The sequence below is a fragment of the Streptomyces flaveus genome (genome assembly GCF_014647675.1).
In the GTDB taxonomy this organism is placed as follows: Bacteria; Actinomycetota; Actinomycetes; order Streptomycetales; family Streptomycetaceae; genus Streptomyces; species Streptomyces flaveus.
Window position 1 is genome coordinate 11,345 of the sequence record NZ_BMPQ01000002.1, and the last position, 57,671, is coordinate 69,015.

Annotated in this window: 41 protein-coding genes and 1 pseudogene (1 of these 42 cut by a window edge); 16 read left to right on the top strand and 26 right to left on the bottom strand. The window is 69.9% G+C overall.

Annotation, left to right across the window (positions count from 1 at the left end; all coding sequences use genetic code 11):
* The 3 genes from IEZ21_RS03360 to IEZ21_RS03370 all read right to left on the bottom strand — a co-directional run.
* Positions 1-738, bottom strand: a 738-nt coding sequence (locus IEZ21_RS03360; RefSeq protein WP_189320404.1) for a serine/threonine-protein kinase, incomplete at its 3' end; no start/stop codon positions are given.
* A gap of 5 nt (positions 739-743) precedes the next feature.
* Complete coding sequence (locus IEZ21_RS03365; RefSeq protein ID WP_189320405.1) at positions 744-2,798, bottom strand: outer membrane protein assembly factor BamB family protein; 2,055 nt, start codon at positions 2,796-2,798, stop codon at positions 744-746.
* A 79-nt stretch (positions 2,799-2,877) separates the two neighbouring features.
* A complete protein-coding gene (locus tag IEZ21_RS03370) occupies positions 2,878-5,049 on the bottom strand; it encodes an outer membrane protein assembly factor BamB family protein (protein WP_246567251.1) in 2,172 nt (723 codons plus the stop codon).
* Positions 5,050-5,302: 253 nt separating this feature from the next.
* Between IEZ21_RS03370 and IEZ21_RS03375 the strand changes: the two genes are divergently transcribed.
* Complete coding sequence (locus tag IEZ21_RS03375; protein ID WP_033321158.1) at positions 5,303-6,316, top strand: LacI family DNA-binding transcriptional regulator; 1,014 nt, start codon at positions 5,303-5,305, stop codon at positions 6,314-6,316.
* Between the two features lie 87 nt (positions 6,317-6,403).
* Positions 6,404-8,455 carry a glycoside hydrolase family 31 protein gene (locus IEZ21_RS03380; protein ID WP_189320406.1) on the top strand — a complete coding sequence of 684 codons (2,052 nt, stop codon included), beginning with the start codon at positions 6,404-6,406 and terminating at the stop codon, positions 8,453-8,455.
* Between the two features lie 71 nt (positions 8,456-8,526).
* On the opposite strand, the gene IEZ21_RS03385 is transcribed toward IEZ21_RS03380, so the two are convergent.
* The 6 genes from IEZ21_RS03385 to IEZ21_RS03410 all read right to left on the bottom strand — a co-directional run bounded on the left by IEZ21_RS03385 (position 8,527) and on the right by IEZ21_RS03410 (position 17,560).
* Positions 8,527-9,240, bottom strand: coding sequence for a glycoside hydrolase family 12 protein (locus IEZ21_RS03385; RefSeq protein WP_189320407.1), 714 nt, complete (start codon positions 9,238-9,240; stop codon positions 8,527-8,529).
* A gap of 128 nt (positions 9,241-9,368) precedes the next feature.
* On the bottom strand, positions 9,369-11,360 hold the full coding sequence (locus tag IEZ21_RS03390; protein WP_189320408.1) for a beta-galactosidase: 1,992 nt from the start codon (positions 11,358-11,360) through the stop codon (positions 9,369-9,371).
* Positions 11,360-13,597: a sialidase family protein gene (locus IEZ21_RS03395; protein WP_189320409.1), complete on the bottom strand. Its 2,238-nt coding sequence runs from the start codon at positions 13,595-13,597 to the stop codon at positions 11,360-11,362. The genes IEZ21_RS03390 and IEZ21_RS03395 overlap by 1 nt, the downstream gene beginning before the upstream one ends.
* A gap of 274 nt (positions 13,598-13,871) precedes the next feature.
* Positions 13,872-14,807: a carbohydrate ABC transporter permease gene (locus IEZ21_RS03400; RefSeq protein WP_189320410.1), complete on the bottom strand. Its 936-nt coding sequence runs from the start codon at positions 14,805-14,807 to the stop codon at positions 13,872-13,874.
* Positions 14,804-15,838: an ABC transporter permease gene (locus tag IEZ21_RS03405; protein WP_189320411.1), complete on the bottom strand. Its 1,035-nt coding sequence runs from the start codon at positions 15,836-15,838 to the stop codon at positions 14,804-14,806. Before IEZ21_RS03405 ends, IEZ21_RS03400 begins: the two co-directional genes overlap by 4 nt.
* A 27-nt stretch (positions 15,839-15,865) precedes the next feature.
* A complete protein-coding gene (locus tag IEZ21_RS03410) occupies positions 15,866-17,560 on the bottom strand; it encodes an extracellular solute-binding protein (protein WP_189320412.1) in 1,695 nt (564 codons plus the stop codon).
* A 375-nt stretch (positions 17,561-17,935) separates the two neighbouring features.
* Here IEZ21_RS03410 and IEZ21_RS03415 point away from each other — a divergent pair, with 375 nt between their 5' ends.
* Positions 17,936-20,800 carry a glycoside hydrolase family 3 protein gene (locus tag IEZ21_RS03415; RefSeq protein WP_189320413.1) on the top strand — a complete coding sequence of 955 codons (2,865 nt, stop codon included), beginning with the start codon at positions 17,936-17,938 and terminating at the stop codon, positions 20,798-20,800.
* Between the two features lie 111 nt (positions 20,801-20,911).
* On the opposite strand, the gene IEZ21_RS03420 is transcribed toward IEZ21_RS03415, so the two are convergent.
* A complete protein-coding gene (locus IEZ21_RS03420) occupies positions 20,912-22,375 on the bottom strand; it encodes an aldehyde dehydrogenase family protein (protein WP_189320414.1) in 1,464 nt (487 codons plus the stop codon).
* Positions 22,376-23,052: 677 nt separating this feature from the next.
* Between IEZ21_RS03420 and IEZ21_RS03425 the strand changes: the two genes are divergently transcribed.
* On the top strand, positions 23,053-23,898 hold the full coding sequence (locus tag IEZ21_RS03425; protein WP_308429608.1) for an RNA-guided endonuclease InsQ/TnpB family protein: 846 nt from the start codon (positions 23,053-23,055) through the stop codon (positions 23,896-23,898).
* Between the two features lie 96 nt (positions 23,899-23,994).
* Here the strand turns inward: IEZ21_RS03425 and gabT are convergent, their stop codons facing one another.
* On the bottom strand, positions 23,995-25,329 hold the full coding sequence (gabT, locus tag IEZ21_RS03430; RefSeq protein WP_189320415.1) for a 4-aminobutyrate--2-oxoglutarate transaminase: 1,335 nt from the start codon (positions 25,327-25,329) through the stop codon (positions 23,995-23,997).
* 272 nt (positions 25,330-25,601) lie between these two features.
* Here gabT and IEZ21_RS03435 point away from each other — a divergent pair, with 272 nt between their 5' ends.
* The 3 genes from IEZ21_RS03435 to IEZ21_RS03445 all read left to right on the top strand — a co-directional run bounded on the left by IEZ21_RS03435 (position 25,602) and on the right by IEZ21_RS03445 (position 30,606).
* Positions 25,602-27,713: an ATP-binding protein gene (locus IEZ21_RS03435; RefSeq protein WP_189320416.1), complete on the top strand. Its 2,112-nt coding sequence runs from the start codon at positions 25,602-25,604 to the stop codon at positions 27,711-27,713.
* A gap of 178 nt (positions 27,714-27,891) precedes the next feature.
* Complete coding sequence (locus IEZ21_RS03440; RefSeq protein WP_189320417.1) at positions 27,892-29,574, top strand: PucR family transcriptional regulator; 1,683 nt, start codon at positions 27,892-27,894, stop codon at positions 29,572-29,574.
* 351 nt (positions 29,575-29,925) lie between these two features.
* A complete protein-coding gene (locus IEZ21_RS03445) occupies positions 29,926-30,606 on the top strand; it encodes a phosphatase PAP2 family protein (protein WP_308429610.1) in 681 nt (226 codons plus the stop codon).
* A gap of 5 nt (positions 30,607-30,611) precedes the next feature.
* On the opposite strand, the gene IEZ21_RS03450 is transcribed toward IEZ21_RS03445, so the two are convergent.
* The 6 genes from IEZ21_RS03450 to IEZ21_RS03475 all read right to left on the bottom strand — a co-directional run bounded on the left by IEZ21_RS03450 (position 30,612) and on the right by IEZ21_RS03475 (position 37,475).
* The gene (locus IEZ21_RS03450; protein WP_189320419.1) at positions 30,612-32,039 is read right to left on the bottom strand and encodes an NAD(P)/FAD-dependent oxidoreductase; all 1,428 of its coding nucleotides are present in this window, start codon (positions 32,037-32,039) and stop codon (positions 30,612-30,614) included.
* Positions 32,040-32,096: 57 nt separating this feature from the next.
* Complete coding sequence (locus IEZ21_RS03455) at positions 32,097-32,897, bottom strand: ABC transporter permease (protein WP_189320420.1); 801 nt, start codon at positions 32,895-32,897, stop codon at positions 32,097-32,099.
* On the bottom strand, positions 32,898-33,824 hold the full coding sequence (locus tag IEZ21_RS03460) for an ABC transporter permease (RefSeq protein ID WP_189320421.1): 927 nt from the start codon (positions 33,822-33,824) through the stop codon (positions 32,898-32,900).
* The gene (locus IEZ21_RS03465) at positions 33,821-34,975 is read right to left on the bottom strand and encodes an ABC transporter ATP-binding protein (protein WP_189320902.1); all 1,155 of its coding nucleotides are present in this window, start codon (positions 34,973-34,975) and stop codon (positions 33,821-33,823) included. The genes IEZ21_RS03460 and IEZ21_RS03465 overlap by 4 nt, the downstream gene beginning before the upstream one ends.
* Positions 34,976-34,980: 5 nt before the next feature.
* Positions 34,981-36,204 (bottom strand): ABC transporter substrate-binding protein, encoded by a 1,224-nt coding sequence (locus IEZ21_RS03470; RefSeq protein ID WP_189320422.1) that lies wholly within the window; start codon positions 36,202-36,204, stop codon positions 34,981-34,983.
* A 596-nt stretch (positions 36,205-36,800) separates the two neighbouring features.
* Positions 36,801-37,475 (bottom strand): DUF4190 domain-containing protein, encoded by a 675-nt coding sequence (locus IEZ21_RS03475; protein WP_246567252.1) that lies wholly within the window; start codon positions 37,473-37,475, stop codon positions 36,801-36,803.
* Positions 37,476-37,782: 307 nt separating this feature from the next.
* Between IEZ21_RS03475 and IEZ21_RS03480 the strand changes: the two are divergent.
* Positions 37,783-38,963: pseudogene (locus IEZ21_RS03480) on the top strand (adenosine deaminase).
* A gap of 17 nt (positions 38,964-38,980) precedes the next feature.
* On the top strand, positions 38,981-39,664 hold the full coding sequence (locus tag IEZ21_RS03485; RefSeq protein ID WP_189320425.1) for a glycerophosphodiester phosphodiesterase: 684 nt from the start codon (positions 38,981-38,983) through the stop codon (positions 39,662-39,664).
* 110 nt (positions 39,665-39,774) lie between these two features.
* On the opposite strand, the gene IEZ21_RS03490 is transcribed toward IEZ21_RS03485, so the two are convergent.
* Complete coding sequence (locus IEZ21_RS03490; protein WP_189320426.1) at positions 39,775-41,454, bottom strand: sigma-70 family RNA polymerase sigma factor; 1,680 nt, start codon at positions 41,452-41,454, stop codon at positions 39,775-39,777.
* A gap of 293 nt (positions 41,455-41,747) precedes the next feature.
* On the opposite strand from IEZ21_RS03490, the gene IEZ21_RS03495 reads away from it, so the two are divergent.
* Positions 41,748-42,905: a serine hydrolase domain-containing protein gene (locus IEZ21_RS03495; protein WP_189320427.1), complete on the top strand. Its 1,158-nt coding sequence runs from the start codon at positions 41,748-41,750 to the stop codon at positions 42,903-42,905.
* Between the two features lie 60 nt (positions 42,906-42,965).
* Here IEZ21_RS03495 and IEZ21_RS03500 read toward each other — a convergent pair whose 3' ends face one another.
* The gene (locus IEZ21_RS03500; RefSeq protein WP_033321137.1) at positions 42,966-44,402 is read right to left on the bottom strand and encodes a gamma-aminobutyraldehyde dehydrogenase; all 1,437 of its coding nucleotides are present in this window, start codon (positions 44,400-44,402) and stop codon (positions 42,966-42,968) included.
* Between the two features lie 169 nt (positions 44,403-44,571).
* Between IEZ21_RS03500 and IEZ21_RS03505 the strand changes: the two genes are divergently transcribed.
* The 6 genes from IEZ21_RS03505 (at position 44,572) to IEZ21_RS03530 (ending at position 50,381) form a co-directional block, all read left to right on the top strand.
* Entirely contained in the window at positions 44,572-45,108 is a 537-nt protein-coding gene (locus IEZ21_RS03505; protein WP_189320428.1) for an Lrp/AsnC family transcriptional regulator, read from the top strand.
* Positions 45,093-46,472 (top strand): aspartate aminotransferase family protein, encoded by a 1,380-nt coding sequence (locus tag IEZ21_RS03510; RefSeq protein WP_189320429.1) that lies wholly within the window; start codon positions 45,093-45,095, stop codon positions 46,470-46,472. Before IEZ21_RS03505 ends, IEZ21_RS03510 begins: the two co-directional genes overlap by 16 nt.
* 244 nt (positions 46,473-46,716) lie before the next feature.
* Positions 46,717-47,460, top strand: coding sequence for an ABC transporter ATP-binding protein (locus IEZ21_RS03515; RefSeq protein WP_033321134.1), 744 nt, complete (start codon positions 46,717-46,719; stop codon positions 47,458-47,460).
* Complete coding sequence (locus IEZ21_RS03520; RefSeq protein ID WP_189320430.1) at positions 47,442-48,689, top strand: hypothetical protein; 1,248 nt, start codon at positions 47,442-47,444, stop codon at positions 48,687-48,689. The genes IEZ21_RS03515 and IEZ21_RS03520 overlap by 19 nt, the downstream gene beginning before the upstream one ends.
* Before the next feature lie 101 nt (positions 48,690-48,790).
* Positions 48,791-49,198, top strand: a complete 408-nt coding sequence (locus IEZ21_RS03525; protein ID WP_189320431.1) for a VOC family protein — start codon at positions 48,791-48,793, stop codon at positions 49,196-49,198.
* Between the two features lie 49 nt (positions 49,199-49,247).
* Positions 49,248-50,381: an LOG family protein gene (locus tag IEZ21_RS03530; RefSeq protein WP_189320432.1), complete on the top strand. Its 1,134-nt coding sequence runs from the start codon at positions 49,248-49,250 to the stop codon at positions 50,379-50,381.
* Between the two features lie 28 nt (positions 50,382-50,409).
* Here IEZ21_RS03530 and IEZ21_RS03535 read toward each other — a convergent pair whose 3' ends face one another.
* The 7 genes from IEZ21_RS03535 to pyrH all read right to left on the bottom strand — a co-directional run.
* Entirely contained in the window at positions 50,410-51,444 is a 1,035-nt protein-coding gene (locus IEZ21_RS03535; protein WP_189320433.1) for an ABC transporter ATP-binding protein, read from the bottom strand.
* 2 nt (positions 51,445-51,446) lie between these two features.
* Positions 51,447-53,129 (bottom strand): ABC transporter permease, encoded by a 1,683-nt coding sequence (locus tag IEZ21_RS03540; protein WP_189320434.1) that lies wholly within the window; start codon positions 53,127-53,129, stop codon positions 51,447-51,449.
* Positions 53,105-54,190, bottom strand: coding sequence for a thiamine ABC transporter substrate-binding protein (locus IEZ21_RS03545; RefSeq protein WP_189320435.1), 1,086 nt, complete (start codon positions 54,188-54,190; stop codon positions 53,105-53,107). Before IEZ21_RS03545 ends, IEZ21_RS03540 begins: the two co-directional genes overlap by 25 nt.
* Positions 54,191-54,484: 294 nt before the next feature.
* A complete protein-coding gene (gene rlmN / locus IEZ21_RS03550; protein ID WP_189320436.1) occupies positions 54,485-55,591 on the bottom strand; it encodes a dual-specificity RNA methyltransferase RlmN in 1,107 nt (368 codons plus the stop codon).
* Between the two features lie 111 nt (positions 55,592-55,702).
* The gene (locus IEZ21_RS03555; protein ID WP_189320437.1) at positions 55,703-56,833 is read right to left on the bottom strand and encodes a phosphatidate cytidylyltransferase; all 1,131 of its coding nucleotides are present in this window, start codon (positions 56,831-56,833) and stop codon (positions 55,703-55,705) included.
* A complete protein-coding gene (frr, locus tag IEZ21_RS03560; RefSeq protein WP_033321128.1) occupies positions 56,833-57,390 on the bottom strand; it encodes a ribosome recycling factor in 558 nt (185 codons plus the stop codon). The genes IEZ21_RS03555 and frr overlap by 1 nt, the downstream gene beginning before the upstream one ends.
* A 155-nt stretch (positions 57,391-57,545) precedes the next feature.
* On the bottom strand, positions 57,546-57,671 hold the final stretch of the coding sequence (gene pyrH, locus IEZ21_RS03565) for a UMP kinase (RefSeq protein WP_033321127.1). Its footprint extends 645 nt past the window's final position; 126 of the gene's 771 nt are visible here — the last part of the coding sequence; its start codon lies beyond the right edge, outside the window; the stop codon is at positions 57,546-57,548.

Genomic DNA, 57,671 nt, shown 5'->3' on the forward strand with positions numbered 1-57,671 from the left:
GAGCAGCGGGCGCAGGGACGGCGGGACGGCGGTGAGGTCCGGCTCCTGGTGGGCGATCCGGTAGAGGACCTCGCCCGGTTCGCCCTCGCCGAACGGCGGGCGCCCGCAGGCCGCGAAGCACAGGACCGCGCCGAGCGCGAACACGTCGCCGGGCGGGCCGGGGTCCGCGCCGCCGCTCTGCTCGGGAGCCATGTAGGCGGGTGTGCCGAGCAACGCGCCCGTGGCGGTGAGGTGTTCGGACCCGGCGGCGTGCGCGAGGCCGACGTCGATGACGTACGGGCCGTCGGCGGCGAGCAGGATGTTGGACGGCTTGAGGTCCCGGTGGACGTAGCCCTCGCCGTGCAGGGTGCGCAGCGCGTCGGCGAGCTGCCGGGCCAGCGCTCGTACGGACTCCTCGGGCCAGGGCCCGTGTTCGGTCACCGCCTCGGCGAGCGAGGGCCCGACGACGTACTCGGCGGCGAACCACTGCCGCTCCCCCTGCGCGCCCGCGGAGATCAGGCCGGGGAAGTGCGGGTGCGTGCCGAGCCGGGAGGCGGCCTCGATCTCCCGTGAGAACCGTGTGTGCGACGGGACCTGGGCCGCCAGGTCGGCGCGCAGCAGCTTCAGGGCGACGGTGCGTCCCGTCGGCGTCCGGGCGAGATAGACGGTGCCCATGGCGCCGGAGCCGACGCGGGCGAGCAGGCGGTGGCCGCCGACCTCGACCGGGTCGTCGGCGCTCAGGCCCAGCAGGGGCTGCATACGGCTCACCTCACCGGGAGTGCGTACACCGAGGACTGGTTGACGACCAGGACACGATCGCCGGGCATGCGATGGACTCCGTAGAGATCCTCGGGGGACTGCCCCGCCTGGAAGGACCAGAGAGCCGTGCCGTTGCGCGGATCGAGGGCCACCACACCCGCCGCCCGTCCGGCGACCAGCAGGGTGCGGCGGGAGTCGCTGAGGGTCAGTCCCGGGGCGAGCGGGACGTGTTCACCGGGCGGATCGGGGAGGAGTCGCACGCGCCACAGTTCGCGGCCCCGGGCCGGGTCGACGGCATACACGGTGCGGTTCTGATCGCTGGTGAAGGCGACCTTGCCCAGTCCCGCGATCTCCGCCGTCGAGGGGCTGTTGATCAGTGACTCCTCGGTGCGCGAGGCGTCGTCGTTGAGGTTGAGCCGCCACAGCGGTTCGTCCTCGTCGAGGCGGGCGGCGGTGAGGTGGCCGTCACCCATGGCGTAGACGAGTCGTGTGACCGGGTCCACGGTCATCTGGTGGCCCTTGGGTATCCAGTGGTGGGCCAGGCCCGTGCCCGCCCTGCCCCGGTCGAGGTCGATGGGGATCACGTGGGCTGTGCCGTCACGGGCGGCGGCCGCGAAGACGCGGCCCTCCCGCACGTCGAAGCCCAGGCCGTCGCTCTTGGAGACCGGGATGTGCAGCCGCCAGCGCTCGGTCCGCTTCCGGTAGTCGAAGGCGATGAGGTGCTCGCCCGGATCGGCTCCTTCGGGTGCCGCGGTGAGCGCCGCCTGGTAGAGCACGAAGCCCCGGCGCCTGTCGAAGGCGAGCATCTTCCGGAAGGAGAGTTCCGGGGCGATGCCCATGTCCTCGGACCACAGACGCGTGCCGTCCTCGGTGCTCACCGCGACGAAATCGGTGCCGCGCGCGACGACGAAGGTGCCGGGCGCTCCGGGGATGAGCGAGTGGTTCGGCGCGTTGGTGAGGTGGCCGTCCTCCTGGTCGGCGCGCCACAGCACACGGCCGTCGGACAGGCGCAGCGCGGTCAGTTCCTCCGACTCGGCCAGCAGAGCGGCCTCACCTTCGCGGACGGCCCAGACCGTCGAGTTCTCGTAGCTCAGATGGCTGTGCCGGGAGTCGTAGCGCCACAGGGCCGATGGTGCGATGCCCTCCGGGACACGGGCGCGGTTCGCGGCGGACCGCGCGCCGGTGCCGGAGCCGCGGTCCGGCAGCGTGAACGCGGCGACACCGCCCGCGCCCGCGAGCAGCCCGGCCCCGGCGGCGACCACCACGGCCCGGCGGCCCGGCGGCCGCCTCTCCGTCCGGCCGGTCCCTGCCTGCCCGATGTCGGTGGCCCCCTCCATGGCCAGGGCACGGTCGGCCTGGCGGGCCAGGGCGGTGACCAGGCGGGCGGGCAAGGGGAACGGGGCCGCGGGGTCCGGGAGACGGGGATCGTGCGCCGTGTCCGGTGGCGGTGTGCCCGCGGGTGACACCTGGGCCAGTACGGCGTCCAGGGCCGCCAGATCCTCCCGCGGACCCCCCTGCCGTGGCCGGGGGCGTACGAGACGGGGTCCGTCGGCGCAGATCAGCACCCCGTCCGCGGTGACGGCGCCGTGAAGGGCACCCAAGGCGTGCAGCCGGCCGAGTGCAGCGGTGAGCACGGCACGGACCGCGCGGAGCGTCTCGTCCGGCAGGCCGCCGTACATGAGGGCGCCGGCCTCGGCGAGGGTGAGGGAGGGCACGTACGGGAAGGCGAGCCAGGCCGGTTCCGGCGGGACCACGGGCGTGGGCTCCCGGTCCCGTTTCCCGGCGCGGGACAGCAGGAGGGTCCGCCGGGTCGCCGTTCCCGAGGCGAGTCCGGTGCCACCGTGCAGCAGCGCGGGCAGGCCCGGACCCGCGGCCTCGCGCAGCGCCTCGGCCACGCCCTGGAGGTCCGCCGGCGCGTTCGACATGAGCAGGACGATCTCGGCGAGCCCGTCGTCCGGCCCGCGGGCCAGCAGCCTCCGCTCCCCGCCGGCTGCCGTGAGCCGGGCCAGTGGCCGGTACCGGTCCAGCACCGGCGGGTCATCAGCGCTCAGCCTGTCCATACGAACCCCCGTTCGCCCCCGGTCGGCCAGACTAAGCCCGGAACGTCCGATTCATAAGTCCCTCTCGTGAGAGGGCAGTTCAGAAGACGGGGAGCGCGCGCAGTGTCGTGCGACGGGCGGCGAACACCCGCCCGGCCGCGCCCGCGAGGCGCCAACCGGCCTGGTTCGCATCGTCGTTGAAGATCCACAGCAGTCGTCCGGTACGGATGTCCGCCGTGTAGACACCAAAGTCCTGCAGCCGCTCGCCGGGGTCCAGGCCGGTGCGCTGCCCGAGTGCGCCGTACAGCGCGTTCCCGAGGACGACGCCGGGGCGCACGGGTTCGGCACCGAAGTCGAGCGGGACGGACCAGCGCGGGTCGCCGCTTCCGGCGTCCAGGCAGGTGAGCTCGTCCTTCCGGACCGTGTACAGCCGGGCCGCGTAGACGCGACCGTCCGCGACTGTGGGCGCGCCCCAGAAGGAGTCCTCGGCCGGGACCGACCAGCGCTCGTCGCCGCTGCGCGCGTCGAGCACGGCGAGCGTGTCGCCGCCGACGCAGAAGCCGTCGCGCACCGGCGCGGGCGTGAGGCCGGCCGGCGGCAGCACGAGCCGTGGGCGCCCGATGTCCCGCTCCCAGCGGACGGCGCCGTCGGCCGTGTCGAGGACGAGTGTCCCGCCGTCCCGGGCGGTGACCATGAGCCGGCCTCCCGACACCGCGCCGGACACGACGCCCGTGGAGCCGAGGGCGCGGCGCGCCGTCCACCGCTCGGCGCCGTCCGTCCGCGCGAGGGCTTTCACGCGGCGGTCGCTGTCAAGCACGTAGACGTGCGCGGCGTCGAGGGCGAGCGCCTGCCGCGCGTCGGCGCGCACGCTCCACAGCCGGTCGCCGCGACGCGCGTCGAGGGCGGTGAGCCGACCGTCCCGGGTGACCACCAGGACGGTACGGCCCGACACCAGGAGCGGCCCGTCACGGTCCGGCGCGGCGCCGCCCGCCCAGGTCCAGGCCCGCGCACCGGTGTGCTGCGTGAACGCGCCGACCCCGTCGCCCGCTCCCGCGACGACGACACGGCCCACGGTGACCGGACCCGGTCCGGACTCGCTCAACTTCCCTGCCGTCCACAGCGGTTGGGGAACCGTACCGGCCGTGGGGCGGGCCAGCGGCTCGGCGACGGGAACGCCGTCCGCGGTGACCGGTGACGCCCCGTCGCCCCGGTCCCGCGACAGCCACCAGCCGACGACACCGCCCCCGCTCGCGACGACCGCTCCCGCCCCCGCTGCGAACACGGCGCGGCGCGAGGGACCGCCCCCCGCGCCCAACAACTCGGCGGCTTCGCCCGCGCGCCGGGCGATCTCGTCGGCGAGAGGACCTTGCTGCCAAGGGGGTCGCGAGGCGAGCACTACGGGGCGCCCGGCGCGCGGAACGGGAGCGGAAGCTCGCCCGGCCCTCTCCCCCGCCAGAGCGCCCGCCATCTCCTCCGGCACCGGCCGCCTCGCCGGGTCCTTCTCCAGACAGGCCCGCACCACCGGTACCAGCGTCTCCGGTACGCCTTCCAGGGACGGCTCCTCGTGTACGACCCGGAAGCTCACGGCCGCGGGATGCCCCGCCCCGAACGGGCCGCGCCCCGTGCACGCGAAGGCCAGCACGGCACCGAGGGCGAAGACGTCGGCGGGCGGGCCCGCCCGGCGGCCGGTGACCTGTTCCGGGGGCGCGTAGCCGGGCGTCGCCGGGGCCAGGCCCGGCTCGGTGAGCGTGAGACCGTACTCGGGACGGGCGATGCCGAAGTCGATGACGCGGGGACCGGCCCGGGTGAGCACGATGTTGGAGGGCTTGAGGTCGCGGTGGACCAGGCCCGCGGCATGGATCTCCGCGACCGTGCGGACCAGTTCGGCGCCCAGCGCCCTGGTCCCGCCCTCGTCGAGCACCCCGCAGGCCGCGACCGCCTGGTGCAGCGTGGGCCCCGCCAGATACGCGGCGGCGATCCACGGGACAGGACTGTCGAGGTCGTACCCGAGCACACGGGCCACTCCCCGCCCACGCACCGTCGCGGCCGCGTCGGCCTCGCGCCGGAAGCGGCGCACCATGTCCTCGTCCGCGGCCAGTTCGGGCCGCAGCACCTTCACAGCGGCGGCCCGCCCCCGTACGTCACGCCCCAGATGTACGGCACCCATGCCGCCCTCACCCAGCAGTCCGACGACGCGGTAGGGCCCGATCCACCGTTCGGCCACCCCACCGCCCCCCACTCCATGGCCCCCACGGCCGGTCATGCTAGGCATGAAGCAACACCCGGAAAAGGGCCCGTAGGTCCTTTAGGGGCACGGGGAACTGCGCGAGCAACCCAAGACCACCCGCACTCGCCCACGAAACCCCATCCCCACCCCCGGTGGGCGCCCCGCCAAACCGACAGAGTCGAAGCGCTTCGACAACCTATGGACACCCACCCCCCATCAAGCTACTGTCGAGCCACCCTCACTCGCCCTTACCCGTACCACGCGCTGTCGAAGCGCTTCACACACCTTGGAGAGCTGGATGGTCACCCTCGCCGAGGTCGCCCAGCACGCCGGAGTCTCGGCCAGCACGGTGAGCTATGTGCTCAGCGGCAAGCGGTCCATCTCCATGGGCACCCGGCAGCGGGTCGAGCAAAGCATCCAGGAGCTCGGCTACCACCCCAACGCGGGGGCCCGGGCACTGGCGAGCAACCGCTCCAACATCATCGCGCTGATGGTCCCGCTCCGTACGGACATGTACGTACCCGTGATGATGGAGATCGCCATCGCGGTGGCGACCTCCGCCCGCACGCACGGATACGACGTGCTGCTGCTCACCGGCGAGGAAGGGCCCGACGCCGTGCGCCGGGTCACCGGCAGCGGGCTCGCCGACGCGATGATCCTGATGGACGTCGAACTCGACGACGAGCGGCTGCCGTTGCTGCGCGGCACGGACCAGCCGTCCGTACTCATCGGACTGCCCGCCGACACCAGCGGGCTGACCTGCGTCGACCTGGACTTCGGCGCTACGGGCGCGCTGTGCGTCGAGCATCTGGCCATGCTCGGGCACCGCGACATCGCTGTCATAGGCGAGGCACCCGCGGTCTACGAGCGGCACACGGGCTTCGCCGAACGCACCCTCGACGGACTGCGCTCCCGCAGCCGCGAGCTCGGGCTTCGGCTGCTGCACCGGCCCTGCGAGGGCGGGTACGACGCGATGGCCGTGACCCTGGCCCGGGTCTTCGACGAACGCCCGGACACCACGGGCTTCGTCGTGCAGAACGAGTCCGCGGTGGAGCCGCTGCTCGGGCTCCTGCGCCAGCAGGGCCGGGCCGTGCCCGAGGACGTGTCGGTGGTCGCGGTCTGCCCGGACCAGGTCGCCACCCAGGCTTCGGTGCGGCTCACCTCCGTCGCCATACCCGCGCAGGAGATGGGACGCAACGCCGTGGAACTGCTGGTCGCCAAGCTCGACGGCGGCGGCACCGACGAAGTCCTCCTGATCGCACCCGAGTTGACGACACGGGCCAGCACGGGGCCCGCGCCCGCCACCTCGTAGCCGACGCCCCCCAGCCCTCTGCTCCTGTCCCTCCGGCCTTCGCAAGGCACCCCCCTCCCCGCCGTCACTCCTTCAGGGAGCACCTCCGTGAACCAGCCTGCCGAGACCAAGCCCCAGCAAGGGGCGGTCAGCCTCGCTCAGTCCTCCCCCACCATGGGCACGTTCCGCGAGCGCGACGGCGCCCTGGAGTGGAGCGGCCGCCAGGAGACCGTACGTATCGAGCCGTGGGGCCCGGACGCGGTACGGGTCCGGGCGCGGCTCGGCGGCCCGGTCGTCGAGGGCCTGCCGGGCGCGCTGCTCGACGAGGCGCCGGCCACCGAGGCGAGCGTCAAGATCGAGGACGGGCGCGGTCTGCTGACCGTCGGCGCACTCACGGTCGAGGTCACAGCCGAGGGCCTCCTTCGCTTCACCCGTACCGACGACGGCTCGGAACTCCTCACCGAGGAGCGCGCCCACTTCTGGTGGCCTGGCCCGCGCCTCTACACCCCCGTCGGCAACGGCTACCACCGCCTGGAGCAGCGCTTTTCCGCGTACGAGGGCGAGAAGCTGTTCGGCCTCGGCCAGCACCAGCACGGCATGCTCGACCAGAAGGGCGCCGTCCTCGATCTCGTGCAGCGCAACGCCGAGGTCAGCATCCCGGTGCTCACCTCCAGCCGCGGCTACACCCTGCTGTGGAACAGCCCGGCGATCGGCCGCGTGGAGCTGGCGGGCAACGGCACGCGCTGGGTGGCGGACTCGGCCCGGCAGATCGACTACTGGATCACAGCGGGCCACCCGGCGGACGCCCAGCGCCGCTACAGCGCGGTGACCGGCCGTACGCCGATGCTGCCCGAGTGGGCCGCGGGTTTCTGGCAGTGCAAGCTGCGCTACCGCACACAGGACGAACTCCTCGGTGTGGCAAGGGAGTACAAGCGCCGCGGGCTCCCCCTGGACGTCATCGTCTGCGACTTCTTCCACTGGACGCATCTGGGCGAGTGGAAGTTCGATCCCGCCGAGTGGCCGGATCCGGCGGCAATGGTGCGGGAGTTGGACGAGCTCGGCGTCAAGCTGGTCGTGTCGGTGTGGCCGTCGGTGTCCCCGCTCTCCGAGAACCACGACCTCATGGAGCAGCGCGGCTACTTCATCGGCACGCAGTACGGACCGATGGCGCACGCCGACTGGCCCGACAAGGAGGTCGCGTCGACAGTCCAGGTCGCCTTCTACGACGCGACGAATCCCGAAGCGCGCGAGTTCATGTGGTCGAAGGTCCGCGACAACTACCTCACGCCGTACGGCATTCAGTCCTTCTGGCTGGACGCCTGCGAGCCGGAGATCAAGCCGGGTTTCCAGGAGAACCTGCGCTACTGGGCGGGCCCCGGCCTGGAGGTCGGGAATCTCTACCCGCGCGAGAACGCCCGTGCCTTCTACGAGGGCATGGTGGCCGCCGGCGAGAGCGAGGTCGTCACCCTCAACCGCTCGGCGTGGGCGGGCAGTCAGCGGTACGGCGCCGCCCTGTGGTCCGGCGACATCGGCACCGACTTCGCGACCCTGCGCCGCCAGATCGCGGCGGGCCTCAACACCGCGCTGTCCGGCATCCCTTGGTGGAACACCGACATCGGCGGCTTCCACGGCGGCGATCCGAACGACCCGGCGTACCAGGAGGTCATGGTCCGCTGGTTCCAGTTCGGCGCGCTGTCCCCGCTGATGCGTCTGCACGGCTTCCGCGACCCGGGTATGCCGCTCGGCCCGGCCATGACCGGCGGTCCGAACGAGGTCTGGTCGTACGGCGAGAAAGCCGCCGCGATCATGGAGAAGTACCTGCGGCTGCGCGAGCGCCTGAAGCCGTACGTCCTGGATGTCATGCGCGCCGCGCACGAGGAGGGGCTGCCGGTGATGCGCCCGCTGTTCCTCGAGTTCCCGGAGGACCAGGCGGCCTGGTCGGTGGACGACGCGTACCTCTTCGGCCCGGACCTGCTGGTCGCGCCGGTGCTGACGGCGGGCGCGACGGCCCGTACCGCCTATCTTCCGGCGGGCGCGCGCTGGACGGACGCGTGGACCGGCGAGACGTACGAGGGTGGCGCGGCCGTGACCGTCGACGCCCCGCTGGACCGCATCCCGCTGTTCCTGCGGGACGGGGCGCGGCTGCCCGTAGCGGAGTAGCCGCGTACACAGGAGTGCGGCCGGACCTGGGGAGGACCGGCCGCACTTTTGTGTCTGGGCTTATACCCGGATCAACTGCTGCTGACGGTCAGGTTGTTGGTGCGGAAGTCCAGACCGCCGGACGACGAGGTGATCTCGAAGCCGAACTGGACGTCGCCGATGGTCTCGTTGCCCATCCAGCCCTTGGTGTCCTTGATCCACTTGAGGATCGGGAGCATGTTGACGTTGCCGGAGTTCGAGTCCGAGGTGCGCAGGAACGAGAAGACCTCGTTGGCTCCGTTGCTGCCCTTGTAGACGTTCCAGCTGTGGCCGCCGAGGGTGACGCTGCCCTGCGAGGTGCCGATCGGGCCGACGGCGCCGTTGTAGTTCATCCAGAGCATGATCTCGTAGTCGTAGTCGGTGTCCCAGATGTCGTACGAGGAGTTGTACGCGCCCGAGGACGGGACCGTGACGTTGTAGCTGCTGCTGAGCGAACCGAGCGAGGTGATCGACTTGTTGATCACCTTCTTGGAGTTGGGGTAGGACTTGATGCCGCCGGTGTTGGGGTGGTTGGCGTTGACGCCCCAGTTGGTGCCGGAGTTGGCCCAGATGCACTGCGCGCCGGCGCCGGAGCCCCAGATGTTGTTGTAGAGCGTGTAACCGTTGAGGCTGGTGTTGCCCCACTGGTCGCAGGAGTTCCAGACGGCGGCCGAGGCCGGTGCGGAGGCGAGGCCGATGGTGGCGCCGAGTGCCAGTGCGGGGGCGATGAGGGCCTTGACGACCCTCCTGCGTGTGCGTGTTGCCATGGCTGTCCCTTTCCATGGGTGGGGGGAAATGCTGTGGAACTACCGCGGCTCCAGGAGGAGGACGCGGTCTTCTCCGGCGCGCGGGAAGAACGGTCGCGCGCTCGGGAGGAAGTCCTGGGATCGGGTGTTCACGGCGCGAGCACCGCCACTCCGTAGCGCGCCAACTCCACGGAGCCGGTGACCTGTTCGCCGGTGAGGACGTCCCGGTGAGTGTCCGGCACCTCCACCGTGACCGTCTCGCGCCCGTGGTTGAACACGAAAAGCAGCTCGCCCCGGCGGACGGCCTCGACCTGTGCGGGGAGGCCGTCGAGGGGCGGCCGGACCCCCGTGCCGGCCGCCACATCCGCCAACAGGTCGCGCAGCGCGGGCGGTTCGGGCAGCGTCGAGAGGTACCAGGCGCGCCCCTTGCGCAGCAGCGCGGGCAAGCCGTCCAGCTCACCGCCCTTGTACGGGACGATCAGCTCGGCATCGCGCGCCGCTTCGAGTTCCTCGGACCACAACGTCCCGCGGAAGCCGTCGCATTCGGCGGTCTCCCCCGCGTCGAGGGGCCACCACTCGTGCAGCGTGCGGATGCCGAAGAGCTCCCGCAGCCGCGCGTCCATGCCGCCGGGCCGCACCCGGTCGTCCTCGTCCGCGACTCCGGTCAGGAATCCGCAGACGAGGGTGCCCCCGGCTCGTACGTACGACAGGAGATTGTCGATCGCGGCGTCCGTGAGCAGGTACAACTGCGGGACGACGACCAGCTTGTACGCGGACAGGTCGTGCTCGGGGTGCGCGAAGTCGGTGGTGAGGTGGGCCTCCCACAGGGCGCGGTGCCAGGCGCGTACAACCTGCGGATAGTCGACCTCGGAGGACAGGCGGCCGTCCTGCGCGCCGGCCCACCAGGCGTTCCACTCGTGCAGGATCGCGACGTCGGCCTCTATGTGACTACCCGTCACTTCGGGGCCGAGCGCGGCGAGTTCGGCTCCTAGCCGCTTGACCTCCTGATACGTACGACCTTCCTCCCCCGCGTGGCTGACCATCCCCGAGTGGAACTTCTCGGCACCCTGTCGGGACTGCCGCCACTGGAAGTAGCAGACGGCGTCGGCGCCGCGGGCGACGGACTGGAGAGACCAGAGGCGGTTGAGGCCGCGTGGCTTGGGGTGGTTGACGCCCCGCCAGTTGACCGGGCCGGCCGCCTGCTCCATGAGCATCCATGGTCCGCCGCGGGCCTGGGAGCGCGTCATGTCCTGGATGAGGGCGCCGTTCTGGGCGCCGAAGGGGTCGCGCGGGTCCGGGTACATGTCGACGGAGACGAGGTCCTCCTCCCCGGCCCATTTCCAGGCGTCCTGGCCCACCCACATCGGCATGAAGTTGGTGGTCACCGGGATGTGCGGGGTGTGCCGGCGGACGATGTCGCGCTCGGCGACGTAGCACTCCAGGAGCATGTCGGAGGTGTAGCGCTTGAAGTCCAGTACCTGCGTGGGGTTCTTCAGGTAGTGGGCGTGGCGGGGTGGCAGGACCTCGTCCCAGTCGCCGTAGCCCTGGCTCCAGAAGGCCGTTCCCCAGGCCGTGTTGAGTGCTTCGAGCGTGTCGTACTTGTCCTGGAGCCAGCGGCGGAAGGTGGTGGCGGCCTCGTCGCCCCAGTCGTAGGTGCAGTACTCGTTGTTGATGTGCCACATCGTGAGGGCGGGGTGGCTGCCGTAGCGGGCGGCCAGGTCCTCGGTGATGGCGGCGGCGTAGCGGCGGTAGGTGGCACTGGAGTGCGAGAAGTGCTGGCGGCCGCCCCACCATTCGGTGCGGCCGTCCTCGTCGCGGGGCAGCGTGTCGGGGTGCAGGCGGCCCATCCAGGGTGGAGGTGAGGAGGTGGGGGTGGCGAGGACGACGCCGATGCCGTTGTCGTACATGAGGTCCATCAGCCGGTCGAGCCAGCCGAACTCCCTTGCTCCGGGCTTGGGTTCGAGTTTCGCCCAGGAGAAGACGCCGAGGGTGACGGAGTTGACGCCGGCCGCCTTCATGAGGCGTACGTCCTCGTGCCAGGTCTCCTCGGGCCACTGCTCGGGGTTGTAGTCGCCGCCGAAGAGGATGCGGCCACGGGTGGCGTCGGCGAGGCTCGGCCTCTGGTGCGGGTGCGGGGGCATCAGGCCGGGTCCCCGTACTGGATGCCGCGTCCGTTGGTGGCGATGTAGACGCGGCCGTGGACGCGCGGGTCGCCGGTGATCGTCTCGCCGATCCAGCCCCACTGGTGGGCGTCGTCGTTGATACGGACCCAGGTCCTGGCCCCGTCGTCGGAGCGGAGGACGCCGGTGACGGACCCCGCCTCGATCGCGCCGACCTGGTAGATCGCGGGGTAGTCGGCGCGGCGGGCTGCCTTGCCGAAGCCGAGGCAGTGGGAGGAACGGCAACTGGCGATCTTCGAGAAGGCGGCGCCGCCGTCGGTGGACCGGAAGAGGCCGTTCTCCTTCGCGGAAATCCACAGGTCACCGGAGCGGCCCGGGGCCGCCACCACCTTGAACTGGCTGTCTCCGGAGGGCAGTCCAGTCGCACGGGCCGTGAAGGAACGGCCACTGTCAGTGCTGGCGTATAGCGTTCCTGTGTCGGTGTCGTATGCGTAGAAGAGCGTCGGGTCGGCCGGGTCGGCGACCAGCGTGGCGCCCTTCGGGAAGGAGGAGACCTCGGACCAGGTCGCGCCGTTGTCGGTGGAGCGGTGGGCTGCGTACTTCGTGCCGTCCCAGTGCACGAAGGACCACAACAGCGTACTGCCGTCGGCGCTGGTGGCGATCGGCCCCGGTGCGCTCTTGGCGATGTCCGGCTGGGCCTTGAAGGGCGCCCAGGTCCGGCCGCCGTCGTTCGAGTACGCGCCGTTGCCGTTGTCGCCCCAGCCCGCCCGGACGACGTACGACGGCTTGGCCGCGGCCTGCGCGAGTCCCGTCGCCGACCCGAACACGGGGTTCGCCGCCATGCCGCGCGACGGAGACGCCGTGAGCCGCTCGTGGTACATCACGCCGATGTCCCCGAGCCCGCTCAGCAGATGCGCCTCCCCGACCGGGGGCGAGATCAGCTGGCGCACGGACGTCTCCTCCAGGCCGCGGATCTGCGGCGCCCAGCGCTTGAGGTCGCGGGTGCCGTAGAGGGTCGCGCCGGTCCCGTACACGATGTGCTTCGAGTCGTACGGGTCCAGGGCGAGCGCCTGGATCCACCAGCCGAACTTCGGCTTGTCAGCACCCCAGTTGAGGAAGGGAGTCTCCGATACGTCGAGCACGGCAGTGTCCTTGAGGGACGTCCAGGTACGGCCGCCGTCGGTGGAGCGGAACAGTGTGTCGATGGCCGCCCAGCGGTTGTTGGTGGACACGACGACGGTGCCCGGGCGGCGGGCGTCGACGGCGACCCCGCCGTAGGCGAAGTTGTCCGCCGAGCCGTCTTCGGTGGTGCCGCCGGGCTGCACGGGGGTCACCTCGGTCCACTTGCCGGTGGCGGTGCGCAGCTTGTGCACGCTGCCGGCGGACTGGCCGTTGGGGCCGGGTGCGTCGGCGTACGTCACGTACAGCTCGCGGGTGTGCCTGTCGTACGCGGCCCGGATCGGGACCTTGGCTGAGGCGCCGGAGGGCTGTCCGGGCACGGCTTCCCACGTCGTGCCGTCGGCGGTGCGGTACAGGTTCGCCGTGCCGGAGGTGCCGTCGCCGTCGCCCCAGCCGGCGTAGACGGAACGCCCGGCCGCGACGAGGAAGGTGACGCCCTGTCCGGAGGCGTTCGCCTTCGCCGGGAAGTCGGTCACCGCTGCCCAAGTGGCGCCCCGGTCGGTCGACTTGAGCAGACCGTCGTGCCGGGTGCCCAGCCACAGGGTGTCGCTGTCGCGCGGGTCGACGAGGAGACGTTCACCGGTGCCGCGACCGTCCTCGTTGGCGCCGAGCTTCACGGTCAGGTCGGTGCGGGACCAGGTGGCGCCGCGGTCGTCGGAGCGCAGGACGGCGCCGTTGCCGGCCCAGGGCTGGGCGTATGTGCCGAGCGACAGGTACACCCGGTTGGGGTGCGCCGGGTCGACGGCGATCGCCTCGACACCGAGGAGGTTCCAGTCGTCCCAGCCGAGGTGATCGGTGAGCGGCGTCCAGCGGCCTGCCCGGTCGTCCCAGCGGTAGGCGCCACCGATGTCGGTACGGGCGTAGGCGAGGCCGCGTACGGAGGGGTGGAACAGCACGCCGGTGACGAAGCCGGTGCCGCCGATGACGGCGTTGCGCCAGCGGTAGGAGGGCGCATCCGGTTCGGCGTCGGCCGCCGATGGGGCCGGGGCTGCCTGTGCCAGCGGGCCGGCAGCGGAGAGAGCGGCGGCAGCGGCGGTCCCGGCGAGGACGACGCGTCTGCTCAGGCGGGGCGTGCGCATGACATACCTCGTTCTTGGGGGTGTGAAGGGCGTGGGGCGCCCTGTTCAAAGTCGGGGTTCGGGGCGCCCCTTCAGGGGCGCGGGCTGTGACATTTGCGGCTCCGCCGCGATGGGGGTCCCCGCTCATGGGGCCCCCGCTCGAGCGAAGCCGAGAGTGAGGGGAGCGACCAGCCACAACGGACCCGCAGGTGATGCAACGGACTCGCCGGTCCCCGGCTCGCCCCGCGGACCGGCGCGGCGGGTTCAGGAGCCGAGGAAAGCGGGCTGACCGGAGTCAGCCTTTGACCGCGCCGGTGAGCATGCCCTTCTTGAAGTGCTTCTGGACGAAGGGCGACAAGACGGCGACAGGCAGCAGCGCCATCACCATGACCGCCATCTGAATGGCCAGCCCCGAAAGCTGCCCGGTCTTGATGGCCTGCCCCAGACCGACCGGCGCTTCCTGCCTCTGCACGAGCTGGATCATGACGTTCTGCAGCGGCATCATGTCCTGCTGATTCAGATACAGCGACGCGTTGAACCAGGCGCTCCAGTACCCGACGGCGTAGAACAGCGTGATCACCGCGAGAACCGCCCGGGACAACGGCATGACGATCTGCCAGAGGATCCGGAAGTCCCCAGCGCCGTCGATGCGGGCGCTGTCGATGAGCTCCTGCGAGATCTCCATGAAGAAGCCGCGCAGCACCAGGATGTTGAAGACGCTGATCGCACTCGGCAGGATCAGCGCGAGATAGCTGTCCGTCAGGCCGAGGGACTGCACCAGCAGGTAGGTGGGGATGAGGCCGGCGCTGAAGAACATGGTCGCCAGCAGCGTCATCAGGATCCAGCGATGGCCGAGGGATCCGCTGCGGGACAGGCCGTAGGCGCACAGGACGGACACCGTCATCGAGAACAGCGTGCCGACCAGGGTGACGAGGATGCTGATGATCGTGGCGCGGGTGACCTGGCCGCCGCTGAGCAGTTCCTGGTAGGCGATGAAGGTAATGCCCTTGGGCACCATCACCAGGCCGCCCGCCTCGTCGATGGTCTTCCGCGAGGAGAGGCTGGTGACGACGACGATCCACAGCGGGAAGAGGACCGCCAGGCAGGCGAGCGACAGGGCGATGCTCTTGCCCGCCAGGCCCGCCTTCGAGGGCTCTTCCTCCCACGCCGGGCGGGGCGGGGCTTGCCACCAGCGGGGCTTGCTGACCGGCTTGTCGATGACGGCGGTCACTTCTTGTACACCCCCTTCTCGCCCATGAGATGGGCCACTTTGTTCGCGGCGAGGACCAGGCCGATGCTGATCACGCCCTTGACGAGGCCGGCGGCGGCCGCGTAGCCGAAGTCCTGGTTGCGCACGCCGTTCCACCACACGAAGGTGTCGAGGACCTCCCCCGCGCCCGGTCCGACGCCGTCGCGTTGCAGCAGGATCTGTTCGAACCCGACGGTCAGGGCGTCGCCGACGCGCAGCACGAGGAGGAGGGCGATCACCGGGCGCAGGGCGGGAAGGGTGACGTGCCACATGCGGCGCCAGCGTCCGGCTCCGTCCATCGCGGCGGCCTCGTAGTGGTCCTGAGAAACCGAGGCCAGCGCGGCGAGGAAGACGATGATCCCCCACCCGGCGTCCTTCCACACGCTCTGCGCGGTGATCAGGAAGGCGAAGGTGTCCGGGTTGGTCATGATGTTGAGACCGTCGTACCCGTTCTGCCTGAGCAGTTGGGAGAGCATCCCCGCGCCGCCGAACATCTGCTGGAAGACGGCGATGACCAGCACCCAGGAGAAGAAGTGCGGCAGGTAGAGAACCGCCTGCGCGACGGCCCGCACCCGGGGCCGGACCACGCTGTTGATGAGCAGCGCGAGCAGGATCGGGATCGGGAAGAACAGCACGAGCTGGACGAAGAACAGCACCAGCGTGTTCTCGACGGCGTTCCAGAAGGCCGAGTCCTCGAAGATCCGCTGGAAGTTCTCCAGGCCCACGAAGGGGCTGTTCAGCATGGACACGATGCCGTTGTCGCTGATGTAGGGGTCGTAGTCCTGGAAGGCGACGACGTTGCCGAGGATCGGCAGGTAGTTGAAGATCAGGACCAGCAGGATGGCCGGCAGCGTCATGAGGATCAGGACGCGGTCGCGTCTGAACCTGAGCCGGAGGCTCAGCTTGCCCGAGCCCTGTTCCTTCCGGACACCGGTGGCGTCGCCGGACGCCACCGGTTCCTTCACCGGTGTGCTGGCCTCGGCACTGCTCCGAGGCACCGTGCTGTGGGACACGGCTGTTCTCCTTGCCTCAGAGCCTGGTCAGCTCGCCGCCGTGCCGTTCTCGTCGAGAAGCTTCTTGTACCAGTCGCGCAGCTTGTCGCCACCCTTGCTCTTCCAGTCGGAGACGGCCTGCTGCATGTCGCTGATCTTCTTGTGGCCGCGGATGATGTCGTTCTCGAGCTGCTCGAAGTCGTTGGCGAGGTTGGTGTAGCGGGAGGGCTCGGTGATCTGAAGGCCCCAGAAGGACGACTTCTTGGTGAAGGCCCCCATCCGCTGCTCCCACTCGACCATGGCCTTGGTGTAGTCCGGCAAGTCGGGGTGGGCGATGGTCGGGGCGGGGCTCGCCACCATGACATAGGCGTTGAGGACCTCGTTGTTGCCCTTGTCGTTCTTGACGGGCACGCCGTCCTTGATCGTGTAGTGGGTGCCCTCGACGCCGTAGTTGGTCATCATCCACTCCTTGGTGCCGTACGGCGCCGCGGTGACGTTGGCGACCGCCAGGACGTCGCGGATGACGGACTCGGAGGCCTTCTTGTTGACGAAGGCGAAGATGCCGGCCGGGTTGGCGGCGTACAGCGTCGGGTCACCGCCGTCGTGGTTCCAGATGTCCATGCCCCAGATCTTGAAGTCGGGGTTCTGGGTGGCCTGGGAGGCCTGCTGGCCGTACCAGTGGACGATGTTGTTGTCCCAGATCAGGAACTCGCCGGCGGCGAACTTGGGGGCGGGGTCGACGGTCTGGCTCTTGCCCAGCTTGAAGTCGGGGTGGACGACTCCGGCAGCGAACAGCTTGCGCGTCCACTCGATGGCTTCCAGGTACTCCGGGGTCTCGAGGCGGTTGATCAGCTTTCCGTCTTCCATGTCCCACCAGAGCGGCTTCTCCCCTCCCCCTCGCACGCCGAAGCTGTTCATCGCGGTCCACTTCATGTCACCGCAGGCCCACACCTTGGCGCGGGCGTTGGTGATGTCCTTGCACAGGGCCATGAACTCGTCGGCGGACCGCGGGACCTCGTAGCCCTCCTTGTCGAAGATGTCCTGGCGGTAGAGCGGCACGATGTTCGCGGCGGTCGGGGCGGGCATCGGCAGGCCCATCAGCTTGCCGCCGAAGATGGAGCGCTGCCAGGCGCCGGAGGGGATCGCCGCGAGGTTCGGGTACTCCTTGACCTTGTCCCCGGACAGGTACGGGCCGAGGTCGGCGAACTTGCCGCTGATGGCGCTGGGTATTTTGCCCATCATGTTCCAGCCGGGGATGACGACCACGTCCGGGATCTTGCTGGAGGCGAGGATCGCGCCGAGCTTCTGGTCGTAGGTGTTGCCGTCCTGGTTCTGCCACTGGACGTCGACGCCGATCAGGTCGTTCATCGCCGTGTAGTAGGGGTTGTTCCCCTTGGGTGGGGAGCCCCAGAACGGCGACATGATGGTGACCTTGCCGCCCTTGCCGAGCTTCTTCGCGACCGAGGTCTTGAGATCGGCGCCGTCGAGCTTGGCGGTGAAGCCCTGCGACGAGCCGTTCTTGGACGGGATGTCCGGCGTCACCACGTTGCTGGCCACGAAGGCCGGCAGGATCTTCTTCGCGTCCTTGCCCGACGTGGTGCCTTCACGCGAGCCGCTGTCCGAACCGCCACAGGCGGAGAGCAGCGGCATTCCACCTGCCACCGCTGCGGTGGCGACCGCCGTGGAGGCGAGGAAGCTTCTCCGACTGGGTCCGGAGGAGGCGGAGGCGGAGTTCGGCGTCATTGCGTCAACCCTTCATGGCGCACACCAGGACACCCGGCGGTGTGGCCGTCGGCTGCGGTGTCTCGAGTGAAAGCTGGCTGAGCTGAAGCGGACCTCGGAGGATGTGCACACCAGGTGGACACCGGATGGGCCCCTTCGATCAGTCGAAGCGCTTCGATGTTGCTGCGAGGTTAAGTGAACACCCAAGGGTGCACAAGAGCCGTTCCGAACATTCCTCCGAGGCGCAAAGGACTGAACCTGTCTGATCTGGGCCTTGAAACGCCGGAGAGGATGCGGAGATGTTGCCTCGGGATGTCTTGACACCCACCCTCCGGTCGAATGAGCATCGAAGCGCTTCGAAAGCTCTTCATCGCTCCTCCACAAAGGGATGCCCGCGTGACCGCACAAACGCCGCCTTTCCGCGACTCGCAGCTGCCGTTCGCGAAGCGCGTCGACGATCTCCTGTCGCGGCTCACCGTGGCCGAACGCATCGCGCTGCTGCACCAGTTCGCGCCCGCCGTGGAGCGGCTCGGCGTCGCCGCGTTCCGCACCGGCCAGGAGGCGCTGCACGGCGTGGCCTGGATGGGTCCGGCGACCGTGTTCCCGCAGGCAGTTGGCCTTGGCGCGACCTGGAACACAGATCTCGTACGCCGCGTCGGCGAAGCCGTCTCCACCGAAACCCGCGCGATGCGCGCCCGCGACGACCGCGTCGGCCTCAACGTCTGGGCGCCCACGGTCAACCTCCTGCGCCACCCCCTCTGGGGCCGCAACGAGGAGGGCTACTCCGAGGACCCGAAACTGACCTCGGCGATCGCGACGGCGTACACCCGCGGCCTGCGCGGCGACCATCCCGCGTACTGGCGCACGGCCCCCGTCCTCAAGCACTGGCTCGCGCACAACAACGAGACGAAGCGGGACATCACCTCGTCGTCCGTCCGGCCCCGCGTCCTGCACGAGTACGACCTGCGCGCCTTCCGCGAGACGGTCGAGGCAGGCACGGTGGCCGGCGTGATGCCCGCGTACAACCTGGTCAACGGCCGCCCCAACCACGTGTCGCCGTACCTGCGCGAGCACCTGCGCACCTGGACGGACCAGGAACTCCTGGTCTGCTCGGACGCGGGCGCGCCCTCCAACCTGGTCGACTCCGAGCACTACTTCGACACCCACGAGGAAGCGACGGCCGCCGCCCTGCGCGCCGGTGTGGACAGCTTCACCGACCACGGCACGGACAGCTCGAAGATCGTCGAACGTCTCCAGGGCGCCCTGGACCAGGGCCTGTTGACCGAGGCGGACATCGACGCGGCGGTCCGCCGCCAGCTCTCGGTGCGCTTCCGGCTCGGCGAGTTCGACCCGCACCTGGACCCGCACGCGGACACGAAGCACTTCGACACCCCGGCCCACCGCGCACTCGCCCAGGAGGCCGCGGAACAGGCGGTCGTCCTCCTCAAGAACGACGACCTGCTGCCCCTCGCCGAAGGCACCCGCATCGCCGTCGTCGGCCTCCTCGCCGACGAGTGCAAGCTCGACTGGTACAGCGGCACACTCATCCACCGCTCCACACCCCTGGAGGGCCTGTACGAGCGCTTCGGCGCCGAACACGTCGACTTCGCGGAGGGCGTGGACCGCGTACGCCTCAAGACGTCGGCCGGTACGTATCTGAGCGTGCCCCTCGCCGACGACGTGACCGACGAAGCCCGCGGCGCCGAGGGCGCACTGGACCCGGCCCTCCTCGCGGGCCGCACCGACCTGCCCCCGCTGACCACCGACGTCACGGGTACGGACCTCGCGCTGATCGACTGGGGCGAGGGCATCCTCACCCTCCGCGCACCCGACGGCCGCTACCTCTCCGTCGCCGACGACGGCTACGTACGAGCGTCCGCGGAGCAGCCCGGCGGCTGGGTGGTCCAGGAGACATTCCGCCTGGAACCCCGTGATTCCCACGCGAACGGGCACCTCCTGAAGCACGTAGGGACGGGTCGGTACGTCTCTGTCGCCGCCGACGGCGTAAAGGTTGCCGCCGACGACGCCCAGGACGCGGAGATCTTCGAGCTGATCGTCACGGAGCGTGGCGAGGACGCGGTGACCCGGGCCGCCGCCACCGCGGACGTGGTGGTCGTGGTCGCGGGCAACGACCCGCACATCAACGGCCGCGAGACGGAGGACCGTACGACGCTCCGCCTCCCCGAGCACCAGGAGCGCCTGTTGCGGGCCGCCCGTGCCGCGAACCCGAACACGACCCTGGCCCTCGTCTCCGCCTACCCGTACGCGGTGGATCCCGAGGACATCGGGGCCCTGCTGTGGACGGCCCACGGCGGCCAGGCGGCCGGCACCGCCCTGGCCCGCGTCCTGGCAGGCGACGTCTCCCCGGCCGGCCGTCTCCCGCAGACCTGGTACGCCTCCGACGCGGACCTCCCCGACCTCCTCGACTACGACGTGATCGGCAGCCGCCAGACGTACCTCTACTTCGAGGGCACCCCGCTCTTCCCGTTCGGCCACGGCCTGTCGTATGCGTCCTTCACCTACGACGGCCTTCAAGTCGATCAGGGCAACGGCGAGTTGAAGGTCTCCGTCACGGTCACCAACACGAGCGGAGTGGCCGCCGACGAGGTCGTCCAGCTCTACACGCGCGCGGTGCACCCCTCGGTCCCACGCCCGCGCCGGGAACTGGCGGCACACCGCCGAGTCCACCTGGCCCCCGGCGCCTCCGCCGAACTCTCCTTCGAACTCCCGCTGCACACCTTCGAGTTCTGGGATGTGGCACACGGCAGGTGGCGGCTGGAGCCGGGAGCGTACGAGGTGCTCGTGGGCGCATCCAGCGAGGACATCCGCCTGCGCTGCACGATCGACCTCGACGGCACTCCCGCGCCTCCCCGTCCGGTCCTCGAACTCGGTCTGAACGCCGCCGACTTCGACGAGCAGCGGGACGCCGAGATCGTCGACCGTACGAAGGAGTCGGGCGACGCGGTGACGCCGGCGGGCGCGGGTGAGGACGTGGGTGATGGTGAGGCCGAACTGGTCTTCCTGGCCTGCGACTTCGCCGACGGTACGACCATGGCCTCCATCGAGGCGGCGGGCGAGGGCTCGGCCGAACTCGCACTCGCGGATGGCACGGTGCTCGCGCGGCTCGACATCCCGGCGACGACAGGCCCGTACGACTACACCACCGTGGCCGGCCCAGCGGCACACGTCACCGGGGTCCACGACCTGCACATCAAGCTGCGCGGCCGGGTTCGGCTCGCGCGCGTCGGCTTCTCCGGTTGAGGGTCCGGACCAAGCTGACGCACAGAAGGGGCCCGGCACCGGAAGGCATCGGCGCCGGGCCCCTTCATCCCGGGATACGACCCGAGCCTACATGAAAACGATTGTCACAAGCTAGAGGTTGAGCCCGGTCAGCACCATGACCCGCTCGTACGTGTAGTCGTCCATCGCGAACTTCACGCCCTCGCGCCCGACTCCGGACTGCTTCACTCCGCCGTACGGCATCTGGTCGGCGCGATACGAGGGGACGTCGCCGATGACCACGCCGCCGACCTCCAGCGCCCGGTGCGCGCGGAAGGCGGTCTGCAGGTCGTGGGTGAACACCCCTGCCTGGAGGCCGTACTTGGAGTCGTTGACGGCGGCGAAGGCGGCGGCCTCCCCCTCAACCCTGTGCAGGGTGAGGACGGGTCCGAAGATCTCCTCGCAGGACAGCGTGGCGTCGCCCGGCACCTCGGCGAGAACGGTCGGCGCGTACGAGGCGCCGTCGCGCTTGCCGCCGGTCAGCAACCGGGCCCCTGCCTCGACCGCCTCGTCGACCCACCCCTCCACGCGCTTGGCCGCGTCCTCACTCACCAACGGGCCGACGTCGGTCGCGTCATCGGAGGGATCGCCGGTCACCTGGGCCTCGACGGCGGCGACGACACGGGGCACCAGCCGCTCGTACACGGAGGCGTCGGCGATCACCCGCTGGACGGAGATGCAGGACTGGCCACCCTGGTAGTTGGAGAAGGTGGCGATACGGCTTGCCGCCCAGTCCAGGTCCTCGTCACTGGCGTAGTCGGCCAGGACGACGGCCGCGCCGTTTCCGCCCAGTTCCAGGGTGCAGTGCTTGCGGGGCACCGAGTCCATGATCGAGAAGCCGACCTTCTCGGATCCGGTGAACGAGATGACGGGCAGACGCTCGTCCTGTACGAGGGCGGGCATGCGGTCGTTGGCGACGGGGAGGATGCTCCACGCTCCGCGCGGCAACTGGCTCTTCGCTTCGGTCTCGGCTTCGGCGAGCAGTTCGCCGATCATCAGGCCTGAGAGCGGGGTCGCAGGTGCGGGCTTCAGGATGATCGGGACGCCGGCTGCGATGGCCGGGGCGATCTTGTGGGCGCACAGGTTGAGCGGGAAGTTGAAGGGTGCGATGCCCAGGACGGCGCCCTTGGGGAAACGGCGCGTGATCGCGAGCCGTCCTTGTCCGCCGAGGTCGGTGTCGAGTCGCTGGGCCTCTCCGCCGTTGAAGCGCCGGGCTTCCTCGGCCGCGAACCGGAACACGGACACGGCCCGGCCGACTTCGCCGCGGGCCCACTTGAGCGGCTTTCCGTTCTCGGCGGAGATGAGGCGGGCGATCTCCTCGGTTCGCTCGACGAGTCGGCGGGAGACGTGGTCGAGGGCGGCGGCGCGTATGTGGGCCGGGGTGGCGGCGAACTCGTCGCGCACGGCGTGCGCGGCGGCGACGGCCTCGTCGACCTGTGCGTCACTCGGCACACTCACCGTCCCGACGACGCGTCCGTCCCACGGGGACGTGACCTCGAACGTGGTGTCACCTGTCGCCTGGCGGCCGGCGAGCCAGAAGGCGTGCGTGGCGGTCATAGGGGGTCCGGCCCTTCGGTCGACGTGGTGTTGCACGTGTTGTACGTGCCCACGGTAGGCCTGGCGGCCGGAGTGGCGGCTTGTCCGGCCTGTACCACTCGCCATGCCTGATGCTCCACTTTGGCGAGTGCGGGTTGATTGTGGTTGCTCGCGTCGTTCCCCGCGCCCCTTGGGTCCGTGGGCGGGTCGGGAATTCGCTCGTGCGTGCCAGTTGATCGCACGGATGGGTGACTGTGTGCGAAGTCCGCCTGGGCGTGCGAGGTGCTGCCTAGGTTTGGGGTCGTGAAGCTGGTGGTGCAGGTAAAGCTGTTGCCGTCGCCGGAGCAGGCGGCGGCGCTGGAGGCGACCCTGCGCGCCTGCAACCGGGCCGCCGACCACGTCTCCCGGACCGCCTTCGCAACAGGCATCAAGGACCGCAACGGCCTGCAGAAACTGGTCTACGCGGACATCAAGGCCACCTTCGGGCTGTCGGCACAGCCCGCGGTGCGGGTGGTGAAGAAGGTCGTGGACGCCTACGGCGCGCTCGCGGCGAGCCTGACAGCCGGGCGGCTGGGCGGCTGGGCGGTCCGGGGTCGAAGCGGTACCGCAAGGCGGTCGGTTCACCGGTCGCCTTCCGGCCCGAGGCGGCACAGCCGTTCGACGACCGGTGCCTGTCCTGGCAGACGGACGCGCGCACGGTGTCCATCTGGACGGTGGACGGGCGGATGCGCGGCATCCGCTTCACCGGCTCGCCCGACCAACTCAAGGTGCTGGCGGAGTACCGCAAGGGCGAGTCCGACCTGGTCCAGCGGGGCGGGAAGTGGTTCCTGATCGCGACCTGCGACCTTCCCGATCCCGAGGTGTATGAGCCGAGTGACTGGATCGGGGTGGACCGCGGCATCGTCAACCTCGCCACCACCAGCGACGGCACCAACTACCAGGGCCGCCGCCTCTCGCGATATCGCCGCTGGCAGGCCCGCAAACGGGCCGAGCTACAGGCCAAGGGCACCCGTTCGGCCAGGCGCCGCCTGGCGGGCCGTGCATGTAAGGAGCAGCGTCATGCCACCCAGGTGAATCACCGGATCAGCAAGGAGATCGTGTCCGTCGCGCAACGCACCGGTCGCGGGATCGCCGTCGAGGAACTCGGCGGGATCCGCGAGCGGGTACGGCTTCGCCGCGACCAGCGGGGCACCTTGTCTTCCTGGCCCTTCCACCAACTCGGACAGCACCTCGCCTACAAGGCCCGACGGGCCGGGGTGCCGTTCCTGGAGGTGGATGCGGCCTACACGTCGCAGCGCTGCCCGCGCTGCGGGCACACCGAGCGGGCCAACCGGCCCGACCGGGACCATTTCCGTTGTCGTCGGTGCGGCCTCGCTGGGCCCGCCGACCACGTCGCCGGGGTCAACGTGCGCAACCGCGCACGCTCGGCGTGGGTGTTCGTCACCACACTCGTCCCGCACCAGCCTGAACAGGCCGGATTGCAGGGAGATGCGACCCGTGACCGTCCCGTCGTAGGGGGCAGTCGGGAGCGCGACAAGGTGTGAACGACCGAGTACACAAACTCGGCCGTTCGCGACCAAGAAGGTGACATGTCTCGCTCGTCGCCGCCCCGCAGCGGAACCGGATGAGAGAACTCCTGCTCAGATGCGGGTGAACGCCTGCTCCAGGATGTCGAGGCCCTCGCTGAGCAGCTCCTCGCCGATGACCATGGGCGGCAGGAAGCGCAGCACGTTGCCGTAGGTGCCACAGGTCAGGACCAGCAGACCCTCCTGGTGGCAGGCCTTGGCCAGCGCGGCGGCGGCCTCCGGGTTCGGCTCCTTGGTGGAGGGGTCCTTGACGAGCTCAATGGCCAGCATGGCGCCGCGTCCGCGGACGTCGCCGATGATCTCGTACTTCTCCTGCATGGCGCCGAGACGTGCCTTCATGACCGTCTCGATGTGCCGCGCCCTGGCGGCCAGGTCGAGCTCCTTCATCGTCTCGATCGAGCCGAGGGCGCCAGCGCAGGCGACGGGGTTGCCGCCGTAGGTGCCGCCCAGGCCGCCCGCGTGCGCGGCGTCCATGATCTCGGCGCGGCCCGTGACGGCGGCCAGTGGCAGACCGCCCGCGATGCCCTTCGCCGTGGTGATCAGGTCCGGGACGATGCCCTCGTCCTCACACGCGAACCACTGACCGGTGCGGCAGAAACCTGACTGGATCTCGTCCGCGACGAAGACGATGCCGTTGTCCCGGGCGAACTCGCTGAGCGCCGGAAGGAAGCCCTTCGCCGGCTCGATGAAGCCGCCCTCGCCGAGGAGCGGCTCGATGACGATGGCGGCCACGTTCTGAGCGCCCACCTGCTTGCTGATCTGGTCGATGGCCTGCGCGGCGGCCTCGGGGCCGCAGTTCTCGGGGCCGGTCGGCCAGCGGTAGCCGTACGCCACCGGTACGCGGTAGATCTCCGGCGCGAAGGGACCGAAGCCATGCTTGTACGGCATGTTCTTCGAGGTCAGCGCCATCGTCAGGTTCGTACGGCCGTGATAGCCGTGATCGAAGACGACGACGGCCTGGCGCTTGGTGTGGGCGCGGGCGATCTTGACGGCGTTCTCGACGGCCTCGGCGCCCGAGTTGAACAGGGCCGACTTCTTGGCGTGGTCACCGGGGGTCAGCTCGGCCAGCGCCTCGGCGACGGCCACGTAGCCCTCGTACGGCGTGACCATGAAACAGGTGTGGGTGAAGTCGGCGAGCTGCGCGGACGCTCGCCGTACGACGGCCTCGGCGGAGGCGCCGACGCCGGTCACGGCGATTCCGGAGCCGAAGTCGATCAGCCGGTTCCCGTCGACGTCCTCGATGATCCCGCCGTCCGCGCGCGCGGCGAACACGGGCAGCACGGACCCCACGCCGGCCGCGACCGCGGCGACGCGGCGGGCCTGCAGCTCCTGCGACTTCGGGCCGGGGATGGCGGTGACGAGGCGGCGCTCCTGCGGAAGTGCGCTCATGAGGGGGCTCCCTGGGGTCTTGCGACGGGGTCCAGCGGGGTCTGTGCGGAGGGGTCTTTTCGGACAGCTCGCTCTTCGCAGGCTAGGGGTGGGGGTGAGGAGTGGGCATGCTCCATGTGGGCGTTGTCGGCCCGCCGGGTTGTCCGCGGTGGACATGGCGGCGGCCGAGGGGTCGACCCCGGCCCGGCCCGGTAAGCGGTGAACTCCCCCTGCGGGGGCATTAGATTGGCTCGCTGATGGTGGATCGAACGGCTGGTCAGGGGACAAGGGCGATGGACAGCGACGGCACGCAGGACGCACGGGGCACACACGCCGATCGTGTGCCGCGCCCGGCGGGGCCGCCTCAGGTACCGCCACGGCCCGCGCAGGCGCCGGGCGCGCCGCCGATGCCGGAGGGTTCCGCCTTCCTGGCCTGGCTGCGGGCTCCCCGGCCCGAGGCGGCGCCGGGGGTGTGGCGGTTCGGGCACCGGCCGCGGCCGGACGAGGAGCCGGAGGCCGTCTCGAATCGGCAGTTGCTCAGCGGTGCGCTGATCGCCTTCCTCGTGGGATGGCTGATCTGGTCGCTGCTGTGGAACGGCTACCTGGGCGGCTGGTGGCTGGTGCCTCTCTACGCGATGATTCCCGATTCCTGGGCGGAGCCGGGCTCCTACACCCGCGTGGTCCTCAGCTACACCTGGTACACCGTCGTGGCCCTGATGATCATGATCAGCGTCGGGCGTCTCGGCCGATGGGGCGAGGTGTGGCGCCGGTTCGTGACCTCGCGCCTGCGACGGGAGCGGGAGCGGCCCGTCGCCCCGCCGCCCCAGCGGGACCCCGCCGAGTGGCCCGGGCTCCGCGACGTCGGAGCCACCGACGCCGCCGAACGGCTCGCCGCCGAGGCCCGCTCCGGGCTGATGCGCGACGTCGACCATGCGCGCATCACCCGCGCCTGGCAGGGCGTACGCAGCGGCCGGCACAGTCTCTCCACTTTCACCGGCGCCGTGCTCAAGGACGGTGCCGCCGCCTGTCTGCACCCTTCCGGCGAGCGTGATCTTCCGGGGCGCCTCGCCCAGCACGACCTCGTCACCGGGCAGGTCCGGCTCGGCACGACCGCCGACGACAAGCGCAATCCGTACGCCTACCGCGGCACCGGACTCGGCCTCGGCCCCGAACTCCTCGGCACCTCCCTGCTCGCCGTCGGCCCCGCCGGATCCGGCAAGACCAGCAGCGTCGTCTGGCCGCTCGCCGAATCGCTGTGCCTGCACGCGCTCGCCGGGCGGGCCGCCGTCGTCGTGGTCGGGGCCGCGGGCGCGGGGCTCGGGCCCGCGGACGCGTACGACGTCGTCGTACGGGTCGGAAATCCCGAGTCCGTCTACGACCTCGACCTGTACGGCGGAACCCACGACCCCGACGAGGCGGCGGCCGTCCTCGCCGAGGCACTGGTCGGCGACCTCACCGACCCGCACCCCGGCGGAGACAGCCGCCGCTCCACCACCGTGCTCGCCCAACTGCTCGGGCCGTATCGCGCGGTCCACGGGCGCTTCCCCTCCGTACCCGAACTGCGGCAGCTCCTCGACGGTGCGCCCGGCCCGCTCGGCGCGCTGCGCAAGGCGCTCACGGAGGCCGGACAGGAGTCGCTGCTGCGCGAACTCGACGCCCGGGAGCGGCAGTCGGGGCATCCGGGCGATATCGGCTCGGTGCTGGCCGATCGGGTGGCGCTGCTGGACCGGCCCGCCTTCGCCAGGTTCTTCGATACGTCCGGTCAGTCCAGGCCCTTCTCCCTGCGCGCCCTGGACCACCCGGTGCGGGTACGCATCGACCTGCCCGAACGCGGGCACGCCGACGCCTCGCGGATCCTGGCCAGGCTGGTGCTCGCGCAGTTCACGGCGAGTGTGGCGGTGCGCGAGGACCGGTCGTTGTTCGCGTGTCTGGTGCTGGACGACGCGACGGGCGTCGTCACCCCCGAGGCCGTACGAGGAGTCCAGCGGCTGCGGTCCGCCAACGCCGGGGTGGTCATGACCCTGCGTACGCTCGACGATGTGCCGCGGCCGCTCAGGTCGCCGCTGCTCGGGGCGATCGGCTGCCGGGTGGCGCTGTCCGGGCTCACGCCCTGGGACGGGCAGGACTTCGCCGAGGTGTGGGGCAAGGAGTGGACCGAGGCGACGGATGTCACCGACCGGCAGATCATCGCCGAGACCCCGCTCGGCAAGACCGCCCACGCCGTGCGACGGGTGATCACGGGACGTGCGCCCACCGCCCGGGCCGTCACCGTCCGCCAGGTCGAACGTGAGCGGTGGTCCGCGTCCGAGCTGGCGCATGCCGTTCCGCCGGGGCATGCGGTGCTGTCGCTCACGAGTGTGCGTGGGGAGCATGCGCCGCCGTTGCTGGTGGATCTTCGCGGCTGACACCGCTCGGGCCGGACAGGTGGCAGGACATCTGGACATAACGTGATGCGGTCACCGTACAGTGAGGCAGAATCGACACAGGTCGTTCATACGTGACGGCCAAAAGATCACACCCTCCGCTCCTCACTGCACTTCCGCCGCTCCGGTGAAGGCCTCGCCAGGAAGACCCGAAGGTCCCATGCCCCGCACGCTCGCCTCGCTCGTCCAGCACTCTGCGCTCAAACTCACCGTGCGCGCGGGAGAGGAACACCTCGACCGGCCCGTCCGCTGGGCCCACGCCAGCGAACTCGCCGACCCCGTGCCGTACATGGAGGGCGGGGAGCTGCTCCTGATCACCGCGCTCCAGCTGGACGCGGAGGACCCCGAGGCCATGCGGCGCTATGTGAAGCGGCTCGCGGGGGCGGGGGTCGCGGGGCTCGGGTTCGCGGTCGGGCTGCACTACGAGGAGATTCCGAAGGCGCTGGTCGACGCCGCGGAGCGGGAGGGCCTGCCGCTTCTCGAAGTCCCTCGGCGCACCCCCTTCCTCGCCATCAGCAAGGCCGTCTCCGCCGCGATCGCCGCCGACCAGTACCGCGCCGTGACCGCCGGCTTCGCCGCCCAACGCGAGCTGACCAAGCGGGCCTTGAGCGAGGGACCCGAGGGCCTGCTGGCAGCGCTCGCCTCGCAGATCGACGGGTGGGCCGCCCTGTACGACGCGACCGGTGCCGTCGTCGCGACGGCGCCCGAGTGGGCGGGGCGGCGGGCGGCCCTGCTCACCGCCGACGTGGAACGGCTGTGGGAGCGGAGCGTGCCCGCGAGTTCCGTCGTCCGGGGGTCCTCCGAGGAGGGCGAGGACGAGGACCGCGTCGAACTGCACTCGCTGGGGACGGGGCGGCGGCCTCTGGGGGCGCTGGCCGTGGGCACCGCCGCGGCGCCGGGTACGGCCGAGCGGTACGCCGTGCATTCCGCGATCGCTCTGCTGACGCTCACGACCGAGCGGTCGCGGTCGCTGTATGCCGCGGAGCAGCGGATCGGGGCGGCTGTGCTGCGCATGCTGCTGGCGGGGCAGCCGGACCATGCTCGGGCTGCCGCGGGGGATCTGTACGGGGAGCTGCTCGATGCTCCGTATCGCGTGATCCTCGCGGAGTCGGGGGCGGTGCCGGGTACGCGGGGCCGGGGCGTGAGCGGGGGTCTGCTCTCAACCTCGGCTTCGGCAGCGGCTCCGGCTTCGGGGGCTGACGCTACGGCCGATGCCGGAGCTGATCCGGTGGGTGGGTTCGCGGAGGTCGTCGAGGCCGCGGCGGCCCGGTCGGGGGAGGCCGTGCTGGTCGTGCCCGACGGGGAGCGGCTGGTGGTGCTGGCCGCGGACGGGGGAGCGGTGGTCGCGTCCTGCGCCCAGTATGCGGAGGCACTCCAGGCCGATCGGGGTGCGGCCGAGCAGGGCGTGGACGAGGACGAGCTGGTGGTCGGACTGTCGGCTCCTGCCGGCCCCATTGCCGCCGCGGCTGCGTACAAGCAGGCCGAACAGGCCCTGTCCGTCGCCCGGCGGCGGGGGCGGGTGCTGGTCGAGCACGAGGAGCTGGCCGCGGGGTCCGTGGTGCCGTTGCTCGCGGACGACGCCGTGCGGGCGTTCGCGGACGGCTTGTTGCGGGCGTTGTACGAGCATGACGCGACGGGGCGGGGGGATCTGGTGGCTTCCCTTCGGGCCTGGTTGTCGCGGCATGGGCAGTGGGATGCGGCTGCGGCGGATCTCGGGGTGCATCGGCATACGTTGCGGTATCGGATGCGGCGGGTCGAGGAGATCCTGGGGCGGTCGCTGGACGATCCGGATACGAGGATGGAGCTGTGGCTGGCCCTGAAGGTGTCGGCCTCCGGCGGGTAGGCGGCGCGGTTCGCGGGTGTGCCCGACCACCGGACGCGATGGCGCTCCACGTCATCGGTTCGAGGTGGATTCCTCCCCGGTGTGAACACCGGGGCATCCTCGCACGAATCATGTGAAGAACGTGTGCGGGGTGCATGGCGGGAGGCGAATCGGTCTGTCGGACGCCAATCCCCTGTCGTAGGTTCTATCCAGATGAGAGATACACCCCGCCCACAGGGGACTGTGGGCGATTCAGGGTCGAGGCCTCCCCAGCTTCGCCCTGGTCGTGCCCTCGCGCACACTACTGGAGCTTCCGGCTCCGGAGGGTCTCCTCACCGATCGGACAGTCGCTCGCCCCAAACCCCCCGGGGCGTGCGACGACCCGGTCCTTGCGGCCGCCTCGGAACTACCCCCCCTGTTCCGGGGCGGCCGACCTTTTCCCTGACGGCTCTGGCCACTCTGGCCCTGCTCTTCGCGTTCCTCACCTGGCAGGCCGTCGTCGACAGCCCGCTGCGCCGCGCCGACGAGCGCCTGGGCCGGGCGATCGCGGACGGTCCACTGCCGGACCGCGTCGCCGAACTCCTCGCCGATCTCGGCAACGTCACGGTCGCCGTCCCGGTCCTGGTCGTCGTTCTCGCGTACGTCGCCTGGCGCGCGCGTCGCGCCGGTACGTCCCGCTGGTGGCTGCCGACGCTCGCGGCCCTGGTCACCATGGCCGCCGTACCGGTGCTGGTCATCCCGCTGAAGGAGGCCGTGGGGCGCACGGGTCCACCCGGCATGGCGGGCGACGGCTACTACCCCTCGGGCCACACGGCGACGGCCGCCGTCGCCTACGGAGCGGCCGTCCTGCTTCTGCTGCCCTGGCTGCGCGGCTCGTACATCCGTCGTGAACTCACCATCGGCTACCTGGTGTTGGTCGCCTTCGTCGGCTTCGGTCTGGTCCGGCGCGGCTATCACTGGCCGCTGGACGTGGTGGCGAGTCTGGTGCTGAGCGCGATGCTGCTGATCGCGCTCACGGTGTTCCTGAACTCCCGTCGTCGCCAGGCAGGATGAGTACGTCAGCTGTCGAAGCCGAGGCCCAGCCTGTCCATCGTCCTCAGCCACAGATTGCGTCGGCCACCGTGCGCGTCCGCCCGCGCCAGTGACCACTTGGTGAGCGCGATGCCCGTCCAGGCGAAGGGCTCCGGAGGGAAGGGCAGCGGCTTCTTGCGGACCATTTCCAGGGATGTACGTTCCGTACGCTCCCCCGCCAGCAGGTCGAGCATCACGTTCGCGCCGAAGCGGGTCGCTCCCACGCCGAGTCCCGTATAGCCCGCCGCGTACGAGACCCGCCCCTGATGTGCCGTACCGAAGAAGGCCGAGAAACGGGAGCAGGTGTCGATCGCGCCGCCCCACGCGTGCGTGAAGCGGACGCCCTCCAGTTGCGGGAAGCAGGTGAAGAAGTGCCCGGCGAGCTTGGCATAGGTCTCCGGGCGGTCGTTGTACTCGGCGCGGACCCGGCCGCCGTACGGATAGACCGCGTCGTAGCCGCCCCACAGGACACGGTTGTCGGCCGACAGCCGGAAGTAGTGGAACTGGTTGGCGCTGTCGCCGAGGCCTTGGCGGTTCTTCCAGCCGAGGGAGGCGAGCTGGGCGTCGGTGAGCGGCTCGGTCATCAGCGCGTAGTCGTAGACCGGGACGGTGTACGGGCGGACGCGTCGGACCAGGTTGGGGAAGATGTTCGTGCCGAGGGCGACGTGGCGGGCGCGGACGCTGCCGTACGGAGTGCGTACGGCCATACCGGCGCCGTGCGTCTTCAGGGCGAGCGCGGGCGTGTGCTCGTACACGCGGACGCCCAGCTCGACGCAGGCGCGTTTGAGGCCCCACGCGAGTTTGGCGGGGTTCAGGAGCGCGACGCCGTGGCGGTCGTGGAGGCCGGCGAGGAATGTCGGTGAGTCGACTTGTTGCCGTACGGCGTCGGCGTCCAGGTACTCGATGCCGTCCGCGAGTCCGTGGCGCTGCAACTCCTCGTACCAGTCGCGGAGTTCGGTGGCCTGGTACGGCTCGGTGGCGACGTCGATCTCGCCGCTGCGCTCGAAGTCGCAGTCGATGGAGTAGCGGGCGACGGTGGACTCGATCGCGTCCAGGTTGCGCGCGCCCAGCTTCTGGAGTGTGTGGATCTCGTCCGGCCAGCGGCTGAGGCCGTTGGCCAGGCCGTGGGTGAGCGAGGCGGCGCAGAAGCCGCCGTTGCGGCCGGAGGCGGCCCAGCCCGCCTCGCGGCCTTCGACGAGCACCACATCGCGGTGCGGTTCGCGTTCCTTGGCGAGCAGCGCGGTCCACAGTCCGGTGTAGCCGCCGCCGACGACGAGCAGGTCGCAGGTCTCGGCGGTGGTGAGGGCGGGCTCGGGACGCGGCTTTCCGGGGTCGTCCAGCCAGTAGGAAACCGGCTGGGCTTCGGAGAGGGATTTCGTCCAGTGGTTCAAACGGGTCATGGCGCTTGGGGCCATGATGTCAACTCCCCACAGAATTTCGGCAGTTCTACCCGGTTGTTCCGGTTGTCCCGGTTATGCTCTCTGCCGCTTTCGGCGACCGCTGATGACCATTCCGGACAGCACGATCAGTACGGCGACGATGAACATGGCCGTACCGATGACATTGATCTGGACGGGTGTGCCGCGTTGCGCCGAGCCCCAGACGAACATGGGGAAGGTGACGGTCGCGCCCGCGTTGAAATTGGTGATGATGAAATCGTCGAAGGAGAGCGCGAAGGCGAGCAGCGCGCCGGCGGCGATTCCGGGGGCCGCGATGGGCAGGGTGACGCGGACGAATGTCTGGATCGGTCCGGCGTACAGATCCCGGGCGGCTTCCTCCAGCTTCGGATCCATCGACATGACGCGCGCCTTGACGGCTGTCACGACGAAGCTGAGGCAGAACATGATGTGGGCGATCAAGATCGTCCAGAAACCCAACTGAGCGCCCATGTTGAGGAAAAGAGTCAGCAGGGAGGCGGCCATGACGACCTCGGGCATCGCCATGGGAAGGAAGATCAGCGAGTTCACGGCGCCCCGCGCGCGGAAGCGGTAGCGGACCAGCGCGAAGGCGATCAGCGTGCCGAGAACCGTCGCGCCGAGTGTCGCCCAGGCCGCGATCTGCAGACTCAGTGACAGCGAACCGCACAGATCGGCAACCCCGCACGGATCGGTCCAGGCGTCCGTGGAGAACTGCTGCCATTCGTAATTGAAGCGCCCCTTCGGGTTGTTGAAGGAGAAGACCGTGACGACGACGTTCGGAAGAAGCAGATATCCGAGCGTCAACAGCCCGGCGAGGACGACCAGATGGCGCTTGAGCCAGCGTACGAGGGTCATTTAGACCAGATCCTCCGTCCCGGACTTGCGAATGTAGAGCGTGACGATGATGAGGATCGCGGCCATGAGGATGAAGGAAAGAGCCGCGGCCGTCGGGTAGTCGAGAACCCGCAGGAACTGCCCCTGGATCACGTTTCCGACCATGCGGGTGTCCGTGGAGCCGAGCAGATCGGCGTTGACGTAGTCACCGCTGGCGGGGATGAACGTGAGGAGCGTGCCGGAGACGACGCCCGGCATGGACAGCGGGAAGGTCACCTTGCGGAAGGTCGTGAACGGCTTGGCGTACAGGTCGTGCGCCGCCTCGTGGAGGCGTCCGTCGATGCGCTCGAGGGAGGTGTAGAGCGGCAGGATCATGAACGGCAGGAAGTTGTACGTGAGTCCGCAGACCACCGCGAGCGGCGTGGCCAGCACGCGGTCGCCGGCCGTGATGCCGAGCCAGCTCGTGACATCGAGCAGGTGCAGCGAGTTGAGGGCGCCGACGACCGGGCCGCCGTCCGCGAGGATCGTCTTCCAGGCGAGCGTACGGATCAGGAAGCTGGTGAAGAACGGCGCGATGACCAGGATCAGGATCAGATTGCGCCAGCGGCCGGCGCGGAACGCGATCAGATAGGCGAGCGGGTAGCCGAGCAGCAGACACAGGGCGGTGGCGGTGCCTGCGTAGAGGACCGAGCGCAGGAACTGCGGCCAGTACTCGGAGACCGCGTCCCAGTAGGTCGCGAAGTGCCAGGTGACCTCGTAGCCCTCCTCCAGGGAACCCGTCTGCACGGACGTGGAGGCCTGGTAGACCATCGGCAGCGCGAAGAAGAGCAGCAGCCAGAGGATGCCGGGCAGGAGCAGCCAGTACGGGGTGAGGCGGCCTCTTCTGCGCGGGGGCTTCTTCTGCGGGGTGGGTGCGAGAGGCGGTGGCGCCTCGGTGACGGTCGTCATGCCGAGGCCTCTTCTCCGACTGTCTCGACACCTGCATCGATGTCCTGGGTCGCGTCGAGGCCGAAGGTGTGGGCCGGGTTCCAGTGCAGGACGACATCGGCGCCGGGGATGAGGCGGGCGTCGCGGTCGATGTTCTGGGCGTAGACCTCGAACTCGGGGCAGACGGGGCTGTCGATGACGTATTGCGTGGAGACGCCGATGAAACTGCTGTCGGCGATCTTCCCGGTGATGCGGTTGCGGCCCTCGGGTATCCCGCCCGCGTCGTCGGCGTGCGTGAGGGAGATCTTCTCGGGTCGGATTCCGACCAGGACCTTGCCGCCGGTCGTGGTGGGCGCCGAACAGCGCGCGGCCGGCAGGGAGAGCTTGCCGCCGCCCGCCTTGAGCACGATCTCGTCGCCGCTCTTGGTGTCGACCTCGGCCTCGATGAGGTTGGAGGTGCCGAGGAAGTTGGCGACGAAGGTGGTGTTCGGGTTCTCGTAGAGGTCGGCGGGTGAGCCGAGCTGCTCGACCCGGCCCGCGTTCATCACGGCGACCGTGTCGGCCATCGTCATGGCCTCCTCCTGGTCGTGCGTGACGTGGATGAACGTGATGCCCACCTCGGTCTGGATGCGCTTGAGTTCGAGCTGCATCTGACGGCGCAGCTTGAGGTCGAGGGCGCCGAGGGGTTCGTCGAGGAGCAGCACCTTGGGGTGGTTGATCAGCGCGCGGGCGACGGCGACGCGCTGCTGCTGGCCGCCGGAGAGCTGGTGCGGCTTCTTGCGGGCCTGCTCACCGAGTTGTACGAGCTCCAGCATCTCCTCGACCTGCTTCTTCACCGACTTAATGCCGCGCCGGCGCAGACCGAAGGCGACGTTCTCGAAGATGTCGAGGTGCGGGAAGAGGGCGTACGACTGGAAGACCGTGTTCACCGGCCGCTTGTAGGGGGGCAGGTTCGTCACGTCCTGGTCTCCCAGGGACACGCTTCCCGAAGTGGGCTCCTCCAGGCCCGCGATCATCCGCAGGGTGGTGGTCTTTCCGCAACCCGATGCCCCCAGGAGCGCGAAAAACGATCCCTGGGGGACGGTCAGGTCGAGCGGGTGCACGGCGGTGAAGGAGCCGTACGTCTTACTGATCCCGGAGAGGCGGACATCGCCGCTGGTGTCTTTCGTCATCATGGTCACGCCCCTGTGAGCTTTGCGAACTTCTCTTCGTACGCTGTCTCTTCCTTCGTGCTCAGAGAGCGGAAGGAGCGCGACTTGGCGGCCATGGCCGCGTCGGGGATGATCAGCGGGTTGTTCGCCGCGTCCTCGTCGATCTTCGCGAGTTCGGCTTTCACACCGTCCACAGGGCACACGTAGTTGATGTACGCGGCGAGCTGTGCGGCCGGGCCGGGCTCGTAGTAGTAGTCGATGAGCCGTTCGGCGTTGGTCTTGTGGCGGGCCTTGTTGGGGACCAGCAGGTTGTCGGTCGACGTCATGTAGCCGCTGTCGGGGATGACGAAGTCGACGTCGGGGCTGTCCGCCTTGAGCTGGACGACATCGCCGGCCCAGGCGATACAGGCCGCGAGGTCTCCTTTGGTGAGGTCGGCCGTGTAGTCGTTGCCGGTGAAGCGGCGTATCTGGCCCTGGTCGACGGCCTTCTGGAGGCGGGCGATCGCCGCGTCGTAGTCGTCGTCGGTGAATTTCGCCGGGTCCTTGCCCAGGTCCAGCAGCGTCATGCCGATGGTGTCGCGCATCTCGGAGAGGAAACCGACGCGTCCCTTGAGCTTGGGGTTGTCGAGCATGTCGGAGACGGACTTCACCTCGACGCCGTCGAGTGCCTTCTTGTTGTACGCGATGACCGTGGAGATGCCGGTCCAGGGATACGAGTACGCGCGTCCCGGGTCCCAGTCGGGGTTGCGGAACTGCTGGGAGAGGTTGGCGTACGCGTGCGGCAGGTTGGACGGGTCCAGTTTCTGGACCCACCCGAAACGGATCAGCCGGGCGGCCAGCCAGTCGGTGACACAGATGAGGTCGCGGCCGGTGTCCTGGCCTGCCGCCAGCTGTGGCTTGATCTTGCCGAAGAACTCGACGTTGTCGTTGATGTCCTCGGTGTACTTGACCTTGATGCCGGTGCGTTTCGTGAACGCGTCGAGCGTGGGGTGGCGCTTCTCGCTGTCGTCGACGTCCATGTACTCGGTCCAGTTGGAGAAGCTGATCCGCTTCTCCTTGGCCGAGTGGTCGTCGGAGTCGACACCTGCGGTGTTCTTGGCCGCCGGGATGCCGCAGGCGCTCAGTGTCGCGGCGCCGCCGAGGGTGAGGGCGCCGCCGGTGGTGGCGCGCAGCAGTGAACGGCGGGTGACGGAGGGTCCGCCGTTCCTGATGCTGCGCTGCACGTGCTTGTTCTGGCCCGCATTGTGCATGTCGCTCTCCTCCGCCGCCGTTCCCCTCCGGGGGAGGGGGGTGGCGTGGCTCCAGCTCGATTTGAAGGCTGATCCTGGCAGAGGGGGGCCTATGCAACAAGGGATTCCGTTGTTGCCTTTTGGTTAAGCGACGGAATCTGTTGATCGTTGTCGGGTGCGGGTGTGTGGGTGGCTGGTCGCGCAGTTCCCCGCGCCCCTGGGTGGGTGGGGGGTGCGGGGCCGCGGTCCGGTGCGTCAGCCCGTCGCAGGGCGGGCATACGGCCCTGGACTGGTACACGGTCCTGGTTCTCCGAGACCGAAGCTAAGCGACGGGCATACGACGCACCGGCCCACGCCCCCTCCCGCCGGCGGGAGGCTGCGGGTCATTGGGGGTACGGGCTTCCCCGGGGCGCCCGGGTAGGCGCAGGCTTTTGCTTTTCAGGGGCGCGGGGAACTGCGCGACCAGCCACGACGCACCCGCAGCCGCGACACGACTGTCACCCACCACCCCCTGGCGGGGGCCTGGGGGCGCAGCCCCCAGTTTCGGGAAGGGGCGGGACTGGGGAAGAAAACCCCTCCCACCCCAACCCCCGCCTACCCGCACCCCGGCGGAGCCGCTAGCGTTCGGCGACGAGCGATGTGTTGAAGCCGTCGTCACCCGGGTTCGAGTAGCCCGTTTCGCTGTCGTCGAGCAGGCCGGGGGCGATGATGACCAGCACGAACATGGCCATGCCCAACACAATGCCCACGGCTCCGCAGATGATCCCCGCCAGGGCCTGGCCGGCGTTGGTCGCCTCGCCCCGCCGGGCTTTTCCGCGGCCGATCGCGCCGAAGATCACGGCGAGGACGCCCAGGATGATGGCCACCGGCCAGAGGCAGAAGCCGACCGCCGAGATGATCCCGAGCACCATCCCCGTCGTGCCCATGCCGTTGCTCGGCGCCATGGGCATCCCGGGCCAGCCGTAACCGGGACCGGCGCCAGGGGCGGCCGGATAGTAGGGCTGACCCTGGTAGCCGTAGCCATAGCCGTAGGACGCCTGGCCCGGCCCTTCCGGGGAGATGGGGGGCGGGGGAACGGGTTCGCCGGGGCCGCCGCCCGGGGCCGCGAAGGGGTTGCCGGATGGATTCGACGGACTCGACGGATTCGGGGGCGTACCGCCAGGGCCCGCGAACGGGTTGCCGGGGCCGGAAGCGGCCGGCGGTGCCACGGGATTGGCCCAGGGCTGGGCGCCGCCCGGCGAAGGCGGCGTGCCCGCGCCGGGTATCGAGGTGACCGTCGGCTGGTCATGCACGGAAGGCGAGCCGACGCCGCCCCGCTGCCCTAAGCCCCCGGCGCCGTAGGGCGGCCCAGAAGCCCCCGCTCCCGAAGCTGCCCCACCCCCCGGATACGGCGCAGCGCCCGGCTTGTCCAAGGGAACCTGAGGAGTCGCGTCCTGCGGACCTGCGCTCGGGGCTCCGGCAGTCGGAGCCCGGTGCTCAGGCGGAGCCCACGGGTTCGGTTCGCCGTTCCCCGGCGTACCCGGCGGCTGCGCGTCGTCGGACATGCGCGGAGTCCCCTCTGTCGTACGTTCTGTCATGTTACGGCCGGACCACCGGCTCATGACCCCGGCCTACGATGATCTCCGCACCGTCCCGCACCACCGATCAGCCGATCACCCGCGCCCGCCGGACACAGGCAGGGCGCCGTTCCCGGGGAGGAACCCGTGACCGACCACCGCGACCCGAGCGTCCCGCCCACCGGGCCCGTCCCGCGCGACCTGCACAACTTCATCGCCGGACTGCCCAAGGCCGAACTCCACGTGCACCACGTCGGCTCCGCCTCCCCCCGTATCGTCTCCGAACTGGCCGCCCGTCACCCCGACTCCAAGGTGCCGACCGACCCCGAGGCGCTCGTCGACTACTTCACGTTCACGGACTTCGCCCACTTCATCGAGGTGTACCTGTCCGTCGTGGACCTCATCCGCACCCCGGAGGACGTACGCCTGCTCACGTACGAGATCGCCCGCGACATGGCGCGGCAGCGGATCCGGTACGCCGAGCTGACCGTCACGCCGTTCTCCTCGACCCGTCGCGGCATCGACGAGGGCGCGTTCATGGACGCGATCGAGGACGCCCGCAAGGCAGCCGAGGCCGACTTCGGGACCGTACTGCGCTGGTGCTTCGACATTCCGGGAGAGGCGGGCCTCGAGGCCGCCGAGGAGACCACCCGGCTTGCCACCACGGACAAGCTCCGCCCTGAGGGCCTTGTTTCGTTCGGGCTCGGCGGGCCCGAAGTCGGCGTGGCCCGGCCGCAGTTCAAGCCGTATTTCGACCGCGCGATCGCGGCCGGGCTGCGTTCCGTGCCGCATGCGGGTGAGACGACCGGGCCGGGGACCGTCTGGGACGCCCTGACCGAGCTGCGCGCCGAGCGCATCGGACACGGCACGAGTTCGGCGCAGGATCCGAAGCTCCTCGCGCACCTGGCCGAGCACCGCGTCGCGTTGGAGGTGTGCCCGACCTCCAACATCGCCACGCGCGCGGTCCGCACGCTCGACGAGCACCCGATCAAGGAGTTCGTACGGGCCGGGGTGCTCGTGACGATCAACTCCGACGATCCGCCGATGTTCGGCACGGACCTCAACAACGAGTACGCGGTGGCCGCCCGCCTCCTGGACCTCGACGAACAGGGTCTCGCCACGCTCGCCAAGAACGCCGTCGAGGCGTCGTTCCTCGACCCGGCAGGCAAGACGGAGCTGGCAGGGGAGATCGACACTTACACCGCGGCATGGCTCGCGAACTGACCCAGCACAATGGGCCCATGCGCACCGTGACAGCCGTGGCCCATCGCGGCGACCCCTACCGCATCCGCGAGAACACGATCGACTCGCTGCGTTCCGCGCTCCAACGGGGCGCGGACGCCGTGGAGTTCGATGTGCGGCTGACCCGTGACGATGTGCCGGTGCTGCTGCATGACGCGACGCTGAAGCGGTTGTGGGAACACGACCGGCCGCTGGTCTCGCTCTCCTCGGACGAAGTGCACGGACTCACCTCCGGCGGCGTTCCCACCCTGGAGGAGGCCCTGAAGGCGACCGATCACGGCCGCTTCATGGTCGACCTGCCGGGCTCCGCGAACCCCCGGGCCGTACGCCGGATCGTCGACGTCATCCGTGATCTCGGCGCCGACGAGCGCGTGTACTACAGCGCCGGCGCCGAGACCATGCTCGCCGTCCGCGCGGCCGACCCCGCCGCGGAGATCGCCCTCACCTGGACCACGCTCGCACCCCCGCGCCCCGCCCTCCTCGAAGCGATCCGCCCCCGCTGGCTCAACTACCGCTTCAGCCTGGTCGACCGCGACCTCGCCGCCCGCGTCCACCGCGACGGCCACCTCCTGTCGACCTGGACCCCCGACACCCGCCGCTCGATGCGACGGCTGCTGGACGCGGGGGTCGACTCGATCACGACGAACCGCATCGACACGCTGTGCGCGCTGCGCTCCGCTTGAAGCCAGTGAGTCATCTGCGGGTTCGTCGTGGCTGGTCGCGCCCGCGCGGCGGAGCCGCACATTGATACAGCCCCGCGCCCCTAAAGAGGCCTGCGGCCTCTTTAGGGGCGCTAGGTCGTCACCCGGGAACGCTGTGGCACCGTCGCCGGGTCGGCCGGCTTCGAGCGGGTGACGTACTGGGGCACCGGAGCGGTGTCCTTGCCGTTGTCGCGGGTGAGGCCGTAGCGGATGGCGCCCTGTTCGGGGCCGGTCGTGATGTCCTTGTTCACCGCTTCCCAGTTGGTCGGGAAGACGGTCAGGCCATAGGAAGCGCCGCGTTCGTTGACGTTGAGGGTGACGGTGCCGTCGACGTAGAAGTACTCGTTCTGCCACATCTGCTGGGTGCCTTCCGGCAGGACGGTGAAGCCGATGTCCGGGCTGCCCATTCCGGTGGCGTAGCCGGGCCGGGTGCCGCCGGCGTCGTCCATCCGTCGGCCGCCGCCGGACGCGACGTGGAAGAGCTTGCCGCTCAGGCCGGTCCAGGTCGGCATGGTGAGGCCGCCGGGCCGGTCGTGCGGGGAGATCTGCCAGCGCACCAGTACGTAGCCCTGGCCGCTGAGCGTCACGCTCTCGCCACGGTGCTGCATCACGATCCGCCCGCCACCGGTGCTGGTGATGCCGGACTCGGGCCGGCGCGGCAGGTCGGCGGGACGGGCATTCGGGTCGGGGGCCTGGTCGACGGCGTCGACGACCGTGCCGTACAGGCTGGCCCTCCTCGTCGGTGAGGGGGTGGGCGTCGGCGTGGGCGTGGGTGACGGACTCGGACGGACCGTGCTCGACGTCGTGGGGGCCGCGACGCGGGGGCGCGGCGCGTCCGGCGGCTGTGTGACCACGTAGGCGCCGCCCGCGACCATCGTCGCCCCGGCCGTCATCGCCACCGCCGGCTTGGTGAAAGCGCCGACGATCTTGGCGGACCAGCCGACGGTCGTGGCGGCCGTCGTGGCGGCGACCGCCGTCTTGCCGCCGAAGACCAGCGAGAGCGTGAAGCCGACCGGGACGGGGACGAGCGCGAGCCCGACGAGCAGACGTTCGGCGGGTACCACCTTCTCGCGGCGTCCGGAACAGTGGCGGCAGTCCCGTATGTGCCGGGCCAGCCGCTTGCGCCACACCGAGTCGGGCTGTCCGTCCCAGCGGGCGGTGACGTCGCGCAGATCAGGACAGGACGAGCCGAGCGCCCGCACGATGCCCCGCGCGGTCTCCAGGCGGGCCTTCATCCGCTGGACGCGCACGGCGGTGTGCTGTCGGCTGATGCCGAGGGCCGACGCCAGCTCACGCCGGGTGAGCTCGCCCGCGACCTCCAGCCACCACAGCGACAGGAGCTGCCGGTCCTCGTCGTCGAGCCAGCGCACCGCCTCCGCGACTTCGCGTCGCTGCCCCTCCAGCTGAAGCCGCAGTACGGTCAGTTCGGCGAAGTCGGCGGCCTCGTGCGCGGCGTCCTCGGCCAGCGACTCGGACGTACGACGCCGCGCCCGGTCCCGTATCTGCCGCATCGCGATGGCGACCAGCCAGGAGCGGAAACTGTCCGGATCACGCAGCGAGCCGAGGTTGTCCACGGCCCGCAGCATGGTCTCCTGCACGACGTCGTCGACGTCCGCGTGACCGTTCAGTGCACGGCCGACGATGTTGTAGACCAGCGGCAGCCAGCCCTCGACCAGCTCGTCGAGGGCGCGCCGGTCACCGGCCTGCGCTGCCGCGATGGTCGTACGCCACTGCCGCCCGTCCACGTACGTCCCTTCCCGCACACGTGTCATCTCCTCCGCCGCCTTCCGGACGCACATTCTCAGCCATCGCTGTGAGGCATGGTGTCAGGTGGGCCTGCGTGCCGCGGGTGCCGCGTGCGCACAGGAGACGGCGGCAACCTCACCGCGATAACAGTTTTTTCACGGGTTCGGCTCGCGGCCTTAGGGGAGATCCCTGACAACATCCTTGGCCCGCACGTCAGTTGACTGGGGGTGGGCCCAGGGGCGGCACCCTCCTCGGTGATGATCCGCATCGGCGGCGTACGCGCGGAGGATGAAGATCCACCACCTTGAGGAGCCGCCCGATGCATATCCGTGTCCGTACCGCCTGCGCCGCTCTCGTCGTCCTGGGCCTGACAGCCGGCCCCCTGGCCGGGGCCGCCGCCGCCTCCCCCGCCACAACGGTCGTACGGGAGGCCGCCGGCCCGAACGACAAGGCCCTGCGCGCCGCGATCGCCGACCTGCCGGACCTGACGGACAAGGACGCGACGGCCGCACTCGTACGGGTCGGCGGCACGGGCGGCAGCTGGCACGGCAGCTCCGGCGTACGCGACCTCGCCACCCGTCGCGCCGCCCTGGAGCACGGACGCTTCCGGGCCGGTTCCACGACCAAGGTGGTCACGGCGGCCATCGTGCTCCAACTCGCGGCCAAGGGGGAGGTGGACCTGGACGGGCACATCCAGACATACCTTCCCGGGCTGCTGTCGGACGCCTTCGAGCCCATCACCGTACGGCAGTTGCTGACCTTCACCAGTGGGCTGAAGCCGGGCATTTCGCTGGGCGCCGAAGACGGTGAGGGCTTCGAGAACCGCTACAAGACGCTGACGCCCGAGGAGGTCGTGGCCTCGTCCGTCGCCAAGGGACGCGCCTTCGATCCGGGCAAGCGGCAGCAGTACGGCAACATCGACTACACCGTGCTCGGCATGCTCATCGAGAAGGTCACGGGCGACTCGTACGAACACCAGGCGGCCGTACGGATCTTCAAGCCGCTCTGCATGCGGCACACCTCCTTCCCCGGCGGCCCGGACCCCCGCATCCACGGCCCCCACAACCGCGGCTACCAGAAACTCGCCGACGGCCGCCTCGTGGACGCCACCGAGTGGAACATGTCGGACCGCTGGGCGGCGGGCGACATGATCTCCACGACGGCGGACCTGGAACGCCTGCTCCTCGGCCTGTTCCGCGGAAAGGTGGTCCCGAAGCAGCTCCTGAAGAAGGAGATGCTCACGCTCCCGAAGGTCGAGGAGGGCGAGGCGACCATGAGCGCGGGCCTGCAGTACTACAGCAAGGACGGCCTCACCCTCTGGCTCAAGTCCGGCTCCCGCCCTGGCTACCGCACGCTGATCGCCACGACCCCCGACCTCTCCCGCACCCTCGTCCACTCGATCAACGCGACCAACGCCAAGTCCGTGGCCAGTAACCCGGTGGAGGATCGGATCCTCTTCGCTGCCTTCGGCTCCTGAGCACAAGCGTGCGGGCCTGCCCTATTACGGAGCAGGCCCGCACCACCATGTGAGGCGTCGTCAGTCCAGCGACGTCATCACGTGCTTGATCCGCGTGTAGTCGTCGAAGCCGTACGACGACAGGTCCTTGCCGTAACCCGACTTCTTGAAGCCGCCGTGTGGCATCTCCGCGACCAGCGGGATGTGCGTGTTGATCCAGACGCAGCCGAAGTCGAGGGCCTTGGACATGCGCATCGCGCGCCCGTGGTCCTTCGTCCAGACCGAGGAGGCCAGCGCGTACTCGACGCCGTTGGCCCACTCGAGGGCCTGGTTCTCGTCCGTGAAGGACTGGACGGTGATGACCGGCCCGAAGACCTCCTTCTGGATGATCTCGTCGTCCTGCTTGAGGCCGGAGACGACGGTCGGGGCGTAGAAGAAGCCCTTGTCGCCGACGCGCTTGCCGCCGGTCTCCACGCGCGCGTGGGCGGGCAGTCGCTCGATGAAGCCGCTGACCTGCTTGAGCTGGTTGGGGTTGTTCAGCGGCCCGTACAGCACGTCCTCGTCGTCCGGCTGGCCCGTCTTCGTGTCGGCGGCGGCCTTGGCGAGCGCGGCCACGAACTCGTCGTGGATGGACTCCTGGACGAGGACGCGGGTGGCGGCCGTACAGTCCTGGCCCGCGTTGAAGAAGCCCGCGACCGAGATGTCCTCGACGGCCTTGGCGATGTCGGTGTCCTCGAAGACGACGACCGGCGCCTTGCCGCCCAGCTCCAGGTGGACCCGCTTGAGGTCCTTGGAGGCGGACTCGGCGACCTGCATGCCGGCCCGTACGGAACCGGTGATCGAGGCCATCGCAGGGGTCGGGTGCTCGACCATCAGCCGGCCGGTGTCACGGTCGCCGCAGATGACGTTGAAGACACCCTTGGGGACGATCGAGCCGATGATCTCGGCCATCAGGACCGTCGACGCGGGAGTCGTGTCGGACGGCTTCAGCACGACCGTGTTGCCCGCGGCGAGCGCCGGGGCGAACTTCCATACGGCCATCATCATCGGGTAGTTCCAGGGCGCGACCTGCGCGCAGACGCCGACGGGCTCGCGGCGGATGATGGACGTCATGCCGTCCATGTACTCTCCGGCCGCGCGGCCCTCGAGCATCCGGGCGGCACCCGCGAAGAAGCGGATCTGGTCGACCATGGGCGGGATCTCTTCGGACCGGGTCAGCCCGATCGGCTTGCCGGTGTTCTCCACCTCCGCGGCGATGAGTTCCTCGGCCCGCTCCTCGAAGGCGTCCGCGATCTTGAGGAGGGCCTTCTGGCGCTCGGCCGGGACGAGGTCCCGCCAGGCCGGGAAGGCCGCGGCCGCGGCGGCCATCGCGGCGTCGACGTCCGCCTGCCCGGACAGCGGCGCGGTGGCGTACGCCTCGCCCGTCGCGGGGTTGACCACCTCGGTGGTCCGTCCATCGGCGGCATCGCGGAACTCTCCGTCGATGTAGTTGCGCAGACGACGCAGCTCAGTGCTCACTGCCGGCCCTCCTGTCGGGTTCGACTGTCCAATACCTGAGACACCCACCCTAATCCGATGCCCCACGTTTTCAACACCCCCGATCGCCTCAGAGCTGCGAAATCCGCAAACATGAGCTGCGTAAACAACGGATTTCATCGATCAAAGCTTGCGGAACTGTCGAGTCCTCGTGCACAGTGAGCCTGTGGCCAGTCGAAGCGCAGACCCCAGGGACACGAAGGACTCCCGCGAGTCCAGGAACGGGTCGAGGAACAGCACACCCCAGCTGGACTCCGTCTCCCTCGCCATCATCGAGCAGCTCCAGGAAGACGGCCGTCGTCCGTACGCCGCGATCGGCAAGGCCGTCGGCCTGTCGGAGGCGGCCGTGCGCCAGCGCGTCCAGAAGCTGCTCGACCAGGGCGTGATGCAGATCGTCGCCGTCACGGACCCGCTCACCGTGGGCTTCCGTCGGCAGGCGATGGTCGGCATCAACGTCGAGGGCGACACCGAGTCCGTGGCCGACGCGCTGACTGACATGTCGGAAGTCGAGTACGTGGTGATGACCGCCGGCTCCTTCGACCTCCTCGCCGAGATCGTCTGCGAGGACGACGACCACCTGCTGGACGTCATCAACAAACGCATCCGGGCCCTGTCCGGCGTGCGCTCCACCGAGAGCTTCGTCTATCTGAAACTCAAGAAGCAGACCTACATGTGGGGAACCCGATAGCCGTGAGCAAGGACCTCAGCAAAGCCGCGTACGACCACCTGTGGATGCACTTCACCCGCATGTCCTCGTACGAGAACGCGCCCGTTCCCACCATCGTCCGGGGCGAGGGCACCTACATCTACGACGACAAGGGCAAGCGCTACCTCGACGGTCTCGCGGGTCTGTTCGTGGTCCAGGCCGGACACGGCCGGGTGGAGCTGGCCGAGACCGCCTCCAAGCAGGCGCAGGAACTGGCGTTCTTCCCGGTCTGGTCGTACGCCCACCCCAAGGCGATCGAGCTGGCCGAGCGCCTCGCGGGCCACGCCCCCGGCGATCTGAACAAGGTCTTCTTCACCACGGGCGGCGGCGAGGCGGTCGAGACCGCCTGGAAGCTCGCCAAGCAGTACTTCAAGCTGGTGGGCAAGCCGACCAAGTACAAGGTCATCTCGCGTGCGGTCGCCTACCACGGCACCCCGCAGGGCGCCCTGTCCATCACCGGCCTGCCGGCCCTGAAGGCCCCGTTCGAGCCGCTGGTGCCCGGCGCCCACAAGGTCCCGAACACCAACATCTACCGCGCCCCGATCCACGGCGACGACCCGGAGGCCTTCGGCCGCTGGGCCGCCGACCAGATCGAGCAGCAGATCCTCTTCGAGGGCCCGGAGACGGTCGCGGCCGTCTTCCTGGAGCCGGTGCAGAACGCGGGCGGCTGCTTCCCGCCGCCGCCCGGCTACTTCCAGCGGGTCCGCGAGATCTGCGACCAGTACGACGTGCTGCTCGTCTCGGACGAGGTCATCTGCGCCTTCGGGCGGCTCGGCACGATGTTCGCCTGCGACAAGTTCGGATACGTCCCGGACATGATCACCTGCGCCAAGGGCATGACCTCGGGCTACTCCCCCATAGGCGCCTGCATCGTCTCGGACCGCCTCGCCGAGCCGTTCTACAAGGGCGACAACACCTTCCTGCACGGCTACACCTTCGGCGGCCATCCCGTGTCCGCGGCCGTGGGCCTCGCCAACCTCGATCTGTTCGAGCGCGAGAAGCTCAACCAGCACGTGCTCGACAACGAGAACGCGTTCCTGACGACCCTGCAGAAGCTGCACGACCTGCCGATCGTCGGCGACGTCCGCGGCAACGGCTTCTTCTACGGCATCGAGCTGGTCAAGGACAAGGCCACCAAGGAGAGCTTCACGGACGAGGAGTCGGAGCGCGTGCTCTACGGCTTCGTCTCCAAGAAGCTCTTCGAGTACGGCCTGTACTGCCGCGCCGACGACCGCGGTGACCCGGTGGTGCAGCTCGCGCCGCCGCTGATCTCGGACCAGTCGACGTTCGACGAGATCGAGGGAATCGTCCGCCAGGTGCTGACGGAGGCATGGACCCAGCTCTGATCTCCCTCATGCTCTGATCTCCCTCATGCTCTGATCATCCTCATGGCTGATCAACACCGGCCCCGGTGCCGCCCGTTCGAGTGAGAATGGGCGGCACCAGGGCCGCGTACGTCCGGCCTTCCGGCCCCGACTCCCTAGCGTGCCCAGTGACCGATCGGCCCTGCCTTCGTTCCCCCGGAAGGGGGACTTCCTCCCGGTCCGGGGGGATTCCGCGGCATTTCTGATCCGAACCGAGGTGTACGCCATGGTGGCTCCGCCGGACAACGACGTGCTCTGGGCACGTGCCCTGCATGTCAAGCACAACGGCTCTCCCGCGCTCAGCGGCGTCTCGCTCGGGGTTCGCGTGGGCGAGATCCTCGCCGTCGGCGGCCCGCGCGGCAGCGGCAAGACCACGCTGCTGAGGTGCCTGTCCGGGCAACTCCTGCCGCAGCAGGGGGAGGTCTGGTTCAACAGCACGCCCGTGCACACCATGGGCCCGCACACCCGCGAACGGCTCCGCCGCGACCGCTTCGGCTGGATCGACCCGGCGCCCGTCCTGGTGCCCGAACTGAACGCCTGGGAGAACGCCGCGCTGCCGCTGATGCTGCGCGGCGTGGGGCGCCGCCAGGCCAAGACCACCGCCCTGGAGTGGCTGGAGCGCCTCGACATCGGCGGCTGCGCCCGCAGGCGCCCGTACGCCCTGCTCCAGGCCGAGCGTCAGCGCGTCGCCATCGCCCGCGCGCTGGTCCCCGCGCCCACCGTGCTCTTCGCCGACGAGCCGACCGCCCCGCTGCACCGCGTCGAGAGCGCCAGCGTCCTGCGTACGCTCACGACGGCGGCCCGTTCGCACGGCATCACGGTCGTGCTGGCCACGCACGACGCGGACACCGCGGCCCTCGCCGACCGCAAGGTGTCGCTGCTGGACGGGCGGCGTGTGAACACCGTCCATCTGCCTCCGGCCACCGAGACCGAGTCGGAAGGCCGGGCCGCGTGCTCGCTCTCCGCCTAGCCCGGGGCGCCCGGCCCGCCGTTCAGCTCCGCCGGTTCCTGGTCGCGGTGGCGTCGGCGGGCACGGGCTTCCTGCTCCTGTGCGCCCTGGGGTTCGCGATGGGGCACCCGCACGACTCCTCGGCCGCCGCACTCCGGCTCGCGTGGTGCCTCGCGCCGCTCGCCGCCACCGTGCAGTTCGCGGTGGCGGTCGCCCGCACCGACCCGGCCACCCGTCCCCGGTCCGGCCTCTCGGCGATCGGTCTGGGACCGGGTCGGCTGATGCTCCTCGCGGCGATCTCCACGGCGGTGTCCTGCACGCTCGGTTCGGTGGTCGCGCTGCTCTGCGTGCTCCACCTACGCGGCGATCTGAGCGGTCTGCCCTTCGACGGCGAGGCCTCCGAACTGCTCGCCGGGAACCAGCCGTTGCCCCTTGCGGCCACGCTCACGCTGCTGGCGCTGGTACCGCTCGCCGCGTCGCTGGCGAGCGCACTGGCACTGCGTCCGCGCGAAGGCAGGCCGTCCGGCGCCGGTAGGACCCGCAGGACCGGCACGCGCGCAGCCGCCACCGAAGCCGGCGGCTCCGGCCGCGACGCTCACCCTGACGCCCCGGGCCCACCGGTGGAGCCGCACCCCGCCCCTCGCCCCACTCCCACCGGCCTGCCCTGGGGCGTGGCGGTGCTCGCGGCCGGGCTCGCCGTCGAGACGTACGCGAGTCGCAGCGGCCCCGCGTCCGGTCCCGCCCTGCCCGGCTCTCTCGCGGGCGGCTCCGTCGGTGTGCTCCTCGGCTGGGCGCTCACCACGCTGGGCCTGGCGATGGCGGGCCCCGCGCTCACCCACCTGAGCGGCCGACTGCTGCAGGCGATGCGGCCGGGCGCGTTGCGGCTGCTGGCCGGGCGCATCCTCATGGAGGAGGCGGGGCGCATCGGCCGGCCGCTCGGCGTGGTGTGCGCGGTCGCTTCGGGGGCGTACGCCATGGCCGCGCTCCATGCCGACGCGCGCCCCGAGGTGGGGCCGCTCACCGTGCTGGGCGTGCTGCTCGTGGCGGGCTGCGCCGTCGGGACGCTGCTGACGGCCGCGGTCGAGGCCAAGCACGCTCGTGCGGACACCACGGCGGCGCTGCTGGGGCTCGGCGCGCCCGCCACATTGCTGCGTGGCGCCGCCGCGCTCCGCGCGGGCGCGCTGCTCGCCGTCCTCGGCCCGCTGACCTGGGCGATCGCGGGGCTGGCGGCAGTTCCGCTGGCCGACTGATCCCCCGCACGAAAAAAGTTCGCGACAGCCGATGAGTTTTCGGCGAGCCTCTGGTCTAACCCATCGAACAGCACGTCACCACAAAAGGGGAGAGACCGCACATGTACCAGCAGATGATCTTCGTGAACCTTGCCGTCAACGACCTCGACGCCTCGAAGAAGTTCTTCACGGAGCTCGGCTACGAGATCAACAAGCAGTTCTCCGACGAGCACGGCGCCAGCGTCGTCATCAGCGACACGATCGCCGTGATGATCATGGACAAGCAGCGCTACGCGGACTTCACGAAGAAGGAGATCGCGGACTCGACGAAGACCAGCGAGGTACTGCTGTGTCTGAGCGCCGAGAGCCGCGAGAAGGTCGACGAACTGGTCGAGAAGGCGCTGGCGGCGGGCGGCTCCCCGTCGGGCGAGACGCAGGACCACGGCTTCATGTACGGCCGCGCCTTCGACGACCCGGACGGCCACACCTGGGAGATCATGTGGATGGACCCGGCGGCCGTCCAGGGCTGAGGTCCAGGGCACAACGCGTTGCTTACGCGGCCACTCCTAGCATGGGCGGGTGCAGACTATGCCCGCCCATGCGGCCCACCACCAAGACAACGAGATCGAGACCCTCGAAGAGTTCGACGCGATCGTCTCCGCGCGCGGGACTCTCGCCGGGTTCCGCGTCCAGGCCGTTGATCTGACGGACCGTACGCGGGAGTTGCTCACCACCGACACCGCGGGGGCCGTCTTCCTCGGCTGCGCGATGCGCGAGGAGGCGGCGGCGAAGGTCCGCGCCGCCGGCGCCCTGGTCTTCCCGCCCGTCCCGGACCTGCCCTTCGACCCGTACCGCGGTCATGCCTACACGCCCGGCGAGCTGTTCGCCTCGCTCGACAAGGGCTACGAGCAGACGCCGGACGCCCTCGCCTACGCCTGGTTCCAGCAGACCAAGGCCGACGGCGACGTCTACGCGTCGATGCTGCGCTCCGTCCACGACGACTCCGTCTCCGACGCCCTCGACGAACTCCTGCGCGGGACACGGGTGGTGGGCGTGATGGGCGGCCATGCGATGGCCCGCGGCACTCAGGCGTACGAGCGCGCCGCGCGGCTCGGGCGGGCGCTGGCAGGGGCCGGCTTCACGGTGGCGACGGGCGGCGGCCCGGGCGCCATGGAGGCGGCGAACCTGGGCGCGTACGCGGCGCCGTACGACGACGCGATGCTGGCGGACGCCTGCCAACTCCTCGGCAAGGCGCCCTCGTTCACGCCCTCGATCACCGAATGGGCCCGGTCCGCCTTCGAAGTGCGCGAGCGCTGGCCGAAGGGCAACCACTCCGTCGGGATCCCCACCTGGTTCTACGGCCATGAGCCGCCGAACGCCTTCGCCTCCCACATCGCCAAGTACTTCGCCAACGCCACCCGCGAGGACGGCCTGCTGGCCCGCTCGAACGCGGGCGTCGTCTTCCTGCCGGGCGCCGCCGGGACCGTACAGGAGGTCTTCGACAACGCGACGCCGAACTACTACGAGTCGCGCGGCGAGCCCACCCCCATGGTCCTGGTCGACCGCGTCCACTGGACGGAGCGGCTGCCGGTCTGGCCGCTGCTCCAGTCGCTGGCCAGGAACCGCTCGATGGAGCCACGGATCGCCCTCGTGGACCACGTCGAGGAGGCACCGGAGGCACTGGTCCGGCTGGCTCGGGCAAGCGTCGGCTGAGGGCAGGTGGCAGGGCAGGTCGGCACGGTCACGGCGAGATCGGCGCCCCGTCGAGCACGACGATCTCGGCGGCGTCGAACGCCACTCCGACCTCGTCCCCCGGCTCCGGCGCATCCCGCAGTGCGCACGCCGCCTCCAGCCGCGGTGCGCTCTCCGGCTGCAGGTGTACGGAGACATGTGTGCCGCGGAACGTGCGCGCCGCGACCGTGCAGCGCAGTCCCTCCGCCGACGGTACGAGTCGTACGCCCGCGGGCCTGATGAGCAGCGTGACCTCGCCCTGTGGGGCACCGGCGGGCATCGGAACCTTGCCCCACGGCGTGTCCGCGGCCTCTCCGCTGACGCTCGCTCCGACCACGTTCTCGAAGCCGAGGAAGCGGGCCACGAACTCGTCCGCCGGCCGCTGCCACACCTCGAGTGGCGTACCGGACTGGGCGATCCGCCCGTCGCGCATCACGACGACGCGGTCGGCGAGCGCGAACGCCTCACCCTGGTCGTGGGTGACCGCGAGCACGGTGGTACCCAACTCGCTGAAGAGTTCCCGGAGTTCGACGACGAGCCGCTCGCGCAGGGAGCGGTCGAGCTGGCCGAGCGGTTCGTCGAGCATGAGCAGGCGGGGGCGCGGGGCGAGAGCCCGGGCGAGGGCCACGCGCTGCTGCTCGCCCCCGGAGAGGGAGGCGATGGCCCTCGAAGCGGCTCCCGGCAGACCGACGAGTTCCAGCAACTCCCTTACCCGTATGCCCTGTTGCGCCTTCGACGCACCGTGCATCCGCAGCCCGAAGGCCACATTGCCGCCCACATCGCGCTGCGGGAACAGCTGGTGGTCCTGGAACATCAGGCCGACGCCCCGCTTGTGCGCGGGGACCCCACCGAGGTCCCGGCCGTCCAGGAACACCCGCCCGGAGTCGAGCGGCTGCAGCCCCGCGACCACCCGCAGCAGCGTCGACTTGCCGCTGCCGCTGGGCCCGAGCACACACACGATCTCGTGCTCGGCGACGTCGAGGCCGACGGCGTCCAGCGCGGTACGCCCCCCGAACCGTACGGTCGCCTCATCCAGCTCGAGCATCGTCAGAACTCCCCCGTCCGGTCGGTGCGTATGCGTTCCAGGAGGAGCAGCGCCACCGCGCACACCACCATCAGAATCGTCGAAAGGGCCATTGCCTGGCCGTAGTTGAGCTCGCCCGCACGTCCGAGGAGTCGAGCGACGGCGACCGGCAGAGTCGGGTTGTCCGGCCGCGCGATGAAGACGGTCGCGCCGAACTCGCCGAGCGACACGGCGAAGGCGAACCCGGCCGCGACCAGCAGGGCCCGCCGCACCATCGGCAGATCGACCTCCCGCCACACTCGCCACGGCGAGGCCCCGAGCACGGCCGCCGCCTCACGCAGCCGTACGTCCACGGCCCTCAGAACGGGCAGCATGGTGCGTACGACGAAGGGGACGCCGACCAGCGCCTGGGCGAGCGGCACCAGGATCCAGCTGCTCCTCAGGTCCAGCGGCGGCTCGTCGAGCGCGATCAGGAAACCGAAGCCGACGGTCACCGCAGACACGCCGAGCGGGAGCATGAGCAACGCGTCGAAGCCCCGTATGAGACGGCCGGCGTCCCGGCGGGTGAGCGCGGCGGCCGCGAGACCGCCGATCAGCAGGGCGAGGGCGGTAGCGGCGAGGGCGTACTGGAGTGAATTGCCGACGGCCTCGATGGGCGGTACGAGGAAGACTCCGCTCTCGTCGCTGGTCAGCGCCTTGTAGTACGCGAACCCGGGTGCGTCCAGCGAGCGTTGGACCAGCACCGCCAGTGGCAGTACGAGCAGTACGGCGGCGGTGCCGAGGACGGCGGCGAGCAGCGCCCACTGCCCGGCGCCGCGCGGCCGTCGCGCGGTCACGGAGGCGTCGACCAGACGCAGGGCCGTCTCCCGGCGGCGTACGGTCCATGCGTGGACGGCGAGAATCGCCCCCACCGCCACGAACTGGATCATGGTGAGCACGGCGGCTGTCGAGAGGTCGAAGATCTCCGAGGTCTGCCGGTAGATCTCGACCTCGAGGGTGGCGAAGGTGGGCCCGCCGAGGATCTGCACCACACCGAAGGAGGTGAAGGTGAAGAGGAAGACCATCAGCGCCGCGGCGGCCACGGCCGGGCCCAGGGCAGGGAGCGTGACCTTGCGCCAGGCCGCGAGCCGTGAGGCGCCGAGGACCCGCGCGGCCTCCTCCTGACGCGGGTCGAGTTGCGACCAGAGGCCGCCGACGGTGCGTACGACGACGGCGTAGTTGAAGAAGACATGCGCGAGCAGGATGGCCCAGACGGTGGTGTCGAGGCGCACGCCCCACAGCTCGTCGAGGAGTCCACCGCGCCCGACCAGCGCCAGGAAGGCAGTCCCGACGACGACCGTCGGCAGCACGAACGGGACGGTGATGACAGCCCGCAGCACCTGCTTGCCCCTGAAATCGAAGCGCGCGAAAACGTATGCGCCGGGGAGCGCGATCAGCAGTGTGAGAGCAGTCGAGACAAGCGCCTGCCAGGTCGTGAACCACAGGACATGCCGGATGTCGGACTGGGCGAGCACCTCACCGACCCGCCCCAACTGCCAGGCCCCGTCGACCTTGAGGCCACGGGCCACGATCGCCGCGACGGGGTAGGCGAAGAAGAGCGCGAAGAACACGACGGGCACGACCAGCAGGGCGAGCCGCGCCGCGCTCTTCCCGGGAGCCGGTGTCCTGGGGCGTCCGGCCCTTACTTCAGTACGAGCGACGTCCACGACTTGACCCACTGGTCACGGTTCTTGGCGATGTCCTTGGGCGCCATGACCTCGGAGTCCTCCGCCGGGGCGCCGTACTTCGTGAACTCCTCGGGGATCTGCGCGTCCTCGCGCATCGGGTACACGAACATGTTGAGCGGCATGTCGGCCTGGAACTTCTTCGAGATGAGGAAGTCGATGAGAGCCTTGCCACCCTTGGCGTTCTTGGCGTTGCTGAGCAGTCCCGCGTACTCGATCTGCCGGAAGCAGGTGCCGTAGGCGACGCCGGTCGGTGCGGTGTCCGGCTTGGGGTCGGCGAAGACGACCTCGGCGGGCGGAGAGGAGGCGTAGGAGACGACGAGCGGCCGGTCCCCCTTCGCCTTCTTGCCGCCGGCGGACCCGGAGAACTCCTCGTTGTAGGCCTGCTCCCAGCCGTCGACGACCTTCACGCCGTTGCCCTTGAGCTTCTCCCAGTAGTCCTGCCAGCCGTCGCCGCCGTACTTTGCGGCGGTGCCCAGCAGGAAGCCGAGGCCGGGCGAGGAGGTGGAGGCGTTCTCGGTGACGAGGAGGTCCTTGTACTCGGGCTTGACGAGGTCGTCGAAGGACTCCGGCGGGGTCAGGTCGTTCTCTTCGAAGTAGGCCTTGTCGTAGTTGACGCAGATGTCGCCGAAGTCGATGGGCGTGACCCTCTTCTTCTGCTGGTCGATCCGGTACTCCGGGGGCAGCAGATCGGAGTCCTTGGCCTCGTACTTCTGGAACAGGTCGTTGTCGAACGCCCGGGACAGCAGGGTGTTGTCGACGCCGAAGAGGACATCGCCCTGCGGGTTGTCCTTGGTGAGGATCGCCTTGTTGAGGGCCTGGACTGCGTCCCCGTCCTTGAGGACCTTCACCTGGTAGCCGGACTGCTTCTCGAAGTCGCTGATCACGCTCTTGGACGCCGCCCACGAGTCATGGCTGACGAGGGTGACGGTCTTGGACTCCGAGGCCCCTTCCCCGTCCCCGGAGCCGGACGACGTGCAAGCGGACAGCGTGACCAGACCGAGCCCGACGGCCACGGCCACGAACTTCTTGGTGGTGCTCACTGGATCCCTCCTGGGGATGACCAGAAGAGACGCGGCCCTGCCCGGCACTCTCGGAGAACTCCCGAGGCTCCCGGGCAGGGCACAACAGCTGGCTCGAGTGAAGACCGAACTTCCTACCCAGAATGACCTGGGCGAGGTTCAGAGGGTCTGCGGCCGTGCCGCACTCTCAGCGCTGTGGCGCTCCCCTGTCGGATTTTGCAGGTATGAAGATGTGTACGGAGGTCAGAGTACCGCCTGATCCGCCCGTGCCCACCGCTCGGTGGACGCTGTGATCAGCCCGTGCCCTGACTCCCGTCAGCGCTCGGTCGCCGCGAGCTGCCCGCACGCCCCGTCGATCTCCTGGCCACGGGTGTCCCGGACGGTGACCGGCACCCCGTGCGCGGCGATCGCCTCGACGAACGCCTTCTCGTCCTCGGGCCGCGAGGCGGTCCACTTGGAGCCGGGCGTCGGGTTCAGCGGGATCAGGTTGACGTGCACGGGCTTGCCCTTGAGCAGCCGACCGAGCCGGTCGCCGCGCCACGCCTGGTCGTTGATGTCCCGGATCAGCGCGTACTCGATGGACAGCCGGCGCCCGGACCTGGCCGCGTACTCCCATCCGGCGTCGAGGACTTCCCGCACCTTCCAACGTGTGTTGACGGGTACGAGGGTGTCGCGCAGCTCGTCGTCCGGGGCGTGCAGCGAGATGGCGAGCCGGCACTTGAAGCCCTCGTCGGCGAACCGGTGGATGGCGGGGACCAGTCCGACGGTCGACACGGTGATGCCGCGCTGCGACAGCCCGAGCCCGTCCGGCTCGGGGTCGGTGAGCGCCCGTATCGCCCCGACGACGCGCTTGTAGTTGGCGAGGGGCTCGCCCATGCCCATGAAGACGATGTTGCTGAGCCGCGCCGGGCCACCGGGGATCTCCCCGTCCCGCAGTGCCCGCATGCCGTCGACGATCTGGTGCACGATCTCGGCGGTCGACAGATTCCGGTCGAGCCCGGCCTGCCCGGTGGCGCAGAAGGGGCAGTTCATGCCGCAGCCCGCCTGCGAGCTGATGCACATGGTGACCCGGTCCGGGTAGCGCATCAGCACGGACTCGACGAGCGTCCCGTCGAGCATTCGCCACAGGGTCTTGCGGGTCGTGTCCTGGTCGGTCGACAGATGCCGTACGACCGTCATCAGCTCGGGAAGCAGTGCCTCCTGGAGCTTGGCTCGCGAACCGGCGGGGATGTCGGTCCACTGCTCCGGATCGTGCGCGTACCGGGCGAAGTAGTGCTGCGAGAGCTGCTTGGCACGAAACGGCTTCTCACCGATCGCGGCAACGGCTTCCTTGCGCTCGGCGGGCGAGAGATCGGCAAGGTGCCGCGGCGGCTTCTTGGCTCCGCGGGGGGCGACGAAAACGAGTTCTCCGGGCTTCTGCATGGCCATACAAGTGTCGCAGACATACGAAGAGGGGCTCGCCACCTGTGGACAACGAGGTGGACAACGAGCCCCTCACGTATGAACGTGCAGGTCAGCAACGATTCACAAAGGTCATCCCGAACCGACGAAGATCACCAGCAACAGCCACACCACCGGAGCCGTGGGCAGCAGCGAATCCAGTCGGTCCATGATGCCGCCGTGGCCCGGCAGCAGCGTCCCCATGTCCTTGATGCCGAGGTCCCGCTTGATCATGGACTCGCCGAGGTCGCCCAGGGTGGCGGTGACCGCGACCGCGAAGCCCATGAGCAGGCCCTGCCACCAGGTGCCGTCCTCGATCAGGAACTGCATGAACAGTGCGCCGGCCACCATGGCGAAGGCGACCGCGCCCAGCAGGCCCTCCCGGGTCTTGCCGGGGCTGATGCGTGGGGCGAGCTTGTGCGTTCCGAAGCGCCAGCCGATGGCGTACGCGCCCGTGTCACTCACCACGGCCAGCGCCAGGAACGTGAGGACCCGCCACGCGCCGTCGTCGGCGGTGAGCATCATCGCCACGAACGTGGCCAGGAACGGGATGTAGAAGGCCGCGAAAACGCCCGCTGTGACGTCCTTGAGGTAACCCTCGGGTGGTTCCGTCATACGCCAGACGAGGACCGCGAGAGCGGTGAGCGCCATCGCCACCCAGGCGCCCTCTGCCCCCCGCACGTATCCGGCGACGACCATCGCCGCACCGCCGAGTGCGAGCGGAACCAAGGGCGCCTTGATGCTCTTGCGCTCCTGGAGCCGCGAGGTGAGCTCCCACAGGCCGACCACGACGGCGACCACTATGACGCCGACGAAGACGGCCTTGACGACGAACAGCGACACGACGATCACCGCACCGAGCGCGACGCCGACCCCTATGGCAGCACCCAGGTCGCGGCCCGCGTTCTTCTTCTTCTGCGGTGCGGACGCCGGCTGTGAGGCGCTGGACATGGGCTCCTGCGGCTTGGGCTGGTGCTGCGACGGGGCCCGGTGCGACGGCGTCTCGTCGCGGAACAGGGGGCCACCCGTCGAAGCGGCCCCCCGTTCGTCATCCTGGTCTCCGCCATGCGCGGGTACGTCGGGCACGATGGGCATGGGGCGAGTCTGCTGGGCGTTGTGCGCGTCGTACGCGGGACCCGCCGGGGCAGCCCCCTGGACAGGCCCCTGGTCGGACGGCCCCCAGTACCCGGCTTGTGGCGGCGCCCCCCAGGAAGAGTCGTTCATCAGACCTCGAGCAGCTCTGATTCCTTGTGCTTGAGCAGCTCGTCCACCTGGGCGACGTACTTCGCGGTGGTGTCGTCGAGCTCCTTCTCCGCACGGCGGCCCTCGTCCTCGCCGACCTCGCCATCCTTGATCATCTTGTCGATGGCGTCCTTGGCCTTGCGGCGCACGGACCGGATCGAGACCTTGGCGTCCTCGCCCTTGGTCTTGGCGACCTTGATGTAGTCCCTGCGTCGCTCCTCGGTCAGCTCGGGGAACACCACCCGAATGATGTTGCCGTCGTTGCTCGGGTTGACGCCCAGGTCGGAGTCGCGGATCGCCTGCTCGATGTTGCGCAGCGCGCTCTTGTCGAACGGGGTCACCACGGCCATGCGCGGTTCCGGCACCGAGAACGAGGCCAGCTGGTTGATCGGCGTCAGTGCGCCGTAGTAGTCGGCCACGATCTTGTTGAACATCGCCGGGTGCGCACGACCGGTGCGGATCGCGGCGAAGTCCTCCTTGGCGACCACGACGGCCTTCTCCATCTTCTCCTCGGCCTCGAGGAGGGTCTCTTCGATCACCACTTGCTCCTGCGTGTCTTGAGTAGGCCCGGCAGCTGTTCCTGGTCGGGGTCGGCAGCCGGCTGCGTCGCGTCTTATTACTGCACGGTTCCCGACCGGCAGGACATTGTCCATCCCCCGGTCAGGGTCCGTCCTCCTGGCGGGGACAGTCCCGGTCAGGCCCGGCTGCCTTGGTCACCCACGAGAGTGCCGATCTTCTCACCCTTGACGGCCCGCGCGATATTGCCCTCCGCCAGAAGCTCGAAGACCAGGATGGGCAGCTTGTTGTCCCGGCAGAGTGT

Bases quoted from the DNA above. Each gene is read 5' to 3' on its own strand.
- IEZ21_RS03440 (WP_189320417.1), top strand. From the start codon at position 27,892: ATGCCCCGCACGCTCGCCTCGCTCGTCCAGCACTCTGCGCTCAAACTC.
- gabT (WP_189320415.1), bottom strand. From the start codon at position 25,329: ATGAGCGCACTTCCGCAGGAGCGCCGCCTCGTCACCGCCATCCCCGGC.
- IEZ21_RS03365 (WP_189320405.1), bottom strand. From the start codon at position 2,798: ATGGACAGGCTGAGCGCTGATGACCCGCCGGTGCTGGACCGGTACCGG.
- IEZ21_RS03490 (WP_189320426.1), bottom strand. From the start codon at position 41,454: ATGACACGTGTGCGGGAAGGGACGTACGTGGACGGGCGGCAGTGGCGT.
- IEZ21_RS03470 (WP_189320422.1), bottom strand. From the start codon at position 36,204: ATGCACAATGCGGGCCAGAACAAGCACGTGCAGCGCAGCATCAGGAAC.
- IEZ21_RS03485 (WP_189320425.1), top strand. From the start codon at position 38,981: ATGCGCACCGTGACAGCCGTGGCCCATCGCGGCGACCCCTACCGCATC.
- IEZ21_RS03395 (WP_189320409.1), bottom strand. From the start codon at position 13,597: ATGCGCACGCCCCGCCTGAGCAGACGCGTCGTCCTCGCCGGGACCGCC.
- IEZ21_RS03435 (WP_189320416.1), top strand. From the start codon at position 25,602: ATGGACAGCGACGGCACGCAGGACGCACGGGGCACACACGCCGATCGT.
- IEZ21_RS03385 (WP_189320407.1), bottom strand. From the start codon at position 9,240: ATGGCAACACGCACACGCAGGAGGGTCGTCAAGGCCCTCATCGCCCCC.
- rlmN (WP_189320436.1), bottom strand. From the start codon at position 55,591: ATGCAGAAGCCCGGAGAACTCGTTTTCGTCGCCCCCCGCGGAGCCAAG.
- IEZ21_RS03465 (WP_189320902.1), bottom strand. From the start codon at position 34,975: ATGACGAAAGACACCAGCGGCGATGTCCGCCTCTCCGGGATCAGTAAG.
- IEZ21_RS03420 (WP_189320414.1), bottom strand. From the start codon at position 22,375: ATGACCGCCACGCACGCCTTCTGGCTCGCCGGCCGCCAGGCGACAGGT.
- IEZ21_RS03410 (WP_189320412.1), bottom strand. From the start codon at position 17,560: ATGACGCCGAACTCCGCCTCCGCCTCCTCCGGACCCAGTCGGAGAAGC.
- IEZ21_RS03390 (WP_189320408.1), bottom strand. From the start codon at position 11,360: ATGCCCCCGCACCCGCACCAGAGGCCGAGCCTCGCCGACGCCACCCGT.
- IEZ21_RS03495 (WP_189320427.1), top strand. From the start codon at position 41,748: ATGCATATCCGTGTCCGTACCGCCTGCGCCGCTCTCGTCGTCCTGGGC.
- IEZ21_RS03450 (WP_189320419.1), bottom strand. From the start codon at position 32,039: ATGGCCCCAAGCGCCATGACCCGTTTGAACCACTGGACGAAATCCCTC.
- IEZ21_RS03525 (WP_189320431.1), top strand. From the start codon at position 48,791: ATGTACCAGCAGATGATCTTCGTGAACCTTGCCGTCAACGACCTCGAC.
- IEZ21_RS03375 (WP_033321158.1), top strand. From the start codon at position 5,303: ATGGTCACCCTCGCCGAGGTCGCCCAGCACGCCGGAGTCTCGGCCAGC.
- IEZ21_RS03455 (WP_189320420.1), bottom strand. From the start codon at position 32,897: ATGACCCTCGTACGCTGGCTCAAGCGCCATCTGGTCGTCCTCGCCGGG.
- IEZ21_RS03555 (WP_189320437.1), bottom strand. From the start codon at position 56,833: ATGAACGACTCTTCCTGGGGGGCGCCGCCACAAGCCGGGTACTGGGGG.
- IEZ21_RS03460 (WP_189320421.1), bottom strand. From the start codon at position 33,824: ATGACGACCGTCACCGAGGCGCCACCGCCTCTCGCACCCACCCCGCAG.
- IEZ21_RS03515 (WP_033321134.1), top strand. From the start codon at position 46,717: ATGGTGGCTCCGCCGGACAACGACGTGCTCTGGGCACGTGCCCTGCAT.
- IEZ21_RS03535 (WP_189320433.1), bottom strand. From the start codon at position 51,444: ATGCTCGAGCTGGATGAGGCGACCGTACGGTTCGGGGGGCGTACCGCG.
- IEZ21_RS03370 (WP_246567251.1), bottom strand. From the start codon at position 5,049: ATGCCTAGCATGACCGGCCGTGGGGGCCATGGAGTGGGGGGCGGTGGG.